Raw genomic sequence first — 57,671 nt, forward strand, 5'->3', positions numbered from 1 at the left:
GTCAACAGCGACCGCGCCCGCCTGCAACAGGTTTTCTCCAACATCCTGTCAAACGCCGCTAAGTTCTCACCCGCAGATAGCACGGTCGACGTCCGCACCGAAGTCGGCCAAAGCCATGTTGACATTCTCTTTAGCGACAAGGGCATCGGCCTATCCGAAGAAGACTATGACAAGGTCTTTGACCGCTTTACCCAGATCGACTCGTCCGACACGCGACAGATTGGTGGCACAGGGCTTGGGATGAATATCTCCAAGCGGATCATGGAGGCACTCGGTGGATCGATCTCCTACCGCAAGAACCCTGATCGCGGCACAACTTTCATTGTCCGGCTGCCCCTTTCAGAGGTCTGAGGCACGCGCATTGCTATCCCACAATCGTCAAGCACCAACGCCGCCAACACCTCAAGAACGCATAGGAATCCGCTGTCTTTCTCTCTCGCGACGCGGCAAGTCCGGCGCTGCCGTATCGCCATCTGTCATTGAAACGGCGACACGAAACCCGTAAGTCCTCTCTATCCGGTTATTCCGAGGCATTGAGATGGCGAACCACCTATATCAGAACGATCTTCCCGACGATCTCGACCTTGGCCCTGTTGTGGCCATCGATTGCGAAACGATGGGGCTCAACCCCCATCGCGATAGGCTCTGCGTGATCCAGATGTCGGGCGGTGACGGGAACGCCCACCTTGTGCAGGTCGCCAAGGGCCAGACCGAGGCGCCCAATCTCTGCCGCATGCTCGAAGATCCGAACGTGCTCAAGCTGTTTCACTTCGGCCGCTTTGACATCGCCGCGATGTATAACGCCTTTGGCGCCCTCACCGCGCCGGTCTATTGCACCAAGATCGCGTCCAAGCTCATCCGCACCTACACGGATCGCCACGGTCTCAAGAACCTTCTTCAGGAACTTATTGGCGTCGACATCTCCAAACAGCAGCAGATGAGCGACTGGGGAGCCGAAACCCTGACCAATGCACAACTCGACTACGCCGCCTCCGACGTGCTCTACCTGCACCAGTTGCGCGACGAGTTGAACAAGCGCCTCGACCGCGAAGGCCGCACAGAGATGGCGCAGGCCTGTTTTGATTTCCTGCCCATGCGCGCGAAGCTCGATCTCGCGGGCTGGCCCGAGCAAGATATCTTCGCACACTGATGACCCATTCGCACGCATTCCTCGACACCGCCCGCCGCGTGATCGCCACCGAAGCAGACGCCCTGCGCCAGCTCGGCGAAGGTCTTGACGGGGATTTCGACAAGGCCGTGGAAACCATGCTCTCGGCCAAAGGCCGGATCATTGTGTCGGGTATGGGGAAATCCGGCCACATCGCCCGCAAGATCGCCGCAACCCTTGCCTCGACTGGCACCCCCGCTCATTTCGTGCACCCTGCCGAAGCCTCGCACGGTGATCTTGGCATGATGGCCCAGGGCGACGTCGCGCTTGTTTTGTCGAACTCGGGCGAAACGCCGGAACTCGCAGATGTCATTGCCTATACCCGCCGCTTCAACATCCCGATGATCGGCGTCGCAAGCCGGCCCGGCTCGACCCTAATCAAGCAATCGGACGTGGGCCTGATCCTGCCGCCCGCCGAAGAAGCCTGCGGTTCTGGGATCGTGCCAACGTCCTCGACCACAATGACACTTGCGCTTGGCGATGCCCTCGCGATCGCCCTCATGGAGCACCGCCGCTTCACGCCCGAACATTTTCGCGAGTTCCACCCTGGTGGCAAACTCGGCGCTCAGCTTTCCCGTGTCAGTGACCTGATGCACAAGGAGAACGCGTTGCCGCTGGTGTCCGAGGACACATCGATGGCCGACGCGCTTCTCGAGATTAGCCAGAAAGGTTTTGGGGTTGTTGGCGTCACCGATGCAAACGGCGCCCTCGCCGGAATTATCACCGACGGTGACTTGCGTCGTCACATGGACGGCCTTCTCGATCACAGCGCGCGCGAAGTCATGACCCGCGCTCCAAAGACCATTCCGCCAGAGGCACTTGCCGAAGAGGCGGTTGCCCTGATGAACGCGCGCAAGATCACCTGCGTCTTCGTGATTGACCCGCAAAGTGATGGCGCACCGCTCGGCCTCTTGCATATCCATGACTGCCTGAGGGTTGGGCTTGGCTGAGATGGTCCGCGTTGGGATGACATACTCCCGGCTTGTCGCCATCCTCAAGGTCGCCCTGCCGCTGATCGCACTCGGCTTGCTTTCGACGCTCTTTCTCGTCTCCAACCGGATCACCGACAGCACCGCCTCCATCCCATTTGCCGAGGTCGATCTCGCTCAGCGCGCCCGCGAACAACAGATCACCGCCCCGTTCTTTTCCGGACGCACAACAGCAGGGCATCTCGTTGCTTTTGCAGCAGAGTCCGCGCGTCCCAACCTCGAAGACCCGACCCGGTCATCCGCCACGAAGATGGACGCCCGTATCGACTTTACCGATGGCTCTCGCATCAACATGACCTCGGAAACGGCCGAGATCGACAACGGAAATCACATCGCCACACTGCTGGGTGATGTTCAGATCAAAAGCTCGGCAGGGTATGATATCCGCTCTCAAGAGCTTATCGCGCACATGCGCGACGGCAGACTCCTCTCGCCCGGCACAGTCCATAGCACCGGCCCCGGCGGCGATCTAACTGCTGGTCGCCTTGAGGTGACAGAGGACCAGGCCACCGGAGAAACCACTTTGTTTTTCTCCGAGGGTGTGAAATTGATATATGAGCCCGTGGATTAATCGAGGTCGCCCGTGTCTTTCATCAAAGTTTTCTTCATTTCCCTTGCTCTTGCCCTCCCCTCCGCCACCCTAGCCCAAGGGTTCGAGGTCGCCTTCGGGACTTCGCAGGAAAATTCGGATCTTCCGGTCGAGGTAAATGCAGACTCGCTCTCTGTGGATCAGGAGAACGGCACGGCGATATTTCGAGGCAATGTGCGGATCAAACAGGGCACCATGCGGATGTCTGCCCCCGAGGTGCACGTCTTCTACAACGATTCGAACTCTGGCATTGCGCGGCTCGAAGGCTTTGGCGGCGTGCTTCTCGTCGATGGCCCGGATGCTGCGGAATCAAAAGACGCCGTCTATAGAGTCGAGGACAGCATCGTTGTCATGACGGGCGATGTCCTCGTGACCCAAGGCACGAACACGCTCCAATCCCAGAGAATGACCGTCAATCTCGAGACCGGCACCGCCCAGATGGAAGGCCGTGTAAAAACGATCATGCGGACCGAGGATAATTGATGGCATCTCCCGATTTGACTGTGACCGAGAGCGCCTCCGGCCTTCGGGTCGACAATCTGCGCAAGAGCTATCGCAAGCGCACGGTGATCCGCGACTTCTCTATGGTGCTGAACCGTGGCGAGGTGGTTGCCCTGCTCGGCCCCAACGGTTCCGGTAAGACCACAACGTTCTACGCCATCGCCGGCCTCATCATGCCGGAAGGCGGACGTGTGACGCTCGACGGACGCGATGTCACACATCTCCCGATGTATCGCCGCGCCAAGCTTGGCATCGGCTATCTTCCGCAAGAGATGTCGATCTTCCGTGGCCTCACGGTCGAGGAAAACATCACTGCCATTCTCGATATCACGCAGAAAGATCGCCACAAACGACGTGAACGCCTCGAAGAGCTTCTGTCTGAATTCTCGATCGAGCACCTGCGCCGCGCGCCTGCCCTCGCGCTCTCCGGCGGCGAGCGCCGCCGGGTTGAAATCGCACGCTGCCTCGCCGCCGACCCGAGCTATCTTCTCCTCGACGAGCCCTTTGCCGGTGTGGACCCCATTTCGGTCGGCGATATTCGCCATCTCGTGGCAGACCTCAAGAAACGCGGCATCGGCGTGCTCATCACCGATCACAACGTGCGCGAGACACTCGAGATCGTCGACCGCGCCTATATTCTTCATGACGGCAAGGTGCTCATGTCCGGGACACCGGATGACGTGGTCGAGAACGAAAACGTGCGCCGCGTCTATCTCGGCGACAATTTCCGCATCTCCTGACTCGGTCAATTGCGCGGGAATGTGCCGCTGAATCTTGTGATGGATCATTGACAATCCCCCGCCCGAGGGCGTCAAATACTCCTATGACATTTTCGGACTCGCACTGCTATCTCGTGCGGCCTTTCCAAAGGCCCGATGGCGGGCAAGCAACGAAAATGTCCTATCCCAGCATACGAACCTGAACGATCACGCTCGCTTGTCGCCCGTGGTTCGGGCCGTCATGTCAAAGAAAAGGAAAACAGGATGCGCTATCAGATTACCGGAAAACAAATCGACATCGGTGATGCCCTTCAGACTCATGTGAAGGACGAGCTAAGCGCCGTCGTATCGAAATACGCCGAGCGCCCGACCGATGCCAACATCGTCTTTTCCAAAAGCGCACATGAATTTGTATGTGAGGCAACCGTTCACCTCTCCACAGGTCTGACCGCTCAGGCCAAGGCGCACGCGACTGAGATTTACGGCGCTTTCGACGGTTGTGCTCAAAAAATGGAAAAGCAACTCCGGCGATACAAGCGTCGATTGAAGGACCATCACAAGGAGCGCGCGGAACCGGTTGAACTCTTGGGCGCGTCCTCGTATATCCTCGCCTCAGAAGGGGAATCCGAGCAGGCAGAGCCCGATACGCTCCAGCCCATGATCATCGCCGAGATGGAAACCAAAATTCCATCGCTTAGTGTCGGCGAGGCCGTGATGCAGATGGAGCTCGCAGGTGTGCCTGTCGTCGTTTTCCGCAACGAGGCAAAAAACGGATTGAACGTGGTCTATCGCCGTGAAGACGGCAATATCGGCTGGATCGATCCATAAGGACAAGCGGTAGCGGCGAGACGCCCTGCCCGGAGAAATTGGCATTATGGATCTGTCGAAAATCCTCAAGCCCGAGGCGGTCAAAGTTGTTTCGTCCGCCTCGAGCAAGAAGCGTCTTTTGCATGCGATCGGAGAGGTGGCCGAGTCGGCCTATGGCCTCGATGCGTCCCGTGTTGTGGAGGCTCTTCTTGAGCGTGAAAACCTCGGTCCAACCGGCGTGGGACATGGCGTTGCCCTGCCCCATGCCCGCCTAGAAGGCCTCAGCTCTGTGGTCGGCGCTTTCGTGCGCCTTGAAAAACCCGTTGATTTCAACGCTGTCGACCGCCAGCCGGTCGACATCGCCTTCGCCCTCTTCGCACCGGAAGACGCCGGCGTGGAGCACCTGAAGGCGCTCGCTCTTGTCTCTCGGACTCTGCGTGAGAATGCGATTTGCGCCAAGCTGCGCGCCAATCAGGAAACACAGACGCTCTATTCGATTCTGACCGAATCCCAGAACGTTCAAGCCGCCTAAACCGGCACTAGCGCCAGCGATCAAATCCGAAGTTCAGGTAGTCGCGTTGATAGATGTCGGCAACCAAAGCCTCGATCTCGTCATCATAGACCGCATCCAATGAAAACGGCTCGTCCGCACCGGCCTCTTCGGGGTCGGGCGGCTCCATATGGCCAACTTGCATCGCCAATGCCGGAAGATAGCTCTCCATGTCTTCCTCGCGCACGATGACATCGGGAAAGCAAAGCTCTCCGAACCCCTTGAGAATCGCCGACTGCGTCGCCCAATGCCCATCGATTCGAATACTTGTTTGCCCGGCAAGATTCGCCTTCACGAAGGCGAGATAGCCAAGAAACGCCTCTCGATGCGCGTCGAGATCATATCCCGCCCCCGGCGCCCCATCCGGAAGCGGCACCTTATAGAGCTTACGTAGGGACTTGCGGATTGCCGCGAAACTCCCTTCTTCGATCGATAGCACCCGACGACAGAACGCGGCATGCGCCCGTGCCACCGGGTGACGCAATACGGTAAAGGTGCGGTGCCCTTTGTTGTTGCGACGCCAGATGCGCAGGTCTTTCTGATTGCCCTTGGTCGGCAAGTCATCCACGGATACGCCGTCGAGCGCTGCCATCCACGCTTTCACTTGCGTCTCCGGCCCCGACCGCATCGGCATGAACAAAAGCGGCGTTTCGGCCCCCATGACATAGGTCGGCACTGCCGGGTTGCGGCGCGGCTCAAAATTCGGTGTCCGGGTGAGGTTGAACCGATCCAACTCTGCCAGCGCGTCCGACACGTCCTCGATATTGGCGACTTTCTTCGAGATCGGACTCAGGTTCTGCCGTTTGAGAGAGGTATCAAGCGCCTCGAGCGTCTCTTCCACACCAAGGAACTTCGCAAGGCCATTCATGACCTCGACATCCTGTAAATCCTCATAGGCGACATAGAACGCCGTCTGCCCCGTGGTCTGGAGCCGGTTCATAAGCTGGACCTGAAACGCCTGAAGCTCTTCGACATGGGCGCGGAACTCGTCCTTGTCGAATTGGATCTTCCCTGCCTCCTTGCGCCGCCGCACATCGGTAAGCTTCCACTGCCCCGTCGCCCGTGCGATTTTGAGAGACACGTAGCTGTCGATTGGATTGCGCGTTAGCACAATCTTGGCACATCGCGGATCGGCCAGACAGGTGTCGAGGATTCGCGGATCATGGTCGTGGAAATAGCGAAACCCACCAAGAACCCCAACCTGCCGCCGGATCACCTTGATAAGCTCGAACGGATCCTGCGTCCGCGTTTCAAGGGTCACACCAAGGATATCATCCTTGTTCGGATAACCGATGAAATGCGGATTGAACGCCTCCCCGTAACAGGCGAGCCCCTCGAAGGCATTGAGGTTCGTCTCAAGGAAATTGGACCCCGTCCGCATCTCCGCGAACACAACGAAATAATCAAAGGAATTCGGCATCGGCTATTACTGCACCAAATAAGGTTTGCGCGGCGGTTTGGGCTGATTGAGACCCGGCGGGCTCACGGGGAAATCCCCCATGAGATACGGATGCATCCCCTGGTTCTTTAGGTTCTGCAGGAATTGCCCAAACCCCGTCAGATCGGCCATCTTCGGCGCTTCGGTCAGGCGGCGGAGCGAATGCTGCCCCATCTCGTCGATGATGGACTGAAGCGGCTCCATCGGTGCCTCGATAAATTCGGCCATGGTCCAGATGCGAATGCGCGCCTTGGCCCAAACCGACCGCAAGACCTTGAGCTGTTCGCTCTCGAGTTTCTGAAGCCGCGCCGCTTCCTGCCGCAGGTCTGCAAAATTGCGGTTCGATTTGAAGAGTGGCACGGCCCAAGCACCGCTGATCACGGAAACCTGTGCATTTGGGTCTTTGGCAATGAACCAAATCGGCGCCGTTTCATCCGCCGGGCCAAGCTGAAGACACTGCCGCTCGCCCCGCGTGTTCCAAATAAGGCTGGTGAGAAAGGCGGTCGGGTTATAATCCCGCAACGCAGGACTATCCGTCAGCGCACCGTTCACGACCTTCTGGCCGCCAGAGAATTCTGCCCTTTCCGGGCTGAAGAGGTGGCCATGCACCTGCGTGCTCGTTGCCTTGGCAAGCCATGGCTCGAAATCCTCGAACAACTCCGTGAACCCTTGGAACACCGAATAGCGCCCGCTGGTGATTGAGTGTTCATACCCTTCGTGCGGAAAACGGCTCTGCATATAAAGACCCTGCCGGCCCCGCGTGCGCCTCTCAACGGCCTTCGCAAAGATCCGGTCGATCTTGGCCGGGTTCGGCTCGGTCATCTTGATCGCACCCTCAGGATCGCGCAGGAACCCGTCATAGAGCCTGTTCGCCCGAGGCCAAATCTTACGCGCCACGAAACAGTCCGACCGCCGTAAGAGCTGAAGGTGATCGTCGTAAAAAATATGTGGCTTGCCCTGAAAATCGAACTTCGACAGGGTCAGTGACCGGCTCTCGATATTGGTCGAGTAGAGCCGCGCGAGCGTCTGAAAATAGCTCTCATCCGGGATCCAGACCTTGCGAAAATAGGCGTCATAGGTATCGCGCGCCGGGTCTTCGAGGATCGCCGAAAGCGTTTGCCGCGTCAGGCACCACCATTGCGATCCCATATGCGGCGTGATCCCGCTCGGGATACGTCGTTTGAACTCAACTTTGCGTTGCAGTTCGACATATTTGTCAAAGAGATAGCGATGCCGCTTCCATGAAAACGGGAAGCGTAGCGTGAAACGTTCGTCACTCAGCCCGCCAACCGTCCAAGGCACATCAGATGTCGTTGCGGATTCGATGAAATCGGTCTGCGGACGTGCCGCAAGATAGTCGACCAACTCCTGTACCGGGCGAAGCGGCAGACAGGATCCCGAAGAGAGGTAGACATGGCGCACATCCGGGAAAGCCCCAAGCATCATTTCCGAGGCTGACAACGTACCGGCGACAAGACCCCACGTGCCCCATTCGCATTTGTGCCGCTGACAGAACTTCACTGTGGGCACATCATCAAGCGCCTTGGTGAACGCCTTATAGGTCTTACGCGGGACATTGGCATCGACATGGATCACAACAGGGCACCCGGCGGCCGTCCAGTGACGCGCCACCTGCTCGGCCCGGTCTAGGGCCGTATGCACCAACATGATGATCCCGACGCTCACCTAGTCCTCCCTCTCATCAGGCCCAGTTCCCCTTGGACATGAGCCCGAGAATTTCCAGTTGCCTCCAGTTAATATACTTTTCCGACCACTTGCACCAAAGTTCCGGATCATCGTTCAAACTTCTCGCATAGGCGAGATATTCTACGCTCTTGGCGTAGTGTTGACGCCTCTTAAGCTCCTCCGCCGCCTTGACAGAGAACGTGTCGAGGAACTTCGTGTGCAGCAGCACCCCCGACGCCTTTTCCCCGCCCCACTCGTCGAACACGAGGTTGAGCCCCCGCGGCAAGAGCATGTGGGTGGAATCCACATAGGTGTATTTCTTGGTCCATTTGACGAGCGGCACCTTGTTGAGCGCAGGCGCCTCTTCGGGGTTGTCCTGAAAGAACATCCGCGCCCGTGCCCCCCCTTGAATCCAGAGGTTCCAGTACTTCCAGTTCCGAGAGATAGAGTAGTTCCCGGAATCGAACCACCCTGCGATCTCGAGAGGATTCTGTCCCGCCCGATAAGGCCGATCGTTGATCCGACCCTTGGGATACATGTCGAGGAGCATTGCGCTAAAGGACCGGATAGAGCTCGCATCAAGCCAATCGGTCAGCGCCCGCAAGGGCCGCGTGTCGCAGAAGGGATAGACGAGGAATTCGTCCGGATCGACGACAAGGCACCAATGCTCATCACCATATTTCCGTTGCAGCCAGTTGAGCCAGTCCACGCCATACCGGCTACGCCGATAGCTATGCTTCGACGTCCAGAGCGAGACATCCGGCTGTTGCTCGAGGTATTCGCGCGATCCGTCATCACTGTCATTGTCCACGATCAGGAAATGATTAACCCCCATCTCGCGGTAGTACTGAAGAAAGAACGGGAGCCGAACCTTCTCGTTTCGCAAGGTGGTGAAGGCAAGGATATCATCGCCCTTGATACGGTCTGTCCGATCCGCAACAGACTTCATTTCACGCCGTTTTCGAAACGCGCGGGCAAGCAGGTGCTTTCGCTTGAGACGTAGTCTGTATGACTGAATGAAGCTCAAACCTGCCCTGCGCTCCTGCTCTGCACGGTATTCTCTGTGTCTACGAGCTGCTGGTTAAGACGCTGTTGACGTTGATTGTCCATGCCTTCTCACCGCCCGCCCCGAGGGAAGGATTGGCCCCCGAAAGACTTTCCCCAAGGATACGGATTTGTGCACGTTTCGTAAACAGTTACAGTGGGTCAGAGCCATGTTCCCCGCGACATCAAGCCCATCGCCTCAAGCTGTCGCCACCCTCGATAGAGACTCGAACGCTCACACCAGAGATCGGGCTTCTCTATGAGGGTCTTGTAATACTCATCATAAAGCGCGCTGTTGGCGAAATGTTCACGCCGCTTAAGCTCTTCCTTTGATTTGTCGACCACCGTGTCGAGGAATTTCGTGTGCAGCAGGATACCCGACGCAAACTCACCTCCGTCCCGATCGTAAAAGCGATTGAGCCGGCGCGGCAGAATTCCATGTGTCGAGTTCACATAGACATAGCGCCGATTCCACTTCACGAGCGGCACCTTGTTCATCGTCGGCGCGCGACGCGGCTTGTTGGCAAAGAAACACCGCGCGCGGACACCGCCTTGGATCCAGAGATTCTCCATCGGGTCTTGCCGCTGGATCATGTAGTTGCCGCTATCAAACCACGACAGAACCTCTATCGGATCCTGCCCCGACACATAGCTCTGCTCTCCCAACGGCCCTTTCGGGTACATGTCGAGCATCATCGCCGGGAACATCTCGACCCCTCTCCCGTCAAGCCATTCAGTCAGAGCCGCGAGAGGGCGCGTATCCCAAAACGGATAGATGAGGATCTCATCCGCATCGAGCGTCAGGCACCAATGCCCATGCGCATGCTTCATCATCACCCACGTGAGCCAATCAAGCCCGAACCGCGCACGTTTGTAACTCCCCTTCGCCGACCACAGAGACACATTCGATTGCTCGGCAAGGTACTCCCGCGTGCCGTCATCGCTTTCGTTGTCGATGATGAGGAAATGCTCGACTCCAAGCGCCCTATGATGCTCAAGGAAATACGGAAGCCGCACGATCTCGTTGCGCATGGTCCCGGCACCAAGGATCATCCCCGGCCGGATCGCCTGAGTGCGATCCACCACGGTCTCAAGCTGCCGCCGTTTTCGAAAAGCCCGGTAAAGAAGACGCCTGCGCCGAAGCCGGAGCTTATACGCAGCCCTTAGGTCGCGAAGCCTCTCGCGATCCGGAAATCTGCCCTGCCCCGTCCCAAGCGAAATGCGCGTCCCCTCACTTGTCGTAATGCCCGCTCTGATGCCAGCGCCAGGCATCCGAGATCATCGTGTTCAGGTTCGAACGCGACGGCGTCCAGCCTAGCTCTTTCTCCGCCCGTGTCGAGCCGGAAACAAGCCGCGTGCAATCCCCGGCGCGCCGCGGACCCTCGACAAAAGGCACCTCCCGATGCGTCACGGATTGCGATTGCTCGATCACCTCGCGCACCGAAAACCCGCTCCCTGTGCCAAGGTTGAAAACTCGGCTTTCCTTGCCCTCGAGAAGCCATTGCAGCCCAAGTACATGCGCATCCACAAGGTCGCAGACATGCACGTAGTCGCGGATACAGGTGCCATCCGGCGTATCGTAATCCGTGCCAAAAATCGTCAACGCATCACGTTTCCCATCGATCGCGTCGAGGACGAGCGGGATAAGATGCGTCTCCGGTTGATGGAACTCGCCGACTTCGGCCTCTGGATCAGCCCCCGCGACGTTGAAATAGCGAAAGATCACATGGCGCAGGCCCGCCGCATCCTCGAAATCCCGCAGCATGTCCTCGATGGCCCGCTTGGACGCGCCATAGGCATTGATCGGATGCTGCGCGCACTCCTCATCAAGTACGACATTGTCCTGGTCGCCATAGGTCGCACAGGTCGAAGAGAACACGAAAGGTCCGACACCGGCCTCTGTCGCCGCCTCGATAAGCGTCAGTGAGCCTTGCACGTTATTGCGCCAATAGAGGCCCGGAATTTTCATGCTCTCGCCGACCTGGCTTAGAGCGGCAAAATGCATGACGGCGATTGGCTCATACTTGGAAAACACCTCGTCGAGACGCGCCCGGTCGAGCAGGTCGCCCTTCTCGAATGGCCCGAACTTGACCGCTTCTTCCCAGCCCGTGGAGAGGTTGTCATAGGTGACCGGCACATAGCCCGCCGCCTTGAGCGCCTTGCAAGCGTGCGAGCCGATGTATCCGGCCCCGCCGGTGACAAGAACGTTTTTCACAAGCTCTCTCCCGAATGCTATTGCGCGGCTTGTTCCGCCGCCACCATCTCGCGCAGGTATTCGCCAAGCTCATCACGCAATTCGGGACGCTCCATCGCGAAGGCCACGGTCGCCTGAAGAAAGCCCGCCTTGGATCCACAATCAAAACGCTGGCCCCTGAAACGATACCCGAAAACGCCGTTTTCGTTGTCGATTTCCTTAGCAATGGCATCGGTAAGCTGAATCTCGCCCCCGGTGCCGGCCTCTTGCCGGTTCAGGTTGCGCAAGACGCTCGGCGACAGAATGTAGCGCCCGATCACGGCGAGGTTCGAAGGCGCGTCCTCGAGCTTCGGCTTCTCAACCATGCCCTTCACCGACACAAGCGATCCCATGTCCTCTTTTACATCGAGCACACCATACGCCGAGGCCTTTTCCTGCGGCACTTCCATCGCCGCGACCATGCTGCCGCCAGTTTCGGCATAGGCGTCCACCATCTGCTTGAGACAGGATTCCTCTGCTGCGATCACGTCATCAGGAAGGATCACGGCGAAAGGTTCGTTGGCGATCAAGCGTCGCGCGCACCAGACCGCATGACCAAGGCCAAGCGCCTTGTGCTGGCGGATATAGGCGATTGCACCGCTTTCCATATTGGTGCTGCGCAAGGTCTTGAGAAGCTCTGTCTTCCCCTTCTTGCGAAGCTCCTGTTCAAGCACCGGGCTATTGTCGAAATAGTCCTCAAGCGCGCTCTTGCCGCGCGACGTCACAAAGATGAATTCCTTGATACCAGCTTCGCGCGCCTCATCGATTGCATATTGGATGAGGGGCCTGTCCACGAGCGTCATGATCTCTTTCGGGATCGCTTTCGTGGCCGGAAGAAAGCGCGTGCCTAGCCCCGCCACGGGGAAGATCGCCTTGGTGACTTTTTTACGCATGAAGTAACTCGCTGATGTGTGACTAGGGCTTTGCCAAACGGCTTAAATTCGATTGAACCGTATCCGCTAAATCCCACGCGTTCAACTCCGCGTCAGGCAAGAAAATGCCGAAAAACACCTATAAAACAAAGCGTGCTGAAACAGGTATCAAAGCAAGCGGCACGTCGAATCCAGCGCGGGAATACAGGCCTCCCGCGCTGACACCTTAGTCAAATGCGTTGCTAAGTCCGAACACCGATCCGATAAGCGCCATGACCGACTGCGCCGGCTTGACGGCGGATTCTGTTGCCATGACCGTATCGCCGGGATGGATATAGAAATTCCGCGCACCAAAGATGCCGTCGGCGCTTGTCATGTCCATGGTGAAGACAACGTATTGCTTCTTCGGACCTGTCCCGTCTTCACGCACCTGCGCAGGGGCGTATTCGCGCATCACGAGAAGCCCGGCAGGGTTTGCGCGCGTGTCATTCACACCACCAAGCATCGAGACCGCTTCGAGACCCGAGATTTTTTCCTTGTGGAAGTAGACAAGCTCTTCCCGGGCCGTCGCGCCCAGCGCAACAAAGGACCGGCGGTCCTCGTCGATCAAAACCTGATCGCCGCCACGCACGATGATGTTTTTCGCCGGATCGGCAAAAAGCGCCGGGGCCGGGATCTCATAGGTCTTGCCATTGCGAATAAGACGCACGACCGGGTTCTTGATAGAGGGCGAAATACCGCCGCCTCGCGAAATCAGGCTCAGAATCGAAAAATTGCGGTTCGGAAGCGCCTGCGGCCCCGGCTTGACCACGCCGGACACGAGATCGGCAGAGTTCCCGACCCCTTCGACGAGCTCAAGCTGAACCTGTGCCGAGGGCGCGATCTCGGTCATCTCTTCCTGAATCTTGGCGCGCGCCTCGGTCGCCGTCAGGCCGAGCACATGCACATCGTCGACATAGGGCACAAAGACCATGCCGCTTGCATCGATCTCCACACTGGCGACATCTGCGCTACGCTGATCTTGCCCGGTGATGAGAGAGTTTTCGGAGTTGTCCCAGATCCGAAGATTGAGCGTATCCCCGACACGGAGCACGTTCGACGCCGGGCCACGTTGCCGCGCAAGCCACGAATAGTGCCCACGCCAACCGGTTTGCGGCCACGATTGGATACGACCGGCACTTTCGCGAGTGATTGGGACGACCGAGATATTGTCGGCTTCCGATTGTTCGGCAGAACGCCCTGCAACCTCAGTTACGATCGGCGCGCCGCGCGGCAAGGCGCAAGCGGTCAAGACACAGAGAGCTGCCAACAGCCCGACTTTCCTTGCCACGTCAAAATTCATTCGGAAAATGCCCCAGGTTTGATGACCGCGTTTTAGTCCGAAAAAGGACAGAGCGGCAACGAAATTCGGCCCCCGCTGGCTCAGTTCTTTTGCTACATCTTGTCTCTTGGCCGGAATTCAGGCGCACTCTGTAGTTTAGGGTGTCCCCATCTCCGCCATCATGGCCTCGATCTTCGGCACGTCCTCGGGGTTATTAAGTTCCCAGAACTGACGCCCCCGCGCTTCAACCTCGACACAGAGAACCCGATGCCCGTGTTCCATGAACCGGAGCTGCTCGAGCCCTTCGAGGCTCTCAAGCGGGCCCGAGGTCCACCGCGGATAGGCGCCAAGCGCCGAAGGACGATAGGCATAGACCCCAACATGATGGAACACCGGGGTCTCCTCCTCGTCGCCATAGGTCTTCGAGGTGAATGGGATGACTTCCTTCGAGAAATAGAGCGCGTGCCGATCCTTGGTGAACACGGCGGTCGTGCCGCCGACACGCCCCGCCTTGCGATCCTCAAGGAACCCGTTGAGCGCCCGTCCGTCACAGCGCAGGACCGGCGTCGCCACCTCCGCCATCGGATCCCCCTTCAAGCCTTCGACAAGCTCTTCTACGAACCATGCCGGGGTCAACGGTGCATCGCCTTGCAGGTTGACCACGATATCAAACCCGCCGCCAAGATTGTCGAATGCCTCGGCGCACCGCTCGGTCCCATTGGCGCACGCCTCTGATGTCATCACGACCTCGGCCCCAAACGCCTCGGACGCCTCGCGAATACGGTCGTCATCTGTCGCCACCACGACGCGATCAACCCCCTTCACCCCACAGGCCGCTTCCCACGACCGCTGGATCAAGCTCTTGCTCTCGCCCGTCGCGCCCTTGAGCGTCGCGAGTGGTTTGCCGGGATAGCGGGTCGACGCATAGCGCGCCGGAATAGCGATCAGGACAGACATTCAGGCCTCTTTCAGAACAACATTCGGCGCATAGGCGATGAAGAACGGATTGGCGAACCCGTCCTTACCATAGATCAGCGGCGTGTGATCGTCGAACCGCACGACATCACCTCCTGCCCCAAGCAAAACGGCATGGCCCGCAGCCGTATCCCATTCCATCGTCCGCCCGACGCGCGGATAGATATCCGCTTCGCCCGTCGCCACGAGACAGAATTTGAGCGACGACCCCGCGCTCTTCATGTCCTTGACGGCATATTTGTTGATGTAGTCATCGGTGGCCTGATCCCGGTGCGATTTCGACGCCACCACGTAGAGCGCGTCATTGTCGCTTTCGGCAACATGGATCGGTGTCACCTCGCCCACCGTGTCGGGCGCGAAATCCCCGGTTTCCTCGACCGAATGGCCGTCGGCCTGGGTAAAGAACATACGGTTGCGCGCTGGGGCATAGACAACCCCCCGCTGCGGCACACCGTTCTCCACATAGGCGATGTTGACCGTGAAATCGCCCCGGCGGTGGATGAACTCCTTGGTGCCGTCAAGCGGATCGACGATCAGAAACGTATCGCCCTTGGCGGCATGGCTCTCCGCCTGTTCTTCGGTCACCAACATCACATCGGGGAATGCCGCACGAAGCCCTGCCGAGATGATCGCATCGGCCGCTTCGTCGGCTTCGGTGACCGGGCTATCATCCGACTTCACCTTCACCTCGAAATCATCTGCGTTGTAGATCTCCATGATCTTCTCGCCCGCTTCGATGGCAAGGCGGCGGATGACGGGGACAAGTGCGTTATGATCCAAGAGATGTCTCCATATGCAGGAAAGTTGAAATAAAAACTCGCGCCCCTTATGCTTTGGTCCTAACGGAACGGCAAGATTTCCCTACTATCCCCCGAGCACACACGGCGTACTGAGGCAATGTTTCAACAAACTGCACCCAAGACCACATTTGCGAGCGCCCTGAACATCGCCGAATTGATCTATCATTCGGTCGTGCACAACATTCGCAAGACGCATGGCAATGCGATGATGTCGATCCTGCGCAACATGCTGCAGGCGGCGGTCTTCGTGATGATGTTCTTCCTGATGTTCTCGATCCTCGGGATGCGGAGCGCTGCGCTAAGGGGCGATTTCCTGCTCTACATCATGTCGGGGATTTTCCTCTTCATGACCCATACCAAGACGCTTGGCGCGGTGGCCGGGGCGGAAGGGCCCTCATCGCCGATGATGAAGCACGCGCCGATGAACACCATCATCGCCATTTCTGCCGCTGCCCTAAGCACACTCTACATTCAAATTCTCTCGCTCTTCGCGATCCTTTTCATCTACCACGCCGCTTGGACCCCGATCACCATCGACCAACCCATCGCCGCCTTTGGCATGCTCTTGCTCGCATGGTTTACCGGAATCGCCATCGGCATGCTCTTCCTCGCATTGAAACCTTGGTTCCCAACCTTCGTGGGCATCATGACAACGGTCTACCAGCGCGCCAATATGATCGCCTCGGGCAAGATGTTCGTTGCCAACACGATGCCAAGCTTCATGATCGCTATGTTCGACTGGAACCCGCTCTTTCATTGCATTGACCAATCGCGCGGCTTTGTGTTCATCAACTACGCCCCGCGCAATTCGAACATCGACTACCCCTTCTGGTTCGGCGTGGTCTTCCTGATGCTCGGCCTCATGGGCGAATTCTATACGCGTCGCCACGTCTCGCTAAGCTGGAACGCCAAACGATGAGACGGTTGGCCTTTCTGCTGGCCTGCCTCTGCGTGCTTCCCTTCATAGCTAAGGCCGATGGTTTTCCGGCTCTGCATGACGTCGTCGATGTGGCCTCGGATGACGTGCTCAATATCCGCTCCGGCCCAACGGCCGGCGCCGAAATCATCGGCACGCTGGCCCCGGATGCCCGCAACATCGAGGTGACGGGAACAAATGAGAGCGGCACATGGGGCCGCGTGAATACCGGCGAACGCGCCGGTTGGGTCTCAATGCGGTACATGCAGGCCACCGCGCAGGGCCATTGGACCAATCCCACAGCCAAGCTACGCTGTTTCGGAACGGAACCGTTCTGGTCCCTGATCCTATCTCCAGCAACCAAGCGCGCGGACTACATTCGCCCAGACGCCGCACCTTCGACCATAGGGATCACCCAATTTCTGACATCTGCACCCGGCTATCCCCCTGCCGCCTGGATGATGTTTGAAAAGGGAGCGCTCGATTGGGTCGAGCTTGAACAAGCGTCTTGCAATGACGGCATGTCAGACCGCGATTTCGGTATTTCCGCGCGACTGGCAGTATCACAGCCCATGAAAGACGCGCTGACTCTCCCCAATTATGTCGTGCACGGCTGCTGCTCGGTTATCCTGCACTGACCGCCCGAAGCGTCACGTTGATCCGCCCACCCTTATCCAGTAGGCGCGATGATCCAAACCGGATGCGGTCAACGCCATGATGGCAAAGCCGCGCCGCACCCCCCATCACCACAACATCCCCTGACTCGAGCCAGATCGACTCTGTCTTGCCGCCTTTTTCCACATTCCCCATCCGGAAAAGCGCACTATCGCCAAGCGACAAGGACACCACGGGCCACGAGAAATCGCCCTCGTCCTTGTCCTGATGCATCCCCATCCGCGCGCCCTCGCCGTAGAAGTTCACCAGACAGCTATCAGGAAGACGCTCCGCCGCCACCAGATCGCGCCAGATATCGAGAATACCCTCCGGGATCGCGGGCCAATCCATCCCCTCCGGATGATGCGGTTCATACCGATACCCGCGCCGGTCCGTGACCCAACCAAGCCGCCCCGCCGAGGTCATCCGCACCGACATCTTCCGCCCCCGCGCGGTTTCAGGCGCAAAGAACGGCGCGACCTGCGCCACACCCCGCAACGATGCCACGATCTCGCGTTGCGCTTCGGGATCAAGATACCCCTTGTGAACCTGAAAACCCCGGATGTTGAGCGGTTCTGCCACGTGCTTCCCCTCTTTGCCGTGCCTACCTTCGGAAAAACCCTTCGATTCTTCACGTTCCCGCGAACACAGACGCTTGCAGGCGCTTTTCCCCCTCCCTATATACCCTGCGAAGCGCGGCTGACGAGTGTCGGTCGCAATCGGAATCGGGGCCCGGATGCCATAACGGGTTCGCGTCCCGGAACATCGCCTTAATTGAGAAGGGATATAAAATGGGTAAAGTTATCGGTATCGACCTCGGTACGACCAACTCCTGTGTTGCCATCATGGACGGCGCACAAGCCAAAGTAATCGAAAACTCCGAAGGTACGCGCACGACCCCGTCGATCGTCGCCTTCACGGATGACGAGCGCCTCGTCGGCCAGCCGGCCAAACGTCAGGCCGTCACCAACCCGGAAAACACCGTCTTTGGTGTCAAACGCCTGATCGGTCGCCGTTACGACGACGCTGACCTCGCCAAAGACCTCAAGAACATGCCGTTCAACGTCATCAATGGCGGCAACGGCGACGCATGGGTCGAAGCCAAGGGTGAGAAATACTCCCCGTCGCAAATCTCGGCCTTCATCCTCGGCAAGATGAAAGAGACCGCCGAAAGCTATCTTGGCGAAGAAGTGACGCAGGCCGTCATCACCGTCCCCGCTTACTTCAACGACGCCCAGCGTCAGGCGACCAAGGACGCCGGCAAGATCGCTGGTCTCGAAGTGCTGCGGATCATCAACGAACCGACCGCGGCCGCACTGGCTTATGGTCTCGACAAGGAAGAAACCCACACCATCGCGGTCTATGACCTTGGCGGCGGTACTTTCGACGTGACCATCCTCGAGATCGACGATGGCCTGTTCGAAGTGAAATCGACCAACGGCGATACCTTCCTTGGCGGTGAAGACTTTGACATGCGCATCGTCAACTACCTCGCCGACGAGTTCAAGAAAGAGCACGGCGTTGACCTGACCAAGGACAAGATGGCCCTCCAACGTCTCAAGGAAGCCGCCGAGAAAGCCAAGATCGAGCTCTCCTCCTCGAGCCAGACCGAGATCAACCAGCCGTTCATCTCGATGGATCCGAACGGCGGCCAGCCGCTGCACATGGTCATGAAACTGACCCGTGCCAAGCTTGAATCGCTGGTCGGCGACCTGATCAAGGCATCGCTCAAACCGTGTCAGGCCGCTCTCAAGGACGCCGGCCTCTCGGCCAACGAGATCGACGAAGTCGTGCTCGTCGGCGGTATGACCCGTATGCCCCGCGTGGTCGAGGAAGTGACCAAGTTCTTCGGCAAAGAGCCGCACAAGGGCGTGAACCCGGACGAAGTTGTCGCCATGGGCGCCGCCATTCAGGCCGGTGTTCTTCAGGGTGACGTCAAGGACGTCGTTCTGCTCGACGTGACCCCGCTCTCGCTCGGCATCGAAACGCTCGGCGGTGTCTTCACCCGCCTGATCGACCGCAACACCACGATCCCGACCAAAAAGTCGCAGATCTTCTCGACCGCTGAAGACAACCAGTCGGCCGTGACCATCCGTGTCTTCCAGGGCGAGCGTGAAATGGCCGCCGACAACAAGATCCTCGGTCAGTTCAACCTCGAGAACATCCCGCCGGCCCCGCGCGGCCTGCCGCAGATCGAAGTGACCTTCGACATCGACGCCAACGGCATCGTGTCTGTCGGCGCTATGGACAAGGGCACTGGCAAGGAACAGAAGATCACGATCCAGGCCTCCGGTGGTCTCTCGGACGAGGACATCGAGAAGATGGTTCAGGACGCCGAGGCCAACGCCGAAGCGGACAAGGAACGCAAGGATCTCGTCGAGGCGCGCAACCAGGCCGAAAGCCTCATCCACTCGACCGAGAAGTCGATGGAAGAGCATTCGGACAAGGTCGACCCGACCACCATCGAAGCGATCGAACTGGCCATTTCCGCACTCAAGGACGACCTCGAGAAGGACGACGCCTCCGCCGACAAGATCAAAGGTGGCATCCAGAACGTGACCGAGGCCGCAATGAAGCTTGGTGAAGCCATCTACAAGGCAAGCCAGGACGAAGGCGCGGGTGAGCCGGACGCGGCGGATATGGGTCCGGGCGACGACGACATAGTCGATGCCGACTTTGAGGACCTCGACGACGACAAGCGCAGCTAAGAGGCGCCATCGGAACTGAAACCAGGGCCGGTCCGCTCGCCGGATCGGCCCTTTTCATTCCGGCCAAAGGAGTAACCCATGGCAAAACGTGACTTCTACGAGGTGCTTGGCGTCGGCAAGGGGGCTTCCGCGGACGAGATCAAGAAGGCCTATCGCAAGAAGGCCAAAGAGTTTCACCCGGACCGCAATGCGGACAATCCCGAGGCTGAGACTCAGTTCAAAGAAGCGAACGAGGCCTACGAAGTCCTCAAGGACGCCGAGAAAAAAGCAGCCTATGACCGTTTCGGCCACGCCGCCTTCGAAGGCGGCATGGGCGGCGGTGGCGGCCCGCGCGGTGGCCATCCCGGTCAGGGCGATTTCGCCTCGGCCTTCTCGGATGTGTTCGACGATCTTTTTGGTGACTTCATGGGCGGACGCGGCGGCGGTGGCCGTCAGCGCGCCGCGCGTGGCGCTGATCTGCGCTATAACCTGCGTGTGACGCTCGAAGAGGCCTTTTCCGGCCTCCAGAAGACAATCAACGTCCCGACCTCCGTGCCCTGCGATGCCTGCGAAGGCACAGGTGCCGAAGGCGGCGCAGAGCCAACCACCTGCCCGACATGCTCCGGCATGGGCAAGGTGCGTGCACAACAGGGCTTCTTCACGGTCGAGCGCACCTGCCCGACATGTTCCGGCCTCGGCCAGATCATCAAGAACCCCTGCAAATCCTGTGCTGGCCAAGGCCGCATTGAGAAAGATCGCGCGCTTTCGGTCAACATCCCCGCCGGTGTCGAAACTGGCACCCGCATTCGCCTCGCTGGCGAAGGCGAGGCCGGGATGCGTGGCGGGCCGTCTGGCGATCTCTACATCTTCATTGAGGTCTCCAAACACGCGCTCTTTGAACGCGAAGGCAACAATCTTTTCTGCCGTGTGCCCGTGTCGATGACCTCGGCCGCGCTTGGTGGCGATATCGAGGTGCCGACGATCGACGGTGGCCGCTCGCGGGTCAAGATCCCTGCCGGGTCGCAATCCGGTCGTCAGATGCGCCTGCGCAGCAAGGGCATGCCCGCCCTGCGCGGTGGCGGTGCTGGCGATATGTTCATCGAACTGGCCGTCGAAACGCCGGTCAACCTCACCAGCCGCCAGAAAGAGCTCCTGCGCGAGTTCGAGGATCTCTCGGAAGAGAACAACCCCGAGAGCAGCAGCTTCTTCAAATCGGTGAAGAACTTCTGGGATTCGATGAAGGGCTGACCCGCCTTACATCACCCAATCGAAAGGGCGTCCTTCGGGGCGCCCTTTTCTTTTGCCCGGCGCCCAAAGGTTAACAAATGGACGGTGAGTGAAATCCGCACATATGCAATACCGACGTGATACCGACATAAGATTTTGGCGTTAACTTCTGTTCGGTTAACCCTTCTTCAACCATGTTTCACGACCCTTGAAACATGTCCGATCCGCGTGCTTTTGCTGAGGTGCCCTTGCCGCTTTTCCCCTCTGACGAGGCGGCGGAGACGGCCCCTTTGCCTGCGGGAAAGCTGCCTTCCTACATCGCCGATCACCGCAAGCGCCTGCGCGCCCGCTTCCTATCGGGCGGGGCCAATGCCCTCCCGGATTACGAGCTTCTCGAGCTTGTCCTGTTCCGCGCCATCCCGCGCCAGGATGTCAAACCGCTTGCGCATAAACTCTTGGAAACATTCGGAGACTTCAACAGCGTCCTTTCCGCACCCCCGGCCCGCCTTCGGGAGGTAAATGGCGTCGGAGAGGCCGTGCTTTGCGAGTTGAAGATCGTCGAGGCTGCCGCACACCGCCTCGCCCGTGCCCGCGTCATGCAGCGTCGGGTCTTGTCGAGTTGGGATGCTCTGCTTGACTATTGTCGCACCACCATGGCCCACCGAGAGGTCGAACAATTCCGCGTGCTCTACCTCGACACGAAGAATACCCTTATCGCCGACGAGGAGCAGGCACGCGGCACCGTGAACCATGTCCCAGTCTACCCCCGCGAGATCCTTAAACGCGCTCTCGAGATCGGCGCCACAGCCTTGATTTTAGTGCATAATCATCCATCTGGAGATCCAACCCCTTCGTCCTCCGATCTCTCGATGACCGAGCAGATCCGAACAGGCGCCGAAGCCTTGGGGCTCGTTCTACACGACCACCTTATCATCGGGAAATCCGCCGAGCTAAGCTTCCGCGCCTCGGGTTATCTCTAGCGGACCCAGATCTCGACGCGCCGGTTAACCTGTCGCCCCCAAGCGCTATCGTCACAGGCCATGGGCAGCGCCTCGCCAAACGCCATAACCTCGATCGTCACTTGCTCAAGGTTTGCAGTCTCCGCGGCGGCAACGACGGCCTGCTCAACGATTTCTGCACGCTTTCGTGCAATGCTCATGTTTCCAGGAGCTGGTCCAACGCGGTCGCTAAACCCGACAAACGCGATCTTGCGCCCGTCATAGATGCCCGCTTCGATCGCTCGGGCAAGTTGTTGCACGTTCGACCGCGACTGCGCGTCGAGCTTTGTTTCGCCTGTCTGAAACCGGAAGGAGGTCGTCAGGCGTTTCATCGGTGCGAGACGCTTTGTCATGCGCTGCAGGCCTTCGAGCGGAAGCTCGTCTCCCGCAACGGATATTGCGTTAACGAACCTGTCACCCTGAAGATCGACGGGGATTTCCTCTGGCGCCTGATCAACGAAACCCGCGCGCCGGATCACGACTTGCGCAGATGGGCTTCTTGTATACGCAAGGAACTCTCGCGCGATCTTCGGCAACCGCCGCGCAGGAAAATAAAGGAACATCGGCGCGGTTAGCGGGTAGTCTTCGGTCTTGAGAGTGCGGCGCGACGCTGCCAACGCGAACCCGCATGTCCCCCGAAGCACGATGGTCTGCGCATTCCCTGTCTCTGAAAACGGTGCGATGCCAATAGCAAACGGATCCCGGATTACAGAAGCCACCAAGGATTCGTTCCGGTCATGGCGCTGCACATCGTCACTGATTTCTCGTCTGGACGGCGCCATGAGTTGATCTTCCACGGCCTGCGCTAACCCGGTTTTCTCATCAAGAAGATGCAGCCCAATAGGCGCATCCGGCCCGCCCAGATCGACCCAGTTATCAATCTGTCCCGCGAATACCTGCGAAAGCTGCTGCGGCGACAATGCCCGTACCGGATTCCCCGGCGAGACCACAGCGACAAGCCCATCAAGCGAAAGAACCCGGCTCCGGTTTGTCTCTGTCATGTCTCCAAGCCCGGCATCATAGCCGCGCCGCGCCTCATCCTTCCGAATCTCTCGCAACGACATCGCGATATCCGCCTCATTTGCGAGAAGGTCTGCAAAGCCTTCATCAGAACTGCTCGCATGGAAATGAAACCGGGCGAGCTTTCGATCTGTCTTGCCGTCAGAAAGATGATAGGTGAACCGCCTGTCGCCAAGCGCCTCGCGCGTGACGTCATATCCATGCCGCAGCGCAAACGCCTCGATCAGCGCAGGCATAAGCACCTCCGCCATAGAGGATGCCCCGGAGACAGACACATCAGCGATATAATGCAACAAGCTCGGGCAGGCAGGCCCGTCACAAAGCACTCCCGAGCCATCCACTGTCAACTCACCATAGATCGTCTCGACCCGGTAGAACTCGCCATCAAAACCAAGAAGCGTTCCCGTGATCTCGACCTCACCGTCGCGGGACGTCAGGGTAACGTCCTGTGCGAACGCAGGAAGCGTATGGCTAAACAGGAAAAGTGCGGCAAACACTGCCGCACACCACTTGTACATTTGATCGACCTTGTTGCCTGCCTTACTTGCTGGCGATCTTCAGGTCTTGGAGCAGGTTTTTCAACACCAGAAGTTCACCCACCGCATCGCATTCCGGCATTTCGACGCTCAATTGATGGGTCACGGCCGGCTCTGATCGGCGGACTTCTATAGATCCTGCGGAAATCTGTCGCCCGCAATTTGCCTGGCTGACATCTGCCTCCACACTCAGGGCAACTTCACCCGCCTTTTTCGCGGATCCGGTCGGAAAGGTGTAGACCTCTGCAAGAAGCGGCTCTGGTAAATCTGCGTTCCCAAGCCGGACAAGGAACCCCTTGTTACCCTCGACAATCGCCGTCACGTCGCGCCGCGCCTCTCTCCAGACATGTCCTGCGCTTTCGTACTCTGCACCGTATTCCCGCGCATGAAGCGCCAGGCCCGTGTCCCCCTGCCATTGAACGGCAACGCGGTCATAAAACTGAAGCGACGGGACATCCGCCTTGGCAACGGCGCCGTCTCCGTTGGTCAGGACCGCAACAAATGTGGCGCTTTCGGTCAGGGCAGGCACATCCACGCGGAGGCTGCCATCCGGACCAATCGTATCGGCGAACTTGAGATCACCATGGTGCACAACAACCCGCTCACCGGTCAGGCAGGGGGCCGTCAATTGTAGCGCGACAAGGGCAGCCGGGAGTGGCTCGGCGGTCAGCGACACGTCACATGCGAGGTTCGGAGTCGCGACCTCCTCAGGCATATCGCTCACGGGTGCATCGCTTGAAACGATGAGCGCGACTGTCTTGTGAGACAAGCTCTCATCAAAGCTGACTTCGCGCGGAAGTGCCGGAAGCCCACCGATCTGGACGGTCTCCGAGGTGGCATTGGGTAAGCTCGCCTCGATCACGTTGCCCACCAGGCTGATACCAGGTTCAGGCAGTTGGTGGCCTGCGTATCCAGGTTCGCTCGACTGCATCAAGAACCCGATAGACGCCGCACAAGAAAGCGTTGCACCTGCAAGGGCATACCGACGATACACATTGATTTTTCTTACCATACTACACTCCTGACTCGCGCTGCCCCAAAAGTGTGATGCCAAAAGAAAAGGGCGCTCATAAGGCGCCCTCTTGAAGTTTGTTTGTTGCAGCGCTCTCTACACGAGACGCCCGTGGCAGTGCTTGAACTTCTTGCCAGATCCACAGGGGCATGCCTCGTTCCGTCCCGGATTCCCCCACGTCGAAGGATCGGCCTCATCGAACCCCTCTTTGGCAACACCCTCGGACGGCTGTGCTTGAGGATTCGCAGCCTTCTCAATCTCTGCACGCTGTTCCGCCATTTCCTGTGCGAGCTGCTGTTGCTCTTCTTCGGTCATAGGACGGATGTGCGCGAGGGTCTTGGTGACTTCTTCGCGAAGACTGTCGAGCATGCTTTCAAAAAGCTGGAACGCTTCATTCTTGTACTCGTTGAGAGGATCGCGCTGTGCATAACCCCGGAATCCGACAACAGAGCGGAGATGCTCAAGCGTCAAGAGGTGTTCGCGCCATTTTGTATCGATCGTCTGAAGAAGAACCTGCTTCTCGATCATGCGCATCGCCTCGGGTCCGAAGTGCACGGCTTTTTGCGCCATCATCTCATCCGACGCTTTCTCGAGACGCTCGATGATATCTTCATCATCGACACCTTCTTCATGTGCCCAATCTGCGACTGGCGCATCCAGACCAAGGATCTCGATGCTGTCTTGCTTCAACCCATCGACGTCCCATTGTTCTGCGTAGGACTTGGGCGGCATGTGATACTCAACCCGGTCTGCGATGACTTCATAGCGCATATCGCGCGCGATCTCTGAAAGGTCTTCAGCTTCCATGATATCACGGCGCTGACCGAAGATAACTTTCCGCTGATCGTTCATCACATCATCGAACTTCAGAAGCTGCTTACGAATATCGAAGTTGCGACCCTCGACCTTTGCCTGCGCGCGCTCGAGGGATTTGTTGACCCACGGGTGCACGATGGCCTCGCCTTCCTTCATTCCGAGCGATGAGAGGACCTTGTCGAGACGTTCCGACCCAAAGATACGCATCAGGTCATCCTCGAGCGACAGGAAGAATGCCGAACGACCCGGGTCACCCTGACGACCGGAACGACCACGCAACTGGTTGTCAATCCTGCGGCTTTCGTGGCGCTCTGTTGCAAGAACAAAGAGGCCGCCCGCATCCTTGACCGCCTGTTCGTCAGCTTCATGCTCTGCCTCGATACGCGCACGGATTTCATCCGGATGCGCCTCGGGTTCTGCCGCGATGGCTTCCATGATCTTAAACTCGACATTGCCGCCAAGTTTGATGTCGGTCCCACGACCGGCCATGTTCGTCGCAATCGTGACGGCGCCGAGTTTGCCCGCATCTGCAACGATCTGAGCTTCTTGCTCATGCTGCCGCGCGTTCAGGACGTTGTGTTTAACCCCTGCCTGCGTAAGCATGTCAGACAGAACTTCGGACTTCTCGATTGATGTCGTACCCACGAGGATCGGCTGTCCCTTTTCATGGGCTACTTTAATCTCTTCGACAATCGCCTCAAACTTCTCGCGCGCCGTGCGATAGACGGCATCATCTTCGTCGATACGTGAAATCGGACGGTTGGTCGGAACTTCGACGACACCAAGGCCGTAGATTTCCATGAATTCTTCGGGTTCTGTCGCGGCCGTACCGGTCATGCCGCCAAGCTTGTTATAGAGGCGGAAATAGTTCTGGAACGTCACCTGTGCGAGAGTGACGTTCTCGGGTTGTATCTCGCAGCCTTCCTTGGCTTCGATCGCCTGATGAAGCCCCTCAGAAAGGCGGCGCCCTGCCATCATACGTCCGGTGAATTCGTCAATGAGAACGACGCTGCCATCACGGACGATATAATCTTTGTCCCGCGCAAAGAGCTTGTGCGCGCGCAAGCCTTGGTTGACATGGTGCACGACCGTCGTGCTTTCCGGATCGTAGAGAGATTGCTCTTCGGGAAGGACGCCGTTCTCGTGCAAGAGCGCTTCAAGGTAGTCGTTGCCTTCATCTGTAAACGTCACCTGACGGGTTTTCTCATCAATCGTGAAATGCTCTTCCGACAACTGCGGAATAAGCGCATCAATCGCCATGTAGAGGTCGGTGCGGTCTTGGGCCGGGCCCGAGATGATGAGCGGAGTCCGCGCTTCATCGATCAGGATCGAGTCGACCTCATCGACAACCGCGTAGTTGTGGCCGCGCTGGGACAGTTCGCTTAGGTCGCTCCGCATGTTGTCGCGCAGGTAGTCAAAGCCAAGCTCGTTGTTCGTCGCATAGGTGATGTCGCAGGCATAAGCCTCACGTTTCTCTTTGGGATCTTGCTGTGGGTAGATGACCCCGGTCGTCATACCGAGTGCGCCATAGACCTTGCTCATCCATTCCGCATCACGCCGCGCGAGGTAGTCGTTGACGGTAACGATATGAACGCCCTCACCAGTCAGCGCATTGAGATACGCTGGGAATGTCGCGACGAGGGTCTTACCCTCACCGGTCTTCATCTCGGAGATATTCCCCTGATGCAGAAATATGCCGCCCATAAGCTGTACATCGAAGGCGCGAAGACCCAAGGCGCGCTTGGCGGCCTCGCGGCAATTCGCAAATGCTTCAGGAAGCAAGGCATCCAGCTTTTCCCCGCCCTTGGCGCGCTCCGAAAGTTCGCGCGTCTTGGCGATGATCTCTTCATCCGAGAGTTTCTCGAATTCAGGCTCGAGCGCGTTGATCTTGTCGACGAGAGGGCGGGTTGCCTTGATCTTGCGGTCATTCGGCGTTCCGAACACCTTCTTGGCAAGTTTTCCGATACCCAGCATATGCGTTTGTCCTTCGTTGACACAATCTTGCGAGGGACCCGCTTGCCCGTTCAGCGCACTACACCTACAAACGGAAAAGAGCCGGTTCACCCAAGCCTCCAAGCGATGTAAGGGGCGGGCGAAACAGTGTCAACGTCGCCAACCCGCGCGACACCAAACAAGGACCACAGGATGTCAAAACACGTGAAAATCATGCGCTCAACAGCGATGGCGCTTATGCTTGCAGTGCCTGCCGCCGTTGTTGCCGAGCCGACATCCGATACCGTCGTTGCGACAGTCAATGATACCGAGATCACTCTGGGCCATATGATCGTCGTGCGCGAGAACCTGCCCGAGCAGTATCAATCCTTGCCTGATGATGTTCTCTTCAAGGGTATTTTGGACCAGGTCATCCAACAAACCCTTCTGGCGCAGTCTCTCGATGGCCCTGAGCCGAGGAAAGTGACACTCGCTCTTGAGAACCAGAAGCGGCTACTTCTCGCAGACGCGGCGATCAATGCCGCGCTGCAAGAGGGCGTCGAAGCAGACGCCATGCAGGAACGATATCAAGAAAAGTATGTCGAGAATTTCGAGGGCGCCGCGGAGTTCAATGCTTCTCACATTCTCGTGGAAACCTTGGAAGAAGCAGAAGCAGTGCACGCTGAGCTTCTTGCAGGGGCAGATTTTGCAGAGCTCGCCAAGGAAAAATCGACAGGGCCGTCAGGGCCATCGGGCGGTGCGCTCGGTTGGTTCGGCGCAGGAGAAATGGTGCCGGCCTTCGAAGACGCCGTCGCCGCCCTTGGCGTTGGCGAAATCTCGGAACCTGTGCAGACCCAGTTCGGTTGGCATATTGTGAAGCTGAACGATCTTCGGACACAAGCAGCGCCTACTTTTGAAGAAGTTCAGGCCGAACTCGTTGCTGAGCTTCAGGAGAAAATCATTGATGCCAAAATTGCAGCTCTGACTGAGGCTGCAGAAATCGACAAGACGGCTGCGGATGATATCGACCCTGCGAGCCTCAAGGACGCGAGCCTGGTATCCTCCGAGGTTTCTGGAGACTGACACATGGCAAAGATCACACATGTTTCTCCGCTAGCGCCTGCCACCTTCCCGACTCTTCCCGAGATAAAAGGGGCGGATTTTGCCACGGTCGAAGCGGGTATTAAATACGCAGGTCGGAAAGACGTCATGCTTGCACGACTGGCGGCGGGGTCCTCTATTGCCGGCGTATTCACGAGATCTGCGACTCGTTCTGCCGCTGTGCTTGATTGCCAAGAGAAGATCTCTCTCCAAAGTGATGCGGGTGCAGCGATCATCGTCAATGCAGGGAATGCCAACGCATTCACCGGGCGAAACGGTATTGAGGCGACGAAGGCCGTAACCGGTGCCGTTGCGCAAACACTTTCCCTGCCAGAGTCCCGCGTTTTCTCCTCTTCGACCGGCGTCATCGGTGAACCGCTTCCCTTTGAGAAGATCACCAACAAGCTCAGTGAGATGCGTGAGGCGCTCTCACCCGGAAAGATGAAAGACGCCGCAGAAGCCATCCGAACAACCGACACGTTTGCGAAAGCCTCGGCGGCGGAGTTTGAAGTCGACGGACAGGTTGTAAATATCGCCGGGATTGCCAAGGGTTCTGGCATGATCGCGCCAGATATGGCGACGATGCTTGTCTACATCTTTACCGATGCAAAGGTCGAGCAGGCGCTCCTGCAAGAAATGCTCTCGGAACTTACTGACCTCACCTTCAACAACATCACAGTTGATAGCGACACATCGACATCTGATACGCTTCTTCTCGGGGCGACGGGTGCGAGCGGTGTTGAGATCAGCAATCGCGAGGGGCCGTTCTATCAGGCCCTTCATCAAGTCATGCTCGATTTGGCGCACCAAGTTGTGCGCGACGGTGAAGGCGCAACAAAGTTCGTCACCGTCAATGTGACTGGCGCTGAAACGGCAAAGGATGCGCGCGCCCATGCGTTGGCCATCGCCAATTCGCCGCTCGTCAAGACGGCGATCGCGGGAGAGGACCCCAATTGGGGACGTGTGGTCATGGCGATCGGCAAGTCCGGCGCGTCCGCGGATCGTGATCGGCTTACAATTCGGTTTGGGGATATCCTTGTTGCAGAGAACGGCTGGGTGTCCCCCAACTACAAGGAGGCAGACGGAGCGTCTTACATGAAGCAGCAAGACCTCGAGATTTCGGTTGATCTCGGACTTGGCGATGGCGACGCAACCGTGTGGACCTGCGATCTTACGCATGGCTACATTACGATCAACGCGGACTACCGGTCGTGACGAAGATCATTCTTGTCTCAGCGGTTGCGCTCATCGACGTGGATGGGCGCATTCTTCTCGCTCAACGGCCAGAGGGAAAGTCCATGGCCGGCCTTTGGGAGTTTCCCGGTGGCAAAGTGGAGCCCGGAGAGTCACCTGAAGTCGCGCTTATCCGCGAACTTCAGGAAGAGCTTGGGATCGATACTTGGGAAAGCTGTCTTGCTCCACTAACTTTTGCGTCGCATAGCTATGACGATTTCCATTTGCTTATGCCGCTCTTTGCTTGTCGTAAATGGAAGGGCACGCCGATGTCACGTGAGGGGCAATCCTTAAAATGGGTGCGGCCAGAGAACCTCAGAGATTTCAAGATGCCTCCGGCAGATATCCCCTTGATCCCGATTTTGAGAGACTGGCTATAGGACTGTTCGATGCAAAAATATGCGGTTTGCCATATATTTTACCACAAGTGAGACAAAATCCACTTCTCGGATGTGATTGAACCCGCTAAGTTAACAATGTCCATCGGCCGCTCTTGGCGGTTGGTGAGAAATGAAAACAATCCGATCAAGTCAATCATCGGGGGAGAATTGACATGCTTAGGACGATCACCGTGGGCAGCTGTGTTTCTGTACAAGGAACATTTGTGCGCAAGCTTCCGGGCGGCAAGATCGCTGTGCGCGTAGGCAAGACGGTCTATGCAGGCACACCTATTGCAGCGACTTAGACGCAATAGCTGACACTGCCAAAGAAAAAGGGCGCCTCGCGGCGCCCTTTCTTTTTCGTCTATCCTTTGTCGGATCAGTCCAGCGTCCGCGTGAATTCTTCACGCTCGAAGATCTCGATAACGTCGGCAGGGCGAATATCATCGTAGTTCTCGAACGCCATACCGCATTCCTGACCCGAAATCACTTCGGCGACTTCGTCTTTGAAGCGTTTCAGCGTCTTGAGCGTCCCCTCATGGATCACCACGTTGTCACGCAGCAGCCGCACGCCCGCAGAACGACGCGCAACGCCCTCTGTCACGAGACAGCCGGCGACTTTGCCAACGTTCGAGACCTTGAAGACCTCTTTGATTTCGGCGTAGCCAATGAATTTCTCACGGATCTCTGCCGAGAGCAGGCCGGACGCAGCCGCTTTCACGTCATCTACGAGATCGTAGATCACTGAATAATAGCGGATCTCGACACCCTTCTGGTTTGCCGAGTTACGCGCCGAGGCGTTCGCACGCACGTTGAAGCCGAAGACCGGTGCACCGGACGCTTCTGCTAGACCGATATCCGTCTCGGTGATCGCACCGACACCAGAATGAAGGACGCGCACGCGAACTTCGTCGTTGCCGATCTTTTCCATCGCTTGAACAATTGCTTCGGCAGAACCCTGCACGTCCGCTTTGACGAGGATCGGCAGTTCAGCGACGTTCTGATCTTCCTTCGCCTTCTGCATGAGTTGCTCAAGGGTCGTCGCTGCGCCTGCTGCGGCACGTTTGTCCTTGGCCACCTGCTCACGGTATTCAGCGATCTCACGAGCTTGCGCTTCGGTTTCGGTCACGTTGAGAACATCACCGGCTTCCGGAGTCCCGTTGAGGCCCAAGACCTCTACAGGAACAGACGGTCCAGCTTCTTGGACGCGCTCGCCCTTGTCGTTGATCAGGGCGCGAACTTTACCGTACTGCTCACCGACAACGAAGATGTCGCCTTGGCGAAGCGTGCCTTTCTGAACGAGGACCGTAGCGACCGGACCACGACCAACGTCGAGCTGCGCTTCGATCACGGCGCCTTGGGCAGCACGATTCGGGTTGGCCTTGAGTTCAAGGATTTCCGCTTGAAGCGCAATCGCCTCGAGCAGCTCATCCATGCCCTGACCGCTAACAGCAGAGACTTCAACATCCTGAACGTCACCTGACATGGCCTCGACGATCACTTCATGCTGAAGCAACTCGGCGCGCACCTTGCCGGGGTCGGCTTCGGGCTTGTCGATCTTATTGATCGCAACAATCATCGGCACTTCGGCGGCTTTAGCGTGGTTGATCGCCTCAATCGTCTGCGGCATGACCGAGTCATCAGCGGCAACGACGAGCACGACAATATCCGTCACCTGCGCACCGCGTGAACGCATCGAGGTAAACGCAGCGTGGCCCGGCGTGTCGAGGAAGGTCAGGATATCCCCGCCTTTGCTCTTCACCTGATAGGCACCGATGTGCTGCGTGATACCGCCTGCTTCTCCGCCAGTCACGTTTGCATCGCGGATGGCGTCCAGCAGCGAGGTCTTGCCGTGGTCAACGTGACCCATGATGGTAATGACCGGGGGACGCGGCAGGAGATCGGCGTCTGAATCTTCTACGTCCGCGATTACCTCTTCCACATCAGCATCGGAAACGCGCACAACCTTGTGGCCGAACTCTTCGATGATGAGTTCAGCGGTATCCGCATCGATCGACTGGTTCTGAGTGACCATCATGCCCATTTTCATGAGCTCTTTGACGACATCAGCGACACGTTCAGCCATACGGTTTGCAAGCTCGGAGACCACGATGGTTTCCGGCAGCTGAACGTCTCGGATCACCTTCTCGCGCTCAACCGGGCCGCCCATGGCCTTCTGACGTGCGCGCTCTTGCTTCCGCTTCATCGCGGCGAGCGACTTCTGGCGACCACCTTCGCCAGACAGTGCCTGGTTCAGAGTGAGTTTGCCAGAACGACGTCCGTCGTCGCGGCCTTTGCCGCGTGCTGGTCTCTGTTCACGATCGCGCTCCTGCTTACGGGGTGCCGCAGCCGGGGCAGGTGTCGTACGACCCGCACCAGGACGACCAGCCGCCTCGGCTTTGGGCTGCGATGCAGCCGCCGCTTCAGCAGCAGCACGCTGAGCGGCTTCTTCCGCTTCGCGCGCTTTGCGCTCTTCTTCTTCGGCCTTGGCGCGTGCACGCTCTTCGGCTTCACGCTGTTCGCGTTCCTTGGCTTCTGCCTCGGCACGGCGACGCTCGCGCTCTTCCGCGCGGGCCTTTTCTTCGGCCTCGCGACGCTCGGCTTCTTCAGTTTCACGGGCTTTGGCGGCCTGAAGTGCCTTCAGGCGACGATCCATCTCCGCATCGGAAATACCCGCCGGGCGGCGCGACGGATCACCCCCAGCTTTCGCCGAAGCTGCTCCGGATTTCGCGGCACCTGGCTTGGGTACAACGACACGCTTGCGCTTGGTTTCAACGACAACATTCTTGGTGCGGCCATGGCTGAAGCTCTGCTTCACATTACCAGGACGCGAACCCGATCCGCGGAGACCAAGAGTTTTCTTTCCGTCACTATCGCTCATCTAGCTGTCTTACCCTTCTGAGCGGCCCCTGCCGCCCCAATTTCGCGTACGCCTTTTAGCCTTTGGGCCTCCTCTACAACACGTAGAGCGAGTCCACCAGACGCAAGCGCCCCATGTATCACAGTTTGTCGCCCAAATGCCAAACCCAATTCATCGGCCTTAAGCCACCCAATATAGGTTCCGCCATAAGGCGTACTCAGTTTCGATTTGCCGCGTCCAGACCCATCCGAAGCCTGAATGAGAACCTCGGCGTAGTCCTTGGCAAGCCAGTCTTTGACTTTCTCGTATCCAGACACAGCGTCACCCGATTTCCGGGCAAGGCTCACGAGATCCACGACACGGCGTGCAAGCTGGGCCTCGACCTGCTGCACGAGATCATCCGGCACCGTCACAGTTTGCTTGGCGGAACGCGCGAACAATCGTTTAGAAACGGCCTTTTCGATCGCCTTACGGTCGGATGACACCCAAATTCCCCGCCCCGGAAGCTTGCCAAGGATATCCGGTACTATTTGTGTGTCTGGCCCGACAACAAAGCGGATCAGCTCCGCCACCGGGCGCACTTCGCCAGTCGCTATGCACTTGCGTTCCGGTCCGTCTATCCGGTCCGCTTTTTGTCCACCACGACCCATTCCGTCAATCCGAAGCCCGAACTCAGGCTTCGGCCTCCTCGGTTTCTGTGACGTCTTCCTCTGCTTCTTCATCTGCAGCGAGTTCGGCCGGATCGACCCAACCCAAGATGATACGTGCAGTCATCACAAAGTCCTGCGCCTCTTCCAATGAGAGACCGAAGGGCTCGAGAATGCCATCGTCCTTGATACGCTCACCCTCAGAAGTGGTCCAACCGCCAGCAAGCTCCCAGTCTGCGCAAGTGGCGAAGTCCTCAAGCGTCAGAACGCCGTCCTTGGCCAGTGCTTCAATCATTTGGGGCGTCAGGCCTTCGAATTCAACCAGACTATCCTCGACACCGAGTTCTCGCGCTGCTTCCAGCGCTTTGCGGTTCTGCTCTTCGATGAAGTCTCTCGCGCGCGCTTGAAGCTCGGCAGCTGTATCTTCGTCGACACCATCAATCACGAGGAGTTCGTCGATCTCGACGTAGGCAACTTCCTCAAGGTTCGAGAAACCTTCGGAGACCAGAAGCTGAGCAAAGAACTCGTCAAGATCGAGCGTATCCATGAAGAGCTTAGTACGCTCTTCGAACTCTTTCTGGCGACGCTCGGACTCTTCTGCTTCGGTCATGATGTCGATGTCGAGAGCTGTCAGTTGCGACGCAAGGCGCACGTTCTGACCCCGACGGCCGATGGCGAGCGAAAGCTGCTCGTCAGGAACGACGACTTCGATCTTGCCTGCCTCTTCATCGAGAACCACCTTCGAAACCTCTGCGGGTTGAAGCGCGTTTACAAGGAATGTCGGTTGATCTTCGTTCCAAGGAATGATGTCGATCTTTTCGCCCTGAAGCTCATTTACGACCGCCTGAACACGCGACCCGCGCATACCGACACAGGCACCAACCGGATCGATCGAGCCATCATAGGAAATCACGGCGATCTTTGCGCGCGAACCCGGATCGCGTGCGACGGCCTTGATCTCGATGATGCCGTCATAGATCTCCGGCACTTCCATCTTGAAGAGCTCAGCCATGAATTCCGGCGCCGTGCGCGAAAGGAAGATCTGCGGACCGCGGGTCTCGCGGCGAACATCTTTGATATAGCAACGGATGCGATCGTTCGGACGGTAGCTCTCGCGACCGATCTTTTCATTGCGGCGCAGGATACCTTCGCCGCGACCGACATCAACGATCACATTGCCATACTCTTCGCGCTTCACAACACCGTTGATAATCGTACCGGCACGATCCTTGAATTCCTCGAACTGGCGATCGCGCTCTGCTTCACGCACTTTCTGAAGAATGACCTGTTTCGCCGATTGCGCCGCGATACGGCCCATTTCAACCGGTGGGACTTCTTCGATGAACTGATCACCGACCTTGGGGTCTTCAAGATACTGCTTCGCCTGATCGACGGTAAACTCGGCCTGATAATTCTCGAGTTCATCGTCCTCAACAACAGTCCGCACCCGCGTGAAGGTCGCCTTGCCAGTCTTGCGATCAATGCTGACACGAATGTCCATCTCTGCGCCGTAGCGCGACTTGGCGGCGCGGGCGAGCGACTCTTCCATCGCCTCCACGACCAGCGACGGGTCGATCATCTTTTCGCGCGCAACAGCCTCGGCGGTTTGCAAAAGCTCAAGCTGGTTTGCAGAGGTAATCGCCATTCTCAGTCCTCCTCGGAACCGGTTTCGGTTTCAATCTCGTCAAATTGGTCTTCGTTCAGTGTCCCCGCAGCTTTGCGCTGACGGAGCATTTCCTTGATAAGCTCGTCTGTCATTGTGAGCTTGGCATCAGCGAGCCAGTCGAATTGCAATCCGACGGTGACTGTTTCGCCATTCTGCTCGATATTCACGAGCACTTCTTCGCCTTCGACACCAGCCAGAACACCCTTAAAGCGCTTACGGCCTTCGATCAATTCCGCGGTCTCAAGCTTGGCCTCGTAGCCCTCAAAGGTATCAAAATCCTTGAGGCGGGTCAGAGGGCGATCGATGCCGGGGCTACCCACCTCGAGCACATACGAGTCGACAAGCGGATCCTCGACGTCGAGCGCTGCGCTAACCGCATTCGAGATTTCCGCGCATTCATCGACTTCAATACCGCCATCAGGGCGTTCCGCCATGATCTGTAGCGTCTTGGTATTGCCACCCATGAGACGCAAACGCACGAGTTCGAACCCCATATCATCAATGATCGGGGCGACGATCTCAGCAAGTTTGCGATCAATCGCGGCTTTGGCAATCAGGTCACTCATCGCATCTTCCAAACACAAAAAAACGGGCCAGCGGCCCGTTGCGTTTTCCGGTGGGGCGTTGGAGCCAAGCCCCTTCGCACCGCTGTTGAGAAGGCATATACGCGCGGTGAAGGGAATCCGCAAGTGCAATAAGAAAGCGCCCCGAAATTCGGGGCGCTTTTGTTGGTAATTCTGATTGGCGTTAGGACATCCACCAACGTTCGGCCATGCGGCCATTGTCCATTTGCCAAAGGTTGCCGACGGTTTCAGGCGTTCCAACCTTGTTGGACAGAGCCTGCACATAGTTGGCGAACATCGGAATGATGACAGCGCCATCTGTCCGCAGAATTTCCTGCATCTCACGATACTGGTCACGACGCTTGTTCGAATCGAGCTCGGCACGCGCGGTGATAAGAAGTTCCTGGAAGCGCGGGTGATCCCACTGAGAGTCATTCCACGGAGCCCCTGCTTCATAAGCAGTCGAGAACATCCAGTCTTCGGTCGCACGACCAGACCAGTAACACGCACACCAAGGCTTCTTGAGCCAAACGTTGGACCAATAGCCGTCCGCGGGCTCTTGGACGACATTGATGTTGATCCCCGCGCCCTTGGCCGAAGATTGATAGAGCTGTGCCGCATCTACCGCGCCCTCAAACGCCGCGTTCGATGCGGACAGATCGATATCAAGCGATGAAAGCCCCGCCTCTTTCAAGTAGAAGCTTGCCTTGTCGGGATCGTAAGAAAGCTGCTCTAGATCGCTGGCATAGTACTGGTTGGCCGGCCCAATGGGCGTATCATTGCCGACCTGACCATGTCCAAGCAGGATCTTATCGACCATTTCTTGGCGGTTGATGCCGTACTTCAAGGCGCGGCGCACGTTCACATCGTCGAACGGCGCGGTCTTGGAAAGCATCGGGAACGTGTATTGTTGGTTGCCGGTCACTTCCTGAATACGAGTGTTCGGGTTCGCCTTCAAAAGCGCCTCGGTCTTGAAGTCGATTCGGTTGATCGCATCGACCTGGCCGGTCAGAAGAGCGTTCATGCGTGCGGTCGTGTCGTTGATCGCAATATACTCGATCTCGTCAAAGAAACCGGCGGTGTCACCTTTATAGTGATCATCGACGCGCTTCGCGACCATGCGCACGCCCGGCTCGAAGGACTGAACGGCGTATAGGCCGGTGCCGATGCCTTTTGCGATGGCTTCTTCGATCATGCCTGCCGGATACATGAGGATATGATAGTCCGACATGAGGTATGGGAAGTCAGCGTTGCCGGCTTCAAGCGTGAATTGAACCTGGTGGTCTGTGATCTTCTTCGTCTCGACAATCGACGAAACGATGGGTTTCGCCGCTGATTTAGCGCCTTCTGCCACGTGGATATTCAGCGACTCGATCACATCATCGGCACCAAAGTCTTTGCCATTGTGGAACTTGACGCCCTTGCGAAGGTTGAATGTCCAGGTCTTGGCGTCTGCGCTGGCTTCCCAGCTTTCTGCCAATTCACCACGGAGCGAACCATTCGGTGCCACCTCGGTCAGGCTGTCGAACACAGCGCCCTGAGCCGAAGCGATCATGAAAAGGTCAGAATGCGTACGCCCATCCCAACTGTCAGACGTGTTTGCTCCGCTCAGACCAGCGCGGAGACGGCCTCCACGTTTCGGAGCGGCCATGAGCGGCATACCGGTGGCAGCAAGAACACTGGCTGCTGCGCCCGTCTTGAGAAGGCCGCGTCTACTAATACGTGTCATATTTGATCTCCCTTGTTGTTTCGTCCCCGCTTCAAACGGGTGATTCGTTTTCCATCTTATCAATTGCTGCGTCTCCGATGTTATCAACTCCCCGCTCATTGAGCAGATTGGTGAGCCAATCGGGATCCATTTCCGGCACAGAGCTCAACAAGAGGTCTGTGTAGGGATGGTGCGGTGGGCGGAACATGTCCTCTTTGAGGCCCTGCTCGACGACCCGACCCTCTTTCATGACCACAACCTCATCAGCGATGGAGCGCACGGTTGCGAGGTCATGGGTAATGAACATGTAGGTCAGGTTCAATTCATCCTGAAGACGCGCCAAAAGCTTTAGAATTCCTTCAGCCACCAGTTGATCGAGCGCCGAAGTAACTTCGTCGCAAATAATGAACTTCGGTTCGGCGGCGAGCGCTCGCGCGATACCAATCCTCTGCTTCTGACCACCTGAAAGCTCTGACGGCAACCGGTTGTAGTATTGTGACGGTTCGAGCTCTATCTCCTCAAGCAACTGCTCAACACGACGACGACGATCCGAACCGGTGAGGCCCATGTAGAACTGAACAGGGCGACCGATCAGCTCTCCAATTGTCTTGCGTGGGTTAAGCGCCGTATCCGCCATCTGGTAAATCATCTGCACTTGACGCAGTTGCGACTTGTCGCGCTTCCGATAGTCCGCTGGCAGCGGAATGCCATCAAGCTCGATCTGTCCCTGCACCGGCGGCAGCAGACCGGTGATACAACGCGCGGTCGTAGATTTTCCCGAGCCGGACTCCCCCACGACTGCTACTGTCCGGCCTGCGTGCATATCAAAGCTCACATCATGTAGGACGGGAACCTTGCCATAAGCTGCGGTCACGTTCTGCACAGAAACCACGGGCACGGAGGTTGATTGTACGGCGGGCTTTTGTGGCCTCTTGAAACTACGCACAGCCCACAGCGATTTGGTGTAGTCTTCTTTGGGATGCGCGAGCATCTCTCGGGTTTCCGCCTCTTCGACCTCATCTCCCTTGAGCAAGACTTTGATCTTATCCGCCATCTGCGCGACAACTGCGAGATCGTGGGTAATGTAGATCGCCGCGGTATCGAACTCTTCCACGATCTTACGAATACTTGCCAAGACCTCGATCTGCGTTGTCACATCAAGCGCGGTGGTCGGTTCATCGAAAATGATCATATCCGGACGGCATGACATGGCCATCGCCGTCATAGCGCGCTGCAGTTGTCCCCCTGAGACCTGGTGTGGATACCGAAATCCAATCTCTTCGGGGTTGGGCAATCTCAGTTTCCGATAGAGCTCGACACCGTCCGCTTCGCTATCACTACGTGACATGACACCATGTTGAACAGGTGCCTCCGTGTGTTGGTCGATCAATCGATGCGCCGGGTTGAAGCTCGCCGCGGCAGATTGCGCCACATACGCAATTCGTCTCCCGAGGAGATCGCGCTTTGTGCTTGCCGCGGCTTGTACGAGATCAATCCCATCAAACTCGACGCTCCCCGCCGATATCCGACAGCCATCCCGCGTGAACCCCATCGAAGCAAGACCAACCGTTGATTTACCCGCACCGGATTCACCGATGAGGCCAAGGACTTCGCCTTTGCATAGATCAAGGTCAATCCCGTTGACGATCGGCGACCATGTTTCATCACTTCGGCCTTCGATCTTCAGACCGCGGACTTTGAGCAGTGTCTCAACCATGCGTGATACCCCTCATTCCTTCAGGCCAGAAGATTTGTGGAGCATCCAGTCCACGACGAAATTCACTGCCACCGTCAGAAGCGCGATTGCACCGGCGGCGAGAAGCGGCGCGCTCGCAACTTGCGGAGCAAACCCTGCGAAGTTGATGAACTGTGCGAGATCGCGCACCATCGTACCCCAGTCTGCCGTCGGAGGCTGAATACCAACCCCGAGAAAGGACAACGAAGCGATGGTGAGGAACACAAAGCAGAACCGAAGCCCAAACTCTGCAAGGAGCGGCGCATAGGCATTCGGCAGGATTTCTCGGAAAATCAGATACCCAAGACCCTCGCCGCGAAGCTTCGCCGCCTCGATGTAGTCCATGACAACGATATTAAGACCCACCGCCCGCGCAAGGCGGAAGACGCGCGTGGAATCAATCACAGCAATAATCAAGATCATGTAGTAGGTCAGCAGTCCTTTCTCGGACCCCGCCCAAGCACTCGCGATGGTCATCAAGAGAAGCGCGAAGATCAGAGACGGAATAGCCATGAGCACATCAACGCCACGAGACAGAAGTTGGTCGAGCCACCCCTGAAGAGTCGCCGCAAGAAAGCCGAGCGTTCCGCCGATGAAGAAGGCAAGGCAGGTCGTTGCAAAAGCGATACCAACGGTATTCTGCGCTCCGAAGATCAAGCGAGACATGATGTCCCGTCCGATTTGATCAGTACCCAAAGGAAAATCCGGATTGCCTCCGATCGCAGGGTTTCCTCCTGGCACGATATTCGCTGAAGAAAGGACTTCCTCTTGCCCATAAGGTGCAAGCCACGCGGCGAAGATCGCAACAAACGCGTAAATCAGGATCACCAAGACACCAAAGCTCGCTGTCAGCGGCATAGACCGGAAGATCTTGCGCGACGCATCTGGCCCGATGTGACGCCCCAACAGGCGGAAGAAAAACGCCGCAACAGCGAAGATCATGAACCCCTCTACCGCCTTCCCGAGAAAAAAGAAGTTGTTCGCGGTCGTCGCGTCCGCAGAGTGGGATTGAATATAGGCCCAGACCAACCAGACCAGCACCAGAGCGCCAAATACGTAGCCGAATGCCACGCCAAGCGCCATGTCTCGAAAGAAGGGTTTGTTCCCGGTGAGACGTTGTCCAACAAAACGGAGTAGCCAGCCTGCGCCAAGCAATCCGATGAGAATAAGGGCGATAGACATCAAAGTGCTCATTTCGGATGCCTCAGTCGCGGATTGGAAAGTATGGATAGCACATCCGCTGTCAGGTTCAGCAGAATGTAGGCCCCAGCAAAGATCAGGCAGCAGGCCTGAACAACCGGGATGTCACGGATTTTCACGCTATCAACGAAAAGCTGCCCGATCCCGGGATAGACAAAAACAACCTCGACCACGACGACACCCGTAATGAGATAGGCGAGGTTCAACGCGATCACGTTGATGATTGGTGCAAGTGCATTCGGCAGAGCATGCTTGACGATGATCCGAAGCGGCGAAATCCCCTTCAGCCGCGCCATCTCAATGTATGGTGAAGCCAAGAGGTTGATAATCGCAGCACGCGTCATTCGCATCATGTGCGCTGTCACCACAAGCGTCAGCGTCAAAGCAGGCAGCAACGTTTTCGTGAACCGCTCTCCAAGCGCCATTCCTTCATAGATATTCGAAAGCGAGGGCAGGATGGGGTTCATGACCGCCAAGAAAAGAATCAGGATATAAGCAAGGAAGAACTCAGGTGACGATATCGACGACAACGTCATAATATTCGTCGCGCGATCAAAGACCGAATTCCTATAGAGCGCAGCCAGAATTCCGAGCGTGAGCGAGACCGGCACTGCAAATAGGGCGGTCACACCAGCAAGGAACATCGTGTTCTCAAATCGTGGAGCAATCTGCGTTGCAACCGACGAAAGCCCCGAACCTGTATCCGTTCCGACAAAAGCGGCGAAGTTGGCTTGAGCAAAGCTATTTCCGAGATCACCTTGCACTGCACCGGAGAGCCAGCTGATGTATCGCCTGACCGGGTGCTGATCGAGGCCAAGATCCTTGCGAATTGCCTCCACAGCTTCGGGCGTTGCGCCTTGCCCAAGAATGGCTTCCGCGAAATCGCCTGGAAGAAGATTAACGGCTGTGAAGATGACGACGGACACGACAAACATCGTCAAGATGCCCAGCGCGAGACGTTGAGCGATGATTTTTAAGATTGAGGCCACGGGCCCTCACCTGTTGTTTTTCTCTTTCCCTTAAGGGTAACCGGTGCAGCGCCTCTGTAAACCATTTATCTCAAAAAATGTAAGGTGCTGAAAATTAACGAAATTACTTCACGAGGCTGAAATTGCGATCTGGTCCATCACTCGAACGAGCTCTGCACTTATCCCCGGTTCCGACAAGGCATGTCCCGCATTTCGAACCATACGCAGGTCGGCGCGCCGCCAACGTTGCGCAAGTTGATAGGCAGTGTGAGGTGGGCAGATCATATCATACCGCCCCTGCACAATGATCCCAGGAATGTGCTGAATACGGTCCATGTCTTTCAGAATCTGACCATCCTCCGAGAGGAAGCCAGCATTGCGGAAATAGTGGTTCTCGAGCCGTGAGAAGGCGCGGGCATAGTCTGGCGGCGCCTCTCCTCCGTAGCCCGCGGAGTGCACCGAAGCGAGCGCGTTCTCCCATTTCGCCCAGGCTTGCGCATACCGAATCTCAGTTGATCGATGCCCGCTAAAGAGGCGCTTGGCATAGGCTTCGATAAGGTCAGCCCGTTCTTCCTCTGGTATCAGAGAGACAAACCTTTCCCATGGTTCCGGCCAAAATTTACCTGCTCCCCCAGCATAAAACCAATCAAGTTCGGATTGCTGCATCAAGAAGACACCCCGCAGAACAAGGTGAGAAACTCGATCGGGGTGTGTCTGAGCGTATATCAGCGATAACGTCGCGCCCCAGCTACCGCCAAACACGATCCAGCTGGGTATATCTACCTCGTTCCTGATACGCTCCATATCAGAAACAAGGTGCCAAGTTGTGTTGTTCTCGATTTCTGCATGCGGCCGAGATTTGCCGCAGCCGCGCTGGTCGAAAAGAATGACTCTGTAGACTTCAGGATCAAAATACCGCCGCATTGCGGGGCTGCTGCCTCCACCAGGACCACCATGCACGACGAGTACAGGAAGCCCAGTTGGGTTTCCGGACTGTTCAAAATAGACCCGGTGCCCATCCCCCATATCAAGCACCCTCTGGTCAAACGGTTCGACCGGAGGATAGAGGTAATGTACTGCGCGCTTTTGGCCCGAGTTTTTGTCCATTTCCGTCCTATATAGGTTAGGCGGCCCACATGAGCACATGGAGTTCAGAATGCAACCGTCTCACACGACTGTCGACCCCGCGGAAGTTGCGAAGTTCGAAGCTATGGCCGCAGAATGGTGGGATCCGAAGGGGAAATTCAAACCCCTTCACATGCTCAACCCCTGCCGCTTGGACTATATTTCCAAGCAGATCGCGACAGAATTTGACAGAGATCTCGGAACCCATTTGCCCTTCGAAGGGCTAAGACTTCTCGATATTGGCTGTGGCGGTGGACTGTTGAGCGAACCTATGGCGAGGCTGGGCGCCACTGTTGTTGGTGCTGACGCCGCAGCTGGAAATATCCCTGTCGCGCAAGTCCACGCTGCACAGTCAGGGTTAGACATCGACTATCGACACACAACAGCCGAGGCGCTGGCAGAAATTGGTGAGACGTTCGATGTCGTGCTCAACATGGAAGTTGTTGAGCATGTTGCCGACCCATTGTCTTACCTGACCGCATGCCAGACGCTTCTAAAGCCAGGCGGCCTCCACATCTGCTCGACGATCAATCGAAATCCTAAGAGTTTTGCCGTCGCCATTCTTGGTGCGGAGTACGTCATGCGCTGGCTTCCCAAAGGAACACACGAGTGGCACAAGTTCATCACACCCGACGAACTTTGCAATTTGCTCGACAAATCGGGGGTCTCCCCGATTGACCGGAAGGGTATGGTGTTCAACCCGGTGACTTGGTCATGGTCGATCTCTGACAAAGATCTAAGTGTGAACTACGTAACAGCGAGCCGGAAACCGACCTAGAGTTTATTCTGGCCTATTGAGGCGAATACGGAGCTCACGCAGGATCGGAAGGGCCGCACGCACCCGCTCTTCCCCGATTTCATCAACAATTTCCGTGATAACCGGCGCGATTCCGGCCAAGGCTTCGTCGCGTGCGCGCCGTCCCGCAGGACTTATGCCGACAATCTTCCTTCTAGCGTCATCCCAATCCGGGCGCACATGGATATACCCTGCGAGCTCGAGCTTGCTCAGCGTGTTTGTCATCGCGCCGCGCGTGACATGGAAGGCCTTCGCAAGCTGCGCCGGGCTGCGCTCCGCCCCCGGTGGCGCCAGATGGTTCAGAACAGAGAAATGCGACAGCTCCATGCCTTTCGGTAACGCGCGCGTTAGCCGAGAGCGCGCGAGTTGTTCAGACATGAGAATCTCGCCAAAAAGCGAGATCGCAAGAGCATTGGAGTCATTCATTCAGGGGCCCTCGAAACTCCGGTCATGGCTCAACGAAGGCACTCGCCGACGGGCGCTTTCGACTTCTTTGAGATCAATATCCACGTAAGTTATACCCGGATCCGTACCGCCGTCCGCAAGGATCTCTCCCCAGGGTGCGACGACAAGACTATGACCATAGGTCTTACGTTTGGCTCCGTGTGAGGCGGGATGCGTGCCTGTCTGCGCTGCCGCGACAACAAAACACCCGGTTTCTATTGCCCGCGCTCGCAAGAGCGTATGCCAATGGGCTGCGCCCGTCACATGAGAGAAAGCGGCAGGCACCATGAGCACCTCCGCACCCGCCTGTGCCAACGCGCGGTACAGATGCGGAAAGCGCACATCATAGCAGATGCTAAGCCCAAAACACCCAAACGGAGTCCTGACGATCCGGGCCTCGGTTCCAGGTCGATACCCGTCTGACTCTCGGTATGTTTCCTCTTTGCTGACATCCACATCGAACATGTGGATCTTGTCATAACGTGCGACAATTCTGCCTTCGGGGTTGAGCACGAAGGAACGGTTGGCAAAGCGGCCATCTCCATCGTGAGTCTTGAGAGCGAGCGATCCGATGAAGAGCCAGATCTTCATCTCACTTGCAATCTCACAGAGTGCAACGAGGGATGGGTCATCTGCCTCGTGGTGCAATATTGCCTTCTGATGTGTGCGACTTGTGGAGAGGCAGTTTGTGACCTCAGGAGTGCAGACAATTTCTGCGCCTTCCCCCACTGCTTCGCGAACCAGATCGCGCACAGCTTTCAGGTTTTCTGCTGGATCGTCTGAAGACGTGATCTGGAGAAGAGCGGCGTGCATTTCTTACTTCGCCAGTAGTGGGTCAAGTTTGCCCTCACGCTCGAGCGCGTAAAGTTCATCACACCCACCGACGTGCACCTCCCCAATGAAGACCTGGGGAACGGTATGGGCACCATTGGCACGTTCGATCATCTCGGGTTTGCGGTCAGGGGAGCTCCATACGTCAATCTCATGGAATTCTATGCCCTTCATCTTCAGCAGTCGTTTTGCTGCATGGCAAAACCCACAGAGAGGACTCGTGTAGATTTCTACGTCTTTCATGTTTCACACCCCGAACTTTTCAATATTGGTTGTCAGGGAATTAGTCATTCTTTGCAACACGCGCCAGTGTTACGGTCTGAACATCGCGAGCTCCGGCGTCAAAAGCAGCAAGTGTTGCTGCCGAAAGCGTCGCTCCCGACGTCATCACATCATCAACAATCAGGACCGTCCTGTCTCTCACGACACCTGTCCGTTTGGGGTTCACAACCATTGAACCCTGCATCTTCGCGAAGCGTTCCCCGTGATCCAAACCGCGCATGTTTCCAGACACGGTCGGGCGATGTAGGAGGTCAAGACAATATGGCTTGTTCAGACTTCTCGCCAACGCCCGCGCCAACAGTGCCGACTGATTGAAGCGCCTCTTGAACAACCTTGATCGATGAAGCGGCACCGGTGCAATCAGGATCTGATCATCAAGCTTGCAAAGGAGTGGTTTCGCCGCAAGAGCAAGCCAACGCGCAGCTGGACGCACCACGTCATATCGATCTCCGTGCTTGATCGCGAGCACCAGCTTGCGTCCATTGTCTCGGTAAAGGAGCGCTGTTCGACCATGGCTCCAAGGGCGTTCGTATCGAAGGCAATCATCACAAAGGACCGGTGCTTGATCTTCTTGTCCATGCACTGGGATTCCGCATTTCTCACAGACCAAGCCCCCGGCGAACGGCGTCTCGCGCCAGCAAGGCCCACAAAGGCCAAAATCGCTCTCCACCAAATCACCGCATCCAACACAGCGCGGCGGGAAAAGAAGATGAAGCGCCGTTTGAAACTTCGCGAGCATGCCCCTATTGTCCACTCCATGAGCAGTGTTCCCGAAATGACGGATCGCGTAGCGTTGAACCGCCAAAGAAACCGTGTCCCAGACGCCGACAGCTTGTTTCTACAGGCCGTCGCGCTAGAAGAAGTTCAGGATCGACTCACTTTGGTAAACAAAGGCTTTACAAAAGTCGCTGTCATCACGGCGTTCCCCGAGATCTGGGCGCGGCTCGCCCCGAACGTACATATCGTGAGCGACGAAGAGATATTGGATCTTGAAGAAGGTCGCTATGATCTTATCGTCCATGCGCTTTGCTTGCATTGGGCAAACGATCCTGTGGGTCAGATCATCCAATGCCGCCGAGCGCTAGAAAGCGATGGCCTTTTCATGTGTGTGACCTTCGGTGGCCAGACTCTCCACGAATTGCGTGCGTCGCTCGCTCAATCAGAATCTGAAATTACGGGAGGGCTGTCACCTAGGGTTGCTCCGATGGCAGAGCTACGCGACCTAGGCAGCTTGCTACAGCGAGGTGGTTTCGCACTTCCCGTCGCAGATACTGTGCCCTTAAAAGTGACCTATGAAACGCCTTGGCACCTCTTTCGAGAACTCAGGGAAATGGGCGAAGGCAATGCCCTATCCCATCGGCTTAAGTCCTTCTCTAGGCGCGAGATCTTCTTTCGAACCTCCGAAGTTTACGCTCAGTCCTTCATGGAGAACGGAAGGATACCCGCCACGTTCGAGCTAGTGTTCTTGACGGGATGGGCGCCGGACGCGAGCCAACCGAAACCACTGCGTCCCGGAAGCGCGCAGCAAAGGCTGGCAGATGCACTTGGAGTCGCAGAAAGGCCCTTGAAGGATTGACAGGAAGCGCCCGTGCGCTAGGTCTCGAACGCCGCTCTGAAACGAAGGAATACCGCATGGAAGCCAACGCGACCCGCCCTGAAAATAGCCCCGCTGACCATCCCAAAGTGGCGCGCGGGAAAACTGGCGTCTTGCTGGCCAATCTTGGCACGCCGGATTCCTATACTTACTGGCCGATGCGTCGATATCTGAACGAATTCCTCTCGGACAAGAGGGTCATCGATTACCCCGCGTGGAAATGGCAGCCCATTTTGCAAGCGATCATTCTCACCAAACGACCATTCTCGAGTGGTGAGGCCTACAAGTCGATCTGGAACCATGATCGGGATGAAAGCCCCCTCATGATCATCACAAAGGACCAAACCGCCAAGATCTCAGACGCTATGAAAGAACGGTACGGCGATCAGGTGATCGTGGATTTCTGTATGCGTTACGGCAATCCCTCAACCAAATCCAAAGTGCGCGAAATGGTAGCTGCTGGCTGTGAGCGAATCGTCTTTTTCCCGCTTTACCCACAATATGCAGGCGCCACTTCCGCGACTGCCAATGACCAATTCTTCAGAGCACTCATGGATGAGAAATGGCAGCCAGCGGTGCGCACCGTTCCAGCCTATTTCGACAATCCGACCTATATCGACGCACTGGCGAAATCAATTGAGCGCGCCTATGCGGCCGTCGAGAACCGTCCAGAGCTTCTCATCATGTCATATCATGGGATGCCGAAGCGCTACTTGATGGAAGGCGACCCCTATCATTGTCAGTGCCAGAAGACGACCCGACTCGTCCAAGAGCGATTGGGCTGGGAGAAAACAGAGATCCGCACGACCTTCCAGTCGCAGTTTGGCCCAGAAGATTGGCTTCGCCCTTACACTGTCGAAGAAGTTGCGCGGATTGCAAAAGAAGAAGGTAAGAAGCGCATTGCAGTTGCGGCGCCCGCATTCTCTGCTGACTGCATCGAAACGCTTGAAGAGATCAACGAGGAAATCAAAGAGAGCTTCGAGGAAGCGGGTGGGGAAGAATTCACCTATATACCTTGCCTCAATGATGAAGCGGATCACATCGCTGCGCTGTCTGAGATCATTCAGGACAATCTCAAAGGTTGGCTCGACTAGTCTAGCCCGGTAGCCGAAACGAAAAAGGCGGAGCAATTGCTCCGCCTTTTCCAATCTTAACTGTATCGTTGGATTACGATGCAGCTGCTGCCACGAGAGCGATCAGCAGAAGCGGAACCCAAACAGCCGAGCTCGAGGAGCTTGCTGCTTCTTCCACAACCGGCGGCTCAACAACGGGATCTGCCATCGAGCCAGCAAAAGCGGTCGAAGCAGCGGCGGTCAGAGCAGCAGCGAGAACGAGTTTTTTCATGTTATCCTCCAGAAATAAGCTTGCCGCCACAGTTTGAGGACGACGACAAGCACCCAAGACTTACCTCGTATCTTTTTGTAAACAGCAATGCGCTGTAAATGCAAACCTAAGATACACAGAAGTGCCTCGCGAAAAACAAAATGTCGTCAAATTAGCAACACTTGCGTCCCGACCTTGGCCATACCAAACAGCTCCGCAATATGCTCATTATAGAGCCCGATGCAGCCATTCGAAGAACGCCGCCCGATCTTGCGCGTATCATGTGTTCCGTGGATGCGGTAGTAGGTCCATCCAAGGTAGAGCGCATGCGTTCCAAGCGGATTATCTGGTCCCGGCGGGACATAGTCCGGCCATTCAGGGTTGCGCTTCTGCATCGCGGGTGTCGGGCGCCAGCTTGGCCCTTCGACCTTGCGAACCACACTTGTCCGCCCGCGCCGTGTTAAATCCTCGGTCAAAGGTACTGACGACGGATAAAGCTTGTAGGTTTCTCCATCCGCCGACCAATAGTGCAGCGCGCGGGAGGTCACATCCACGAGGATCGCACCGTTGCGAAGCGACGAGAAGTAAGGCTGCCAATCCAAAGACCGGAAGCTCGAAATGTTGCGCACCACCGATTCACTCAAATCACCTTCGACTTCCGTAGTCGAACTTCCGGTCTGAGCAATGGCTGGTGCGCTAAGAAAGGCGGCGCCTGTCGCCAAAAAGGCGCGACGACCAAGACGATCATTTGCATTGAAGGTCATGTCAGTCCTCTGCTGATCTCTAGAACGCGTGTGCCTAAGCACGTTATTGCCAGAATGCCTCAGTCGCAATCCAAACACGCCGCATTTGGCAAAGTCACGCTTAAGTGGGTTTTCAAAGCAACGTCGGCTAAGGTAGAGGGGTTTCAGAGTGTAGTGGTGAGATAGATATGACGCGACTGATTTCCATTGTGTTTGCTTCCGTACTTTTGCTGGCAGGATGTGATGCTGGTGGCGGGGGGTATTCCGGCGCGAGCCAGTATCGGATTTCTTCAAACAGCACAGCTAAGGTGCAGTATCGCGTTCTCGACTCTATCAACGCCTTACGGCAAGCCGCTGGCGCAGCGCCTCTCGCCTTCAACGCGAAACTTAACGCTTCGGCGGCTACACACTCGCGCGATATGTCCATCCAGAATCGCCCTTGGCATTTCGGGTCAGATGGCTCCTCTCCGATCCAGCGGGTTAAGCGCGTTGGCTATGAGGGCCGTTTCATGGGCGAAAACATCTCAGAGACCTATGAAAGCGAACTCCTGACCCTCGAAGCGTGGCTTGCTCAGGAAGACACGCGCGCCGTGATCATGAATCCAGAAGCTCAAGAAATTGGCTTTGCTTGGTTCCAAGAAGCAAGCGGCAAGATCTGGTGGACACTTGTCACTGGGCGCTCAGACGCGGCGCCGATGGTTCACGGATAAATCGAAATCAACGTACCGTTTCGCACCATCGCGTAGATGTCTTCGATTTCGTCGTTGGTGACAGCGATACACCCTGCTGTCCAATCCTGACCGCCGGACCTGTACTTCCAGGGTCGACCGTGAATGAAGATATCCCCGCCGGGACGTTTGCCAAGCGCCTTGGCGTTCTCTCTGTCTTCATCATTCGGATATGAGACACCTATCGAGAGATGAAACTCACTATTCGGATTGCGGCGGTCGATGACGTAGTCGCCCTCCGGCGTCTTGCCATCTCCTTCGATTTCTTTATCCCCCACTGGCGCGAAACCTAGGCCGATTTCATATGACGCGAGCACCTCTTCGTTGTGCATTAGGTACATTTTTCGGTTCTCTTTGTAGACAAGCACGCGGGTAACTTCTGGCCCGTTGTATGTCTTGAACTTCGACGCACAGCCGCTGAGACCAACTGCAGCCAGTACAAGCATCAAGACTGCCGTAAATCGCATCATACCAAGCCCTATTGATCCTGTTCGCTATCCTTGGGTGTTTTGCTAACCGCGCACGAACTTCGCCGCAAGCTCTACATGTGTGGACCAGCGGAATTGATCCACCACTTGGATCCATTCCAATGCATAGCCAGCCTTGCACAAGATCTCGGCATCACGCGCAAAGGTCACCGGGTTGCATGACACAAACGCTATGGTTCGCAGATCGGTTTTCGCCAACTCTCGCACCTGCGCTTCTGCGCCTGCTCGTGGTGGATCTATCACCGCGAAGTCATAACGTAGATCTTCCGCCAAGATCGGGTTGCGAAACAAATCCCGCGCTTCGGTTGTGACGCGCTTCATTTCGAGAGCTTGGCGCCAGCCCTGATCGAGGGAGTGCAGCATTTGAGCCTCGCCCTCAACGGCATGCATCTCAAATGAAGACGCCAGAGGAAGGGTAAAAGTCCCACAACCAGCAAAGAGATCTATCCCGCGCTTTCCCTCGTTCCCAATTGCGTCCCGAACCGCTTCGACAAGCGCCGCCTCGCCTTCAAGCGTTGCCTGAAGAAAAGCTCCAAAAGGAGGGACAACATCTGCGTTGCCGAATTTCTGCACTGGCGGATGCCGCGTCACCACAACGTCGTCGCCCCATGACAACCGCGCCAGATCCGATCGCTCTGCCTCTTGCGCAAGTAACGTATGCAATGGTCCATCGAGGGGCTTTCCTCCCGTGACTGCGATATCGATACCCGCGACTGAAAGTGTAGCCGTCACCGAGAGCTCTGCCTTGCGGCTTGCACCAACCATTGTAAGCCGCTTCGCCGCTTCTACCGCGGGCAAGAGTTTTTCAGGAATAAGCTGGCAGTCCGGAACCTCAACGATCACGTCGCTGCTTCGCTGATGAAACCCGGACGTTGCCCCTTTTTTTGTCCTGCGTGCAGAAAGCACAACGCGCCTTCTTGAGTGCGCCGGCGATGTTTTGATTGGAAGAATGTTGGTTTCAAGTCCATGCGCCCTAAGCGCCGTCTTAACGATCTCGGTCTTCCAGCTTGCAACGAAATCATCGCTCGCATGTTGCATCTGGCAGCCACCGCAACTCTTGAAGTGGCGGCAAGGAGGGCGAACACGTTCGGCGGAGGGCTCAACGATCTTCACCCCTTCAAGACGGTTCCCCTGCAAATCTCCACTTACCTTTTCACCAGGCAAGGTCTGAAATGCAAAAACCGGACCCGCCGCGATGCCATCGCCTTGGTGCCCAACTCTCTCAATCAAGAATTCCGGCATGATTTTCCTTTCACACAGAAAGAAGTTCCGTTCTGCCAAGCGTAAAGTCGGACTGCACCCACAACGCCTCTAGCTTCTTCAACTCGCGTCCAAGCGCGGCACCCTCGTAAGACGGCATTAGATCCGCGGGTTGAATCGGAAAGACAGATCCGGCACCTCGCCCGATATCTGACACGCAATCCTCTGGCATCGGTGTTTCCAACAAAGCCGAACGCAAGAGTATGATCGATAGCGCCCTTTCGACACCGTAGCGATACCCAAGTTCTGCCGGACCAGCCCCCAAAGCGACGCCGTTTCGATACTCGGCAAGGCGTTTCGAGGCTTTCTTCGATAACCGAAGTGCCTCTTCGACGTCCTGACCGCCGAGCGCAGCTAGGCGGCGTATTGGATCAACGTCAGCTTCGACAAGAGCTTCTAGGTGTACCAACGGCGCAAGGGCACGGTCATCCGCCCCCGAAAAAATCCAACCCAGCGCTCCGCACGCGCGCATTGCTGCGACCGAAGGCGCTGGATCGGATGCCGATAGAAGCTTGAGCATCTCCGTACCGATGCGTTCATTTGAAAGCGTTTCGATTCCTGAAGAATTCGCCGCAATCGCTGCAAGCGCGTCTGCATCCATTCCATTGTCTCGATCACCGTAAAACGCATGGAAGCGGAAGAACCGGAGGATTCGAAGATAGTCTTCGCGAATTCTCTGGTCCGCATCATCAATAAACCGCACCCGCCGCGCCCGGAGGTCTTCCAGCCCGCCCAGAGGATCAACCACCTCGCCGTTCGGACGCGCATAGATCGCGTTCATGGTAAAATCTCGTCGCCGCGCGTCGTCTTCCACATCCTCGGAGAAAGCCACAACCGCCCGACGTCCATCTGTTTCAACGTCCTTGCGGAATGTCGTGATCTCGAAAGGCTCATGGTCGCAAACGACGGTGATTGTCCCGTGATCAATACCCGTCGGAATCGCGTTGAGACCCGTTTCTTTTGCAAGCGCGAGGACCTTCTGCGGGCGTGCGTCCGTGGCGATATCTATATCGTTCACGTCCGTATTGTAGAGCGCATTGCGGACACACCCTCCGACGAACAGCGCTTGGTAGCCTGCGCTCGTCAACATGGTGCAAACACGCTGCGTATGACTGCTCTCAAGCCAAGGTCCGTCGATCTGTGTCACTGCTCCATCCTCTCTGCGAGGCCTCGCAAGATACGCGCGGTCGCGCCCCAAATATAGTAGGGGCCGTAAGGAACGGTGAAGTACAAGCGTTGTCGACCTCGCCATCGACGGGATTGCGTCGAGTAGAAACGGCTATTCACAACCTGATCAAGCGGCACGCGGAAGATTTCTTCAACCTCGCCCACCTCTGCCCGAGGCTCGAAGGGAGACCTCACCAAGCCAATCACCGGCGTCACCATGAAGCTCGTCACGGTTTCGTGTGAGGGTAATAGTCCAAGAACCTCAACATTCTCTGTTGGCAGACCTACCTCTTCCCAAGCCTCTCTCAAGGCTGCTGCGGTCACGTCATGATCGCCTTCATCTTGCTTTCCACCAGGGAACGCGATCTGTCCGGGGTGGTGCTTTAGATGCGAGGCCCTCTTTGTGAGGATCACATGGGGGACATCGCCTTTCATCTCTACCGCAACCAACACACCTGCCGGCCTCAGAGTGCGGTTCTCGGGGAGCGCAATATCGGGATTCAAGTCGAAATCAGAGGAAGAGGCGCTCTCACACAACAACGCCCTCAAAAGCCTTTCCCTGATCTCAGTCACCCTTTGCCTCTTCCGCCTCGAAACCAACAGTCTTTGGATCAAGCGAGTAATGCGCTCCACAGAACTGGCAATCAGCCGTGACCCACCCCTCCGGCGTCGTCATCTTCTCAATGTCTTTCGCCGAATAGATCGACAGGCTCTGGCGCACCCGATCTTCCGAACACGTGCAACCAAACTTAACTGGCTGTGAGTCAAACACTCGCGGTGCTTCTTCGTGGAATAGACGCAACAAGAGCTGCGTTGGCGTGACAGACGGCCCAATCATCTCCAAATCCTCAACGGAATCGAGGAGAATATTGGCACGGTTCCAATTCTCTTCTTCATCCCCGTCGAGGATATCAGAAACGGCAAGAAGTCCGTCCTCGCCACTTCCACCCTCTTCTGTCGCACCGATCGATGCTTTCGGCATATGCTGAAGCATGATCCCACCCGCACGCCAAGTCTCTGGCGAGCCGGGTTCCTGCGATTTCCCGAAACGGAGGGCAAACCGTGTAGCGAGTTGCTCTGACTGAGCGAAATAGGCTTCTGCGCAAGCTTTGATCGAACCACCGGCCAAGGGGGTGATGCCCTGATAAGGTGCCATTCCCTTCCCTTGGTCGATCATGATCGCAAAATAGCCACTACCAACCTGATCAAACGGGCTACCGTCCGTAAGCCGATCCTCATCGTAGCTCGCATAGGCTCGAATGCGTGCGGGTTCGCCCTCCTTCTCCGGTCCGAAGTAGTCTGTCGCGATCATTCGAACTGGTCCGTTCGACTGCACCTGAAGCGAGAGCTTCCAGCGCAGTTTGATTGTCTGCCCAATCAACGATGTCAGAAGTGCCATTTCCGCGACAAGCGCTTCGACTTGCGGTGGGTAGGCGTGTTGTTTCAATACACCATCGAGCACACCATCAAGGCGCGCGACCCGTCCGCGAATATCGGAACGGTCAAGTTGGAATGGGAGAACCGTGTCGTCCCAAGCGATTTTGTTGCCAAGAGTCATTGGTTTCCTCAGAAGCTTTTTCTTGCCATACCTTGTCAACAAGTAGCCCACAAGGCGAACAGAAGTGAGATAACCGTGATCCGCCGATTTGGAAGCCCCCCGCGAACCGACAAGAAATATACCCTACGTCCGGGGGTCTATGCCCTGATCCGAGACGGTGCCGATTTGCTTGTGACCTTTCAGGAAGAACCTGAACCTGAGCTGCAGCTCCCAGGCGGCGGAATCGACAAGGGCGAGTCACCGCTTACCGCTCTGCATCGCGAGGTCTATGAGGAAACAGGCTGGACAATCGCCCGGCCGCGTCGGCTCGGAGCGTTTCGTCGCTTTGTCTACATGCCCGAGTACGATCTCTGGGCCGAGAAGTTGTGCTCTATCTATCTGGCCGAACCGGGAAGGCGGCTTGGGCCTCCAAGCGAGCCCTTGCATAGCGCCAAATGGGTTCCGCTTGAAGTCGCACGAGATATTCTAGGCAACTCCGGCGATCGACACTTTGCCGATCTCCTTGCCGGTTAGATCCACGGCCCGCGATACTCAAAAAGAATGCCCGAAACATCGTCTGGCAAACCCTTACCGCCGCTCAACGCATCAAGGCGCCAGTGAAGTGTTTCGAGCAAGCTCTCGGTTGGCTGATCTCTGAGGTCTGCAAGCAAGGCGGCCAGCCCGTCCTCTCCAAGTAGTTGTCCATCCTCATCTGGGCACTCAATCACGCCGTCCGATAGTATGAGCAACCTCTCTCCCGACTCCAATTTCGTCTCGAAATCTTCAAACTTTGCCCCTTCAATAAGGCCAACTGGCAGCCCCCCTCTCCCGACCTCCTCAAGTTGCCCCCCATGACGTAGAACAACGGGGTGTGGGTGGCCCGCTTGCGCCATCTCTACGACACCGCTTCGAAGGTCGATCAATGCGAGAAGCATTGTGAAGTAATGCTCGGTCTCCATATCCGAGAACACTATTCCGTTGAGATGCGCGATGACCTCAGATGGGGACAAATAAGTATGGCCTCCACCTGGCAAAGCTTTGAGCGCGATATTCTGCTCCGGTGACGAGGAGGAAAGATATCCCGCCAGTCTCGCCGTTACGAGCGCCGAGCTCACACCATGCCCGGATACATCGATCGAGTAGAGCCCAATCTTGTGGTCACTGATGCGATAGTGACCAACTAGATCGCCTCCGACGTGACCGCTGGAATGTAACATCAGAGACGCCGCGCCGGTTCCGAAGTCCTTGAATCGCTCTCGCACCAAAGACTGCTGAAGCTTCTTCGCTTCAATGAGATCGTTGTCGAGAGAGTCATATAGGCGGCGCAGTTCGTCGAGCGTTTCAGAGATAACTCGGTTTTTCTGGGTCAGTTCCCGCTGCATCTTGAGGATGCGCTCACCGGCGCTAATGCGAGCGCGCAGTTCATGAGCGTTAACCGGTTTGCTTAGGAAATCATCAGCACCGCTCTCAAGCCCCCTCACAACTTCGGCCTTCTCGCTCTTCGACGTGAGGAGAATGAAATAGCCATAGTGATCCCGCGAAAGAGACCGAAAAGCGCGACAGAATTCCAACCCGTCCATTTTCGGCATGACCCAGTCGCTCAAGACAAGGTCAGGTGGTGACTGACGACAAATTTCGAGCGCTTCTTCGCCCGTATCTGCCTCAAGTACTTCGTACCCTTCGCGTTGAAGAGATGCGCTCAGAATTCGTCGTTGCAGTCGACTATCATCAACGAGCAAGACCCTCTGGATCGCTTTTGCCTCTACTTCAGCGTCTGGTGTCTTCTGCGAAACCTGCTGCACTCTACACCTTTGGCCCCAAATCATCTCTAACGAATGGCCAGAAGCTAGAACGTTGTTCTAAACAATCTCTCAAGATCGGTTCATTGCAGGATCTTGTTTGTTCGATTTTTATTAACTGCTTGCAGGCCAAGATCGGGCGAACGAGAGGAACAAGATATGATTGATTGGCGGCGCATTGACGAACTGCGTGGTGAAATCGGAGAAGACGATTTCGGAGAGGTTGTTGAGATATTCCTCGAAGAAGTCGAAGAAGGTATCGGGCGCCTTCGGACTCACCAAACAAATGAAGAGCTAGCGGCGCATCTCCACTTCCTGAAAGGAAGCGCGCTCAACCTCGGATTTCAGAGTTTCTCGACGCTGTGTCAGGCAGGGGAAACCGCGGCTACTGAAGCCACCGGAAGCGAAGTTGACCTCGTTGCCCTGGAGGCCTGCTATGAGCAATCAAAAGAGGTCTTCGAGCAAGGTTTGTCCAGATGAAGCACTCGAGACGCGTGAAATGGCACAGGATTCCCTTACCCCTGCTTGCCCTACCCCTGAAAACCCGGTATCGCGCCTGCGATATACGTATGAAGGGAACTCGTCATGTCCGCGCCCAAGAAAGTTGTCCTGGCCTATTCCGGCGGCCTTGATACCTCGATCATTCTCAAATGGCTCCAGACCGAGTATGACTGCGAAGTTGTTACGTTCACCGCAGACCTCGGTCAGGGCGAAGAGCTCGAGCCGGCACGCAAGAAGGCCGAGCTTCTTGGGATCAAGCCCGAGAATATCTACATCGAAGACATCCGCGAAGAGTTCGTGCGCGATTTCGTCTTCCCGATGTTCCGCGCAAATGCCCAATATGAGGGCCTCTATCTTCTTGGAACGTCGATTGCGCGTCCGCTTATCTCAAAGCGTCTCATCGAGATTGCAGAAGAAACTGGTGCGGATGCCGTGGCGCATGGCGCGACTGGCAAAGGCAATGACCAAGTTCGGTTCGAGCTCGCGGCTTATGCGCTGAACCCGGACATCAAGGTCATCGCGCCTTGGCGTGAATGGGACCTGACCTCGCGCACCAAGCTTCTGGACTTCGCCGAGCAGAACCAGATCCCGATCGCAAAAGACAAACGCGGCGAGGCACCGTTCTCCGTCGACGCGAACCTCCTGCACACCTCCTCCGAAGGCAAAGTTCTCGAGGACCCGGCAGAGATGGCGCCCGACTATGTGTATCAGCGCACCGTGCATCCGGAAGAAGCGCCCGACACCCCGGAATACATTGAAATCACGTTCGAAAAAGGCGACCCGGTTGCGATCAATGGCGAGGCGATGAGCCCGGCAACCATGCTCACCGCCCTGAACGAGTATGGCCGTAAGCACGGTATCGGTCGCCTTGACCTTGTCGAGGGGCGGTTCGTTGGCATGAAATCGCGCGGCATCTATGAGACGCCGGGCGGGACGATCCTCATCGAGGCGCATCGCGGGATCGAGTCGATCACGATGGATCGCGGGGCGATGCACCTTAAAGATCAACTCATGCCGCAATATGCCGAGCTGATCTACAATGGCTTCTGGTACAGCCCGGAGCGCGAGATGCTTCAGGCGGCGATCGATAAGTCGCAGGAGTATGTCTCTGGCACAGTGCGCGTGCGCCTCTATAAGGGTCTCGCATCGACTGTTGGTCGCTGGTCGGAAAATTCCCTTTATTCCGAGGAACATGTGACCTTCGAAGATGATGCTGGCGCCTACGATCAGAAGGATGCGGCGGGCTTCATCAAGTTGAACGCGCTGCGACTTCGGTTGCTGGCCATGCGGGACCGTCGCAATAAGGGCTAAGGCTCCTGCCACGTCACCGTTGAGAGATTGGATAGACCCGCCTACTTCTTGGGCGGGTTTTTCATTTCAGGAGCCAACCATGCTTGAACAGATCGTCGCGAAGATGCAGCAAGAGCTTGAAAACAAAGCGTTTGATGGATCTTTGAAGTTTGATTGCGGGGACGATGGGGTTGTGGTTCTGGCCGATGGGA

Annotated in this window: 58 protein-coding genes and 1 pseudogene (2 of these 59 cut by a window edge); 24 read left to right on the top strand and 35 right to left on the bottom strand. The window is 56.9% G+C overall.

Annotated features, from left to right (window positions below; all coding sequences use genetic code 11):
* From R1W01_RS07090 to ptsN, 8 genes are all read left to right on the top strand, one after another.
* On the top strand, positions 1–351 hold the 3' end of the coding sequence (locus tag R1W01_RS07090) for a HAMP domain-containing sensor histidine kinase (protein ID WP_317275176.1). The gene continues 987 nt to the left of window position 1, outside the view; 351 of the gene's 1,338 nt are visible here — the last part of the coding sequence; its start codon lies beyond the left edge, outside the window; its stop codon occupies positions 349–351.
* A gap of 187 nt (positions 352–538) precedes the next feature.
* Positions 539–1,150, top strand: a complete 612-nt coding sequence (locus R1W01_RS07095) for a ribonuclease D (protein ID WP_243613521.1) — start codon at positions 539–541, stop codon at positions 1,148–1,150.
* Positions 1,150–2,118 carry an SIS domain-containing protein gene (locus R1W01_RS07100; RefSeq protein ID WP_297754881.1) on the top strand — a complete coding sequence of 323 codons (969 nt, stop codon included), beginning with the start codon at positions 1,150–1,152 and terminating at the stop codon, positions 2,116–2,118. Before R1W01_RS07095 ends, R1W01_RS07100 begins: the two co-directional genes overlap by 1 nt.
* Before the next feature lies 1 nt (position 2,119).
* The gene (lptC, locus tag R1W01_RS07105; protein ID WP_243613529.1) at positions 2,120–2,728 is read left to right on the top strand and encodes an LPS export ABC transporter periplasmic protein LptC; all 609 of its coding nucleotides are present in this window, start codon (positions 2,120–2,122) and stop codon (positions 2,726–2,728) included.
* A gap of 12 nt (positions 2,729–2,740) precedes the next feature.
* Positions 2,741–3,229 carry a lipopolysaccharide transport periplasmic protein LptA gene (gene lptA / locus R1W01_RS07110; RefSeq protein WP_243613519.1) on the top strand — a complete coding sequence of 163 codons (489 nt, stop codon included), beginning with the start codon at positions 2,741–2,743 and terminating at the stop codon, positions 3,227–3,229.
* A complete protein-coding gene (gene lptB / locus R1W01_RS07115; protein WP_243613518.1) occupies positions 3,229–3,987 on the top strand; it encodes an LPS export ABC transporter ATP-binding protein in 759 nt (252 codons plus the stop codon). Before lptA ends, lptB begins: the two co-directional genes overlap by 1 nt.
* A gap of 243 nt (positions 3,988–4,230) precedes the next feature.
* Positions 4,231–4,794, top strand: coding sequence for a ribosome hibernation-promoting factor, HPF/YfiA family (gene hpf / locus R1W01_RS07120; RefSeq protein WP_243613517.1), 564 nt, complete (start codon positions 4,231–4,233; stop codon positions 4,792–4,794).
* A gap of 46 nt (positions 4,795–4,840) precedes the next feature.
* Positions 4,841–5,305 (top strand): PTS IIA-like nitrogen regulatory protein PtsN, encoded by a 465-nt coding sequence (ptsN, locus tag R1W01_RS07125; RefSeq protein WP_243613516.1) that lies wholly within the window; start codon positions 4,841–4,843, stop codon positions 5,303–5,305.
* Positions 5,306–5,312: 7 nt separating this feature from the next.
* Here the strand turns inward: ptsN and R1W01_RS07130 are convergent, their stop codons facing one another.
* The 9 genes from R1W01_RS07130 to cysQ all read right to left on the bottom strand — a co-directional run bounded on the left by R1W01_RS07130 (position 5,313) and on the right by cysQ (position 15,672).
* Positions 5,313–6,743, bottom strand: a complete 1,431-nt coding sequence (locus R1W01_RS07130; RefSeq protein WP_297754876.1) for a sulfotransferase family 2 domain-containing protein — start codon at positions 6,741–6,743, stop codon at positions 5,313–5,315.
* 6 nt (positions 6,744–6,749) lie between these two features.
* Positions 6,750–8,447: a beta-1,6-N-acetylglucosaminyltransferase gene (locus tag R1W01_RS07135; protein ID WP_297754873.1), complete on the bottom strand. Its 1,698-nt coding sequence runs from the start codon at positions 8,445–8,447 to the stop codon at positions 6,750–6,752.
* Positions 8,448–8,463: 16 nt separating this feature from the next.
* Entirely contained in the window at positions 8,464–9,474 is a 1,011-nt protein-coding gene (locus R1W01_RS07140) for a glycosyltransferase family 2 protein (RefSeq protein ID WP_243613513.1), read from the bottom strand.
* Positions 9,475–9,653: 179 nt separating this feature from the next.
* Positions 9,654–10,574: a glycosyltransferase family 2 protein gene (locus R1W01_RS07145; RefSeq protein WP_297754869.1), complete on the bottom strand. Its 921-nt coding sequence runs from the start codon at positions 10,572–10,574 to the stop codon at positions 9,654–9,656.
* A gap of 148 nt (positions 10,575–10,722) precedes the next feature.
* Complete coding sequence (galE, locus tag R1W01_RS07150) at positions 10,723–11,706, bottom strand: UDP-glucose 4-epimerase GalE (RefSeq protein WP_243613511.1); 984 nt, start codon at positions 11,704–11,706, stop codon at positions 10,723–10,725.
* Positions 11,707–11,723: 17 nt separating this feature from the next.
* Complete coding sequence (gene galU, locus R1W01_RS07155) at positions 11,724–12,617, bottom strand: UTP--glucose-1-phosphate uridylyltransferase GalU (RefSeq protein WP_243613510.1); 894 nt, start codon at positions 12,615–12,617, stop codon at positions 11,724–11,726.
* A 205-nt stretch (positions 12,618–12,822) separates the two neighbouring features.
* Positions 12,823–13,905, bottom strand: a complete 1,083-nt coding sequence (locus R1W01_RS07160) for a polysaccharide biosynthesis/export family protein (protein ID WP_243613509.1) — start codon at positions 13,903–13,905, stop codon at positions 12,823–12,825.
* Positions 13,906–14,073: 168 nt separating this feature from the next.
* Positions 14,074–14,874 carry a 3-deoxy-manno-octulosonate cytidylyltransferase gene (locus R1W01_RS07165; RefSeq protein WP_243613508.1) on the bottom strand — a complete coding sequence of 267 codons (801 nt, stop codon included), beginning with the start codon at positions 14,872–14,874 and terminating at the stop codon, positions 14,074–14,076.
* Positions 14,875–15,672 (bottom strand): 3'(2'),5'-bisphosphate nucleotidase CysQ, encoded by a 798-nt coding sequence (cysQ, locus tag R1W01_RS07170; protein ID WP_297754861.1) that lies wholly within the window; start codon positions 15,670–15,672, stop codon positions 14,875–14,877. It lies immediately after the preceding gene.
* A gap of 117 nt (positions 15,673–15,789) precedes the next feature.
* On the opposite strand from cysQ, the gene R1W01_RS07175 reads away from it, so the two are divergent.
* A complete protein-coding gene (locus R1W01_RS07175; protein ID WP_297754858.1) occupies positions 15,790–16,611 on the top strand; it encodes an ABC transporter permease in 822 nt (273 codons plus the stop codon).
* Positions 16,608–17,246, top strand: coding sequence for an SH3 domain-containing protein (locus R1W01_RS07180; RefSeq protein ID WP_297754855.1), 639 nt, complete (start codon positions 16,608–16,610; stop codon positions 17,244–17,246). The genes R1W01_RS07175 and R1W01_RS07180 overlap by 4 nt, the downstream gene beginning before the upstream one ends.
* Here R1W01_RS07180 and R1W01_RS07185 read toward each other — a convergent pair.
* Positions 17,233–17,844, bottom strand: a complete 612-nt coding sequence (locus tag R1W01_RS07185) for an alpha-ketoglutarate-dependent dioxygenase AlkB family protein (protein WP_243613504.1) — start codon at positions 17,842–17,844, stop codon at positions 17,233–17,235. The genes R1W01_RS07180 and R1W01_RS07185 overlap by 14 nt on opposite strands.
* Before the next feature lie 209 nt (positions 17,845–18,053).
* Between R1W01_RS07185 and dnaK the strand changes: the two genes are divergently transcribed.
* The 3 genes from dnaK (at position 18,054) to radC (ending at position 22,156) form a co-directional block, all read left to right on the top strand.
* Positions 18,054–19,970: a molecular chaperone DnaK gene (gene dnaK, locus R1W01_RS07190; protein WP_243613503.1), complete on the top strand. Its 1,917-nt coding sequence runs from the start codon at positions 18,054–18,056 to the stop codon at positions 19,968–19,970.
* 78 nt (positions 19,971–20,048) lie between these two features.
* Entirely contained in the window at positions 20,049–21,197 is a 1,149-nt protein-coding gene (gene dnaJ / locus R1W01_RS07195) for a molecular chaperone DnaJ (RefSeq protein ID WP_243613502.1), read from the top strand.
* A gap of 194 nt (positions 21,198–21,391) precedes the next feature.
* Positions 21,392–22,156, top strand: coding sequence for a RadC family protein (gene radC, locus R1W01_RS07200; RefSeq protein ID WP_297754850.1), 765 nt, complete (start codon positions 21,392–21,394; stop codon positions 22,154–22,156).
* On the opposite strand, the gene R1W01_RS07205 is transcribed toward radC, so the two are convergent.
* The 3 genes from R1W01_RS07205 to secA form a co-directional block, all read right to left on the bottom strand.
* Positions 22,153–23,712 carry a phosphate ABC transporter substrate-binding/OmpA family protein gene (locus tag R1W01_RS07205; protein WP_317275177.1) on the bottom strand — a complete coding sequence of 520 codons (1,560 nt, stop codon included), beginning with the start codon at positions 23,710–23,712 and terminating at the stop codon, positions 22,153–22,155. The two genes, radC and R1W01_RS07205, sit on opposite strands and share 4 nt — an antisense overlap.
* Positions 23,713–23,734: 22 nt before the next feature.
* The gene (locus R1W01_RS07210) at positions 23,735–24,742 is read right to left on the bottom strand and encodes a translocase (protein ID WP_243613499.1); all 1,008 of its coding nucleotides are present in this window, start codon (positions 24,740–24,742) and stop codon (positions 23,735–23,737) included.
* Positions 24,743–24,838: 96 nt separating this feature from the next.
* Positions 24,839–27,532, bottom strand: a complete 2,694-nt coding sequence (gene secA, locus R1W01_RS07215) for a preprotein translocase subunit SecA (protein WP_317275178.1) — start codon at positions 27,530–27,532, stop codon at positions 24,839–24,841.
* 171 nt (positions 27,533–27,703) lie between these two features.
* Between secA and R1W01_RS07220 the strand changes: the two genes are divergently transcribed.
* The 3 genes from R1W01_RS07220 to R1W01_RS07230 are packed head-to-tail and all read left to right on the top strand — an operon-like array spanning position 27,704 to position 30,204.
* Entirely contained in the window at positions 27,704–28,573 is an 870-nt protein-coding gene (locus tag R1W01_RS07220; RefSeq protein WP_317275179.1) for a peptidylprolyl isomerase, read from the top strand.
* Positions 28,574–28,576: 3 nt separating this feature from the next.
* Positions 28,577–29,806, top strand: coding sequence for a bifunctional glutamate N-acetyltransferase/amino-acid acetyltransferase ArgJ (gene argJ, locus R1W01_RS07225; RefSeq protein ID WP_297754840.1), 1,230 nt, complete (start codon positions 28,577–28,579; stop codon positions 29,804–29,806).
* Positions 29,803–30,204: a (deoxy)nucleoside triphosphate pyrophosphohydrolase gene (locus tag R1W01_RS07230; RefSeq protein ID WP_243613495.1), complete on the top strand. Its 402-nt coding sequence runs from the start codon at positions 29,803–29,805 to the stop codon at positions 30,202–30,204. The genes argJ and R1W01_RS07230 overlap by 4 nt, the downstream gene beginning before the upstream one ends.
* 379 nt (positions 30,205–30,583) lie before the next feature.
* Here the strand turns inward: R1W01_RS07230 and infB are convergent, their stop codons facing one another.
* The 9 genes from infB to pip all read right to left on the bottom strand — a co-directional run bounded on the left by infB (position 30,584) and on the right by pip (position 42,658).
* A complete protein-coding gene (gene infB, locus R1W01_RS07235) occupies positions 30,584–33,085 on the bottom strand; it encodes a translation initiation factor IF-2 (protein ID WP_297754837.1) in 2,502 nt (833 codons plus the stop codon).
* A complete protein-coding gene (locus tag R1W01_RS07240) occupies positions 33,082–33,714 on the bottom strand; it encodes an RNA-binding protein (protein ID WP_243613493.1) in 633 nt (210 codons plus the stop codon). Before R1W01_RS07240 ends, infB begins: the two co-directional genes overlap by 4 nt.
* A 22-nt stretch (positions 33,715–33,736) precedes the next feature.
* Positions 33,737–35,356 (bottom strand): transcription termination factor NusA, encoded by a 1,620-nt coding sequence (gene nusA / locus R1W01_RS07245; protein ID WP_297754833.1) that lies wholly within the window; start codon positions 35,354–35,356, stop codon positions 33,737–33,739.
* A gap of 2 nt (positions 35,357–35,358) precedes the next feature.
* Positions 35,359–35,943, bottom strand: a complete 585-nt coding sequence (gene rimP, locus R1W01_RS07250) for a ribosome maturation factor RimP (RefSeq protein ID WP_297754830.1) — start codon at positions 35,941–35,943, stop codon at positions 35,359–35,361.
* A 181-nt stretch (positions 35,944–36,124) separates the two neighbouring features.
* Positions 36,125–37,669, bottom strand: a complete 1,545-nt coding sequence (locus R1W01_RS07255; RefSeq protein WP_297754827.1) for an ABC transporter substrate-binding protein — start codon at positions 37,667–37,669, stop codon at positions 36,125–36,127.
* Positions 37,670–37,700: 31 nt separating this feature from the next.
* Complete coding sequence (locus R1W01_RS07260; RefSeq protein ID WP_297754824.1) at positions 37,701–39,365, bottom strand: ABC transporter ATP-binding protein; 1,665 nt, start codon at positions 39,363–39,365, stop codon at positions 37,701–37,703.
* Positions 39,366–39,377: 12 nt separating this feature from the next.
* Positions 39,378–40,565, bottom strand: coding sequence for an ABC transporter permease (locus R1W01_RS07265; protein WP_297754820.1), 1,188 nt, complete (start codon positions 40,563–40,565; stop codon positions 39,378–39,380).
* Between the two features lie 8 nt (positions 40,566–40,573).
* Entirely contained in the window at positions 40,574–41,572 is a 999-nt protein-coding gene (locus R1W01_RS07270) for an ABC transporter permease (protein ID WP_243613487.1), read from the bottom strand.
* A 108-nt stretch (positions 41,573–41,680) separates the two neighbouring features.
* A complete protein-coding gene (gene pip, locus R1W01_RS07275) occupies positions 41,681–42,658 on the bottom strand; it encodes a prolyl aminopeptidase (protein WP_243613486.1) in 978 nt (325 codons plus the stop codon).
* A 49-nt stretch (positions 42,659–42,707) separates the two neighbouring features.
* On the opposite strand from pip, the gene ubiG reads away from it, so the two are divergent.
* Positions 42,708–43,454: a bifunctional 2-polyprenyl-6-hydroxyphenol methylase/3-demethylubiquinol 3-O-methyltransferase UbiG gene (gene ubiG, locus R1W01_RS07280; protein ID WP_297755186.1), complete on the top strand. Its 747-nt coding sequence runs from the start codon at positions 42,708–42,710 to the stop codon at positions 43,452–43,454.
* 3 nt (positions 43,455–43,457) lie between these two features.
* On the opposite strand, the gene R1W01_RS07285 is transcribed toward ubiG, so the two are convergent.
* From R1W01_RS07285 to R1W01_RS07305, 5 genes and pseudogenes are all read right to left on the bottom strand, one after another.
* On the bottom strand, positions 43,458–43,898 hold the full coding sequence (locus tag R1W01_RS07285; RefSeq protein ID WP_243613484.1) for a MarR family winged helix-turn-helix transcriptional regulator: 441 nt from the start codon (positions 43,896–43,898) through the stop codon (positions 43,458–43,460).
* Complete coding sequence (locus R1W01_RS07290) at positions 43,899–44,729, bottom strand: carbon-nitrogen hydrolase family protein (RefSeq protein WP_297754814.1); 831 nt, start codon at positions 44,727–44,729, stop codon at positions 43,899–43,901.
* A gap of 3 nt (positions 44,730–44,732) precedes the next feature.
* Positions 44,733–44,990 carry a glutaredoxin 3 gene (grxC, locus tag R1W01_RS07295; protein WP_243613482.1) on the bottom strand — a complete coding sequence of 86 codons (258 nt, stop codon included), beginning with the start codon at positions 44,988–44,990 and terminating at the stop codon, positions 44,733–44,735.
* A gap of 40 nt (positions 44,991–45,030) precedes the next feature.
* Positions 45,031–45,498, bottom strand: coding sequence for a ComF family protein (locus R1W01_RS07300; RefSeq protein WP_317275226.1), 468 nt, complete (start codon positions 45,496–45,498; stop codon positions 45,031–45,033).
* A 126-nt stretch (positions 45,499–45,624) separates the two neighbouring features.
* Positions 45,625–45,768, bottom strand: a pseudogene (locus R1W01_RS07305) (double zinc ribbon domain-containing protein); the annotation flags it as partial.
* A 36-nt stretch (positions 45,769–45,804) separates the two neighbouring features.
* Between R1W01_RS07305 and R1W01_RS07310 the strand changes: the two are divergent.
* Both R1W01_RS07310 and hemH read left to right on the top strand, forming a co-directional pair.
* Positions 45,805–46,605, top strand: a complete 801-nt coding sequence (locus tag R1W01_RS07310) for a methyltransferase domain-containing protein (protein WP_317275227.1) — start codon at positions 45,805–45,807, stop codon at positions 46,603–46,605.
* A 56-nt stretch (positions 46,606–46,661) separates the two neighbouring features.
* Positions 46,662–47,717, top strand: coding sequence for a ferrochelatase (hemH, locus tag R1W01_RS07315; RefSeq protein WP_297755183.1), 1,056 nt, complete (start codon positions 46,662–46,664; stop codon positions 47,715–47,717).
* Between the two features lie 73 nt (positions 47,718–47,790).
* Here hemH and R1W01_RS07320 read toward each other — a convergent pair whose 3' ends face one another.
* Positions 47,791–47,967: a hypothetical protein gene (locus tag R1W01_RS07320; RefSeq protein ID WP_243613479.1), complete on the bottom strand. Its 177-nt coding sequence runs from the start codon at positions 47,965–47,967 to the stop codon at positions 47,791–47,793.
* Positions 47,968–48,113: 146 nt separating this feature from the next.
* The gene (locus R1W01_RS07325; RefSeq protein ID WP_297754802.1) at positions 48,114–48,710 is read right to left on the bottom strand and encodes a L,D-transpeptidase; all 597 of its coding nucleotides are present in this window, start codon (positions 48,708–48,710) and stop codon (positions 48,114–48,116) included.
* 167 nt (positions 48,711–48,877) lie between these two features.
* Here R1W01_RS07325 and R1W01_RS07330 point away from each other — a divergent pair, with 167 nt between their 5' ends.
* Complete coding sequence (locus tag R1W01_RS07330) at positions 48,878–49,399, top strand: CAP domain-containing protein (protein ID WP_243613477.1); 522 nt, start codon at positions 48,878–48,880, stop codon at positions 49,397–49,399.
* On the opposite strand, the gene R1W01_RS07335 is transcribed toward R1W01_RS07330, so the two are convergent.
* From R1W01_RS07335 to R1W01_RS07355, 5 genes are read right to left on the bottom strand one after another with little or no spacing between them, the layout of a single operon-like run.
* Entirely contained in the window at positions 49,390–49,884 is a 495-nt protein-coding gene (locus tag R1W01_RS07335) for a murein L,D-transpeptidase family protein (RefSeq protein WP_297755180.1), read from the bottom strand. The two genes, R1W01_RS07330 and R1W01_RS07335, sit on opposite strands and share 10 nt — an antisense overlap.
* Before the next feature lie 45 nt (positions 49,885–49,929).
* The gene (locus R1W01_RS07340; protein ID WP_297754796.1) at positions 49,930–51,147 is read right to left on the bottom strand and encodes a class I SAM-dependent RNA methyltransferase; all 1,218 of its coding nucleotides are present in this window, start codon (positions 51,145–51,147) and stop codon (positions 49,930–49,932) included.
* A 10-nt stretch (positions 51,148–51,157) separates the two neighbouring features.
* Positions 51,158–52,312, bottom strand: coding sequence for a CCA tRNA nucleotidyltransferase (locus tag R1W01_RS07345; RefSeq protein WP_411028150.1), 1,155 nt, complete (start codon positions 52,310–52,312; stop codon positions 51,158–51,160).
* Positions 52,309–52,905 (bottom strand): CoA pyrophosphatase, encoded by a 597-nt coding sequence (locus tag R1W01_RS07350; protein ID WP_297754790.1) that lies wholly within the window; start codon positions 52,903–52,905, stop codon positions 52,309–52,311. The genes R1W01_RS07345 and R1W01_RS07350 overlap by 4 nt, the downstream gene beginning before the upstream one ends.
* Positions 52,898–53,890: an Hsp33 family molecular chaperone HslO gene (locus R1W01_RS07355; RefSeq protein WP_297754787.1), complete on the bottom strand. Its 993-nt coding sequence runs from the start codon at positions 53,888–53,890 to the stop codon at positions 52,898–52,900. Before R1W01_RS07355 ends, R1W01_RS07350 begins: the two co-directional genes overlap by 8 nt.
* 75 nt (positions 53,891–53,965) lie before the next feature.
* Here R1W01_RS07355 and R1W01_RS07360 point away from each other — a divergent pair, with 75 nt between their 5' ends.
* Positions 53,966–54,403, top strand: a complete 438-nt coding sequence (locus tag R1W01_RS07360) for an NUDIX hydrolase (protein ID WP_297754785.1) — start codon at positions 53,966–53,968, stop codon at positions 54,401–54,403.
* Here the strand turns inward: R1W01_RS07360 and R1W01_RS07365 are convergent.
* The gene (locus R1W01_RS07365) at positions 54,400–55,671 is read right to left on the bottom strand and encodes a PP2C family protein-serine/threonine phosphatase (protein WP_297754782.1); all 1,272 of its coding nucleotides are present in this window, start codon (positions 55,669–55,671) and stop codon (positions 54,400–54,402) included. The two genes, R1W01_RS07360 and R1W01_RS07365, sit on opposite strands and share 4 nt — an antisense overlap.
* A gap of 156 nt (positions 55,672–55,827) precedes the next feature.
* Between R1W01_RS07365 and R1W01_RS07370 the strand changes: the two genes are divergently transcribed.
* From R1W01_RS07370 to R1W01_RS07380, 3 genes are all read left to right on the top strand, one after another.
* On the top strand, positions 55,828–56,148 hold the full coding sequence (locus R1W01_RS07370) for an Hpt domain-containing protein (protein WP_297754779.1): 321 nt from the start codon (positions 55,828–55,830) through the stop codon (positions 56,146–56,148).
* A 105-nt stretch (positions 56,149–56,253) separates the two neighbouring features.
* A complete protein-coding gene (locus R1W01_RS07375) occupies positions 56,254–57,480 on the top strand; it encodes an argininosuccinate synthase (protein ID WP_243613469.1) in 1,227 nt (408 codons plus the stop codon).
* Between the two features lie 79 nt (positions 57,481–57,559).
* Positions 57,560–57,671, top strand: the beginning of a protein-coding gene (locus R1W01_RS07380; RefSeq protein ID WP_243613468.1) for an SCP2 sterol-binding domain-containing protein. 170 nt of this gene lie beyond the right edge of the window; 112 of the gene's 282 nt are visible here — the first part of the coding sequence; the start codon lies at positions 57,560–57,562; the stop codon falls past the right edge of the window.

This window comes from Shimia sp. FJ5, assembly GCF_032918335.1.
In the GTDB taxonomy this organism is placed as follows: domain Bacteria; phylum Pseudomonadota; class Alphaproteobacteria; order Rhodobacterales; family Rhodobacteraceae; genus Shimia; species Shimia aestuarii_A.

Coding starts and splice junctions, on each gene's coding strand:
- R1W01_RS07095 (WP_243613521.1), top strand. CDS start 539: ATGGCGAACCACCTATATCAGAACGATCTTCCCGACGATCTCGACCTT.
- R1W01_RS07100 (WP_297754881.1), top strand. CDS start 1,150: ATGACCCATTCGCACGCATTCCTCGACACCGCCCGCCGCGTGATCGCC.
- lptC (WP_243613529.1), top strand. CDS start 2,120: ATGGTCCGCGTTGGGATGACATACTCCCGGCTTGTCGCCATCCTCAAG.
- lptB (WP_243613518.1), top strand. CDS start 3,229: ATGGCATCTCCCGATTTGACTGTGACCGAGAGCGCCTCCGGCCTTCGG.
- hpf (WP_243613517.1), top strand. CDS start 4,231: ATGCGCTATCAGATTACCGGAAAACAAATCGACATCGGTGATGCCCTT.
- ptsN (WP_243613516.1), top strand. CDS start 4,841: ATGGATCTGTCGAAAATCCTCAAGCCCGAGGCGGTCAAAGTTGTTTCG.
- R1W01_RS07130 (WP_297754876.1), bottom strand. CDS start 6,743: ATGCCGAATTCCTTTGATTATTTCGTTGTGTTCGCGGAGATGCGGACG.
- galU (WP_243613510.1), bottom strand. CDS start 12,617: ATGCGTAAAAAAGTCACCAAGGCGATCTTCCCCGTGGCGGGGCTAGGC.
- R1W01_RS07165 (WP_243613508.1), bottom strand. CDS start 14,874: ATGTCTGTCCTGATCGCTATTCCGGCGCGCTATGCGTCGACCCGCTAT.
- R1W01_RS07175 (WP_297754858.1), top strand. CDS start 15,790: ATGTTTCAACAAACTGCACCCAAGACCACATTTGCGAGCGCCCTGAAC.
- R1W01_RS07180 (WP_297754855.1), top strand. CDS start 16,608: ATGAGACGGTTGGCCTTTCTGCTGGCCTGCCTCTGCGTGCTTCCCTTC.
- dnaK (WP_243613503.1), top strand. CDS start 18,054: ATGGGTAAAGTTATCGGTATCGACCTCGGTACGACCAACTCCTGTGTT.
- dnaJ (WP_243613502.1), top strand. CDS start 20,049: ATGGCAAAACGTGACTTCTACGAGGTGCTTGGCGTCGGCAAGGGGGCT.
- radC (WP_297754850.1), top strand. CDS start 21,392: ATGTCCGATCCGCGTGCTTTTGCTGAGGTGCCCTTGCCGCTTTTCCCC.
- R1W01_RS07205 (WP_317275177.1), bottom strand. CDS start 23,712: ATGTACAAGTGGTGTGCGGCAGTGTTTGCCGCACTTTTCCTGTTTAGC.
- R1W01_RS07210 (WP_243613499.1), bottom strand. CDS start 24,742: ATGGTAAGAAAAATCAATGTGTATCGTCGGTATGCCCTTGCAGGTGCA.
- secA (WP_317275178.1), bottom strand. CDS start 27,532: ATGCTGGGTATCGGAAAACTTGCCAAGAAGGTGTTCGGAACGCCGAAT.
- R1W01_RS07220 (WP_317275179.1), top strand. CDS start 27,704: ATGTCAAAACACGTGAAAATCATGCGCTCAACAGCGATGGCGCTTATG.
- argJ (WP_297754840.1), top strand. CDS start 28,577: ATGGCAAAGATCACACATGTTTCTCCGCTAGCGCCTGCCACCTTCCCG.
- infB (WP_297754837.1), bottom strand. CDS start 33,085: ATGAGCGATAGTGACGGAAAGAAAACTCTTGGTCTCCGCGGATCGGGT.
- R1W01_RS07240 (WP_243613493.1), bottom strand. CDS start 33,714: ATGGGTCGTGGTGGACAAAAAGCGGACCGGATAGACGGACCGGAACGC.
- nusA (WP_297754833.1), bottom strand. CDS start 35,356: ATGGCGATTACCTCTGCAAACCAGCTTGAGCTTTTGCAAACCGCCGAG.
- rimP (WP_297754830.1), bottom strand. CDS start 35,943: ATGAGTGACCTGATTGCCAAAGCCGCGATTGATCGCAAACTTGCTGAG.
- R1W01_RS07255 (WP_297754827.1), bottom strand. CDS start 37,669: ATGACACGTATTAGTAGACGCGGCCTTCTCAAGACGGGCGCAGCAGCC.
- R1W01_RS07260 (WP_297754824.1), bottom strand. CDS start 39,365: ATGGTTGAGACACTGCTCAAAGTCCGCGGTCTGAAGATCGAAGGCCGA.
- R1W01_RS07265 (WP_297754820.1), bottom strand. CDS start 40,565: ATGTCTATCGCCCTTATTCTCATCGGATTGCTTGGCGCAGGCTGGCTA.
- pip (WP_243613486.1), bottom strand. CDS start 42,658: ATGGACAAAAACTCGGGCCAAAAGCGCGCAGTACATTACCTCTATCCT.
- ubiG (WP_297755186.1), top strand. CDS start 42,708: ATGCAACCGTCTCACACGACTGTCGACCCCGCGGAAGTTGCGAAGTTC.
- R1W01_RS07285 (WP_243613484.1), bottom strand. CDS start 43,898: ATGAATGACTCCAATGCTCTTGCGATCTCGCTTTTTGGCGAGATTCTC.
- R1W01_RS07290 (WP_297754814.1), bottom strand. CDS start 44,729: ATGCACGCCGCTCTTCTCCAGATCACGTCTTCAGACGATCCAGCAGAA.
- grxC (WP_243613482.1), bottom strand. CDS start 44,990: ATGAAAGACGTAGAAATCTACACGAGTCCTCTCTGTGGGTTTTGCCAT.
- R1W01_RS07310 (WP_317275227.1), top strand. CDS start 45,805: ATGACGGATCGCGTAGCGTTGAACCGCCAAAGAAACCGTGTCCCAGAC.
- hemH (WP_297755183.1), top strand. CDS start 46,662: ATGGAAGCCAACGCGACCCGCCCTGAAAATAGCCCCGCTGACCATCCC.
- R1W01_RS07320 (WP_243613479.1), bottom strand. CDS start 47,967: ATGAAAAAACTCGTTCTCGCTGCTGCTCTGACCGCCGCTGCTTCGACC.
- R1W01_RS07325 (WP_297754802.1), bottom strand. CDS start 48,710: ATGACCTTCAATGCAAATGATCGTCTTGGTCGTCGCGCCTTTTTGGCG.
- R1W01_RS07330 (WP_243613477.1), top strand. CDS start 48,878: ATGACGCGACTGATTTCCATTGTGTTTGCTTCCGTACTTTTGCTGGCA.
- R1W01_RS07335 (WP_297755180.1), bottom strand. CDS start 49,884: ATGCGATTTACGGCAGTCTTGATGCTTGTACTGGCTGCAGTTGGTCTC.
- R1W01_RS07340 (WP_297754796.1), bottom strand. CDS start 51,147: ATGCCGGAATTCTTGATTGAGAGAGTTGGGCACCAAGGCGATGGCATC.
- R1W01_RS07355 (WP_297754787.1), bottom strand. CDS start 53,890: ATGACTCTTGGCAACAAAATCGCTTGGGACGACACGGTTCTCCCATTC.
- R1W01_RS07370 (WP_297754779.1), top strand. CDS start 55,828: ATGATTGATTGGCGGCGCATTGACGAACTGCGTGGTGAAATCGGAGAA.
- R1W01_RS07375 (WP_243613469.1), top strand. CDS start 56,254: ATGTCCGCGCCCAAGAAAGTTGTCCTGGCCTATTCCGGCGGCCTTGAT.